Origin of the sequence: Neorhizobium sp. NCHU2750 (assembly GCF_003597675.1) — a bacterium.
Lineage (GTDB): Bacteria > Pseudomonadota > Alphaproteobacteria > Rhizobiales > Rhizobiaceae > Neorhizobium.
On sequence record NZ_CP030827.1, the window covers coordinates 1 to 56,124 of the forward strand.

Annotated in this window: 55 protein-coding genes (1 of these 55 only partly in view); 37 read left to right on the forward strand and 18 right to left on the reverse strand. The window is 60.7% G+C overall.

The features are described from left to right. Positions 1 to 1,569 (forward strand): chromosomal replication initiator protein DnaA, encoded by a 1,569-nt coding sequence (gene dnaA, locus NCHU2750_RS00005; RefSeq protein WP_119938570.1) that lies wholly within the window; start codon positions 1 to 3, stop codon positions 1,567 to 1,569. Positions 1,570 to 1,914: 345 nt separating this feature from the next. Beyond that, entirely contained in the window at positions 1,915 to 2,151 is a 237-nt protein-coding gene (locus NCHU2750_RS00010; protein WP_119938571.1) for a hypothetical protein, read from the forward strand. A gap of 31 nt (positions 2,152 to 2,182) precedes the next feature. Here the strand turns inward: NCHU2750_RS00010 and grpE are convergent, their stop codons facing one another. Both grpE and hrcA read right to left on the reverse strand, forming a co-directional pair. Next, positions 2,183 to 2,815, reverse strand: a complete 633-nt coding sequence (gene grpE / locus NCHU2750_RS00015; protein ID WP_119938572.1) for a nucleotide exchange factor GrpE — start codon at positions 2,813 to 2,815, stop codon at positions 2,183 to 2,185. Positions 2,816 to 3,011: 196 nt separating this feature from the next. After that, on the reverse strand, positions 3,012 to 4,100 hold the full coding sequence (gene hrcA, locus NCHU2750_RS00020) for a heat-inducible transcriptional repressor HrcA (protein WP_119938573.1): 1,089 nt from the start codon (positions 4,098 to 4,100) through the stop codon (positions 3,012 to 3,014). Between the two features lie 176 nt (positions 4,101 to 4,276). On the opposite strand from hrcA, the gene rph reads away from it, so the two are divergent. The 3 genes from rph to hemW all read left to right on the forward strand — a co-directional run bounded on the left by rph (position 4,277) and on the right by hemW (position 6,949). Next, positions 4,277 to 4,993: a ribonuclease PH gene (gene rph / locus NCHU2750_RS00025; RefSeq protein WP_119938574.1), complete on the forward strand. Its 717-nt coding sequence runs from the start codon at positions 4,277 to 4,279 to the stop codon at positions 4,991 to 4,993. A gap of 111 nt (positions 4,994 to 5,104) precedes the next feature. Next, positions 5,105 to 5,749 carry an RdgB/HAM1 family non-canonical purine NTP pyrophosphatase gene (rdgB, locus tag NCHU2750_RS00030; protein WP_119938575.1) on the forward strand — a complete coding sequence of 215 codons (645 nt, stop codon included), beginning with the start codon at positions 5,105 to 5,107 and terminating at the stop codon, positions 5,747 to 5,749. Positions 5,750 to 5,755: 6 nt separating this feature from the next. Then, positions 5,756 to 6,949, forward strand: coding sequence for a radical SAM family heme chaperone HemW (gene hemW / locus NCHU2750_RS00035; protein WP_119938576.1), 1,194 nt, complete (start codon positions 5,756 to 5,758; stop codon positions 6,947 to 6,949). A gap of 33 nt (positions 6,950 to 6,982) precedes the next feature. Here the strand turns inward: hemW and ptsN are convergent, their stop codons facing one another. From ptsN to NCHU2750_RS00065, 6 genes are all read right to left on the reverse strand, one after another. Next, a complete protein-coding gene (gene ptsN / locus NCHU2750_RS00040) occupies positions 6,983 to 7,447 on the reverse strand; it encodes a PTS IIA-like nitrogen regulatory protein PtsN (protein ID WP_119938577.1) in 465 nt (154 codons plus the stop codon). 63 nt (positions 7,448 to 7,510) lie between these two features. After that, positions 7,511 to 8,086 carry a ribosome hibernation-promoting factor, HPF/YfiA family gene (hpf, locus tag NCHU2750_RS00045; protein ID WP_119938578.1) on the reverse strand — a complete coding sequence of 192 codons (576 nt, stop codon included), beginning with the start codon at positions 8,084 to 8,086 and terminating at the stop codon, positions 7,511 to 7,513. A gap of 207 nt (positions 8,087 to 8,293) precedes the next feature. Continuing rightward, complete coding sequence (gene rpoN / locus NCHU2750_RS00050) at positions 8,294 to 9,832, reverse strand: RNA polymerase factor sigma-54 (RefSeq protein WP_119938579.1); 1,539 nt, start codon at positions 9,830 to 9,832, stop codon at positions 8,294 to 8,296. Between the two features lie 129 nt (positions 9,833 to 9,961). Further along, positions 9,962 to 10,708 (reverse strand): LPS export ABC transporter ATP-binding protein, encoded by a 747-nt coding sequence (gene lptB / locus NCHU2750_RS00055; RefSeq protein WP_119938580.1) that lies wholly within the window; start codon positions 10,706 to 10,708, stop codon positions 9,962 to 9,964. A gap of 69 nt (positions 10,709 to 10,777) precedes the next feature. Next, positions 10,778 to 11,371: an LptA/OstA family protein gene (locus NCHU2750_RS00060; RefSeq protein WP_119938581.1), complete on the reverse strand. Its 594-nt coding sequence runs from the start codon at positions 11,369 to 11,371 to the stop codon at positions 10,778 to 10,780. Positions 11,372 to 11,383: 12 nt separating this feature from the next. Continuing rightward, the gene (locus tag NCHU2750_RS00065; protein ID WP_119938582.1) at positions 11,384 to 12,055 is read right to left on the reverse strand and encodes an LPS export ABC transporter periplasmic protein LptC; all 672 of its coding nucleotides are present in this window, start codon (positions 12,053 to 12,055) and stop codon (positions 11,384 to 11,386) included. A 196-nt stretch (positions 12,056 to 12,251) separates the two neighbouring features. Between NCHU2750_RS00065 and sppA the strand changes: the two genes are divergently transcribed. The 8 genes from sppA (at position 12,252) to olsB (ending at position 19,492) form a co-directional block, all read left to right on the forward strand. Continuing rightward, positions 12,252 to 13,208, forward strand: coding sequence for a signal peptide peptidase SppA (gene sppA / locus NCHU2750_RS00070; RefSeq protein ID WP_119938583.1), 957 nt, complete (start codon positions 12,252 to 12,254; stop codon positions 13,206 to 13,208). A gap of 26 nt (positions 13,209 to 13,234) precedes the next feature. Continuing rightward, positions 13,235 to 13,534 (forward strand): integration host factor subunit beta, encoded by a 300-nt coding sequence (locus NCHU2750_RS00075; RefSeq protein ID WP_112454414.1) that lies wholly within the window; start codon positions 13,235 to 13,237, stop codon positions 13,532 to 13,534. A gap of 83 nt (positions 13,535 to 13,617) precedes the next feature. Beyond that, positions 13,618 to 13,923, forward strand: a complete 306-nt coding sequence (locus NCHU2750_RS00080) for a lipopolysaccharide assembly protein LapA domain-containing protein (RefSeq protein ID WP_119938584.1) — start codon at positions 13,618 to 13,620, stop codon at positions 13,921 to 13,923. A 186-nt stretch (positions 13,924 to 14,109) separates the two neighbouring features. After that, complete coding sequence (locus tag NCHU2750_RS00085) at positions 14,110 to 15,309, forward strand: class I SAM-dependent methyltransferase (RefSeq protein ID WP_245480296.1); 1,200 nt, start codon at positions 14,110 to 14,112, stop codon at positions 15,307 to 15,309. After that, positions 15,306 to 16,166 carry a TrmH family RNA methyltransferase gene (locus NCHU2750_RS00090; RefSeq protein WP_119938585.1) on the forward strand — a complete coding sequence of 287 codons (861 nt, stop codon included), beginning with the start codon at positions 15,306 to 15,308 and terminating at the stop codon, positions 16,164 to 16,166. Before NCHU2750_RS00085 ends, NCHU2750_RS00090 begins: the two co-directional genes overlap by 4 nt. Then, complete coding sequence (lspA, locus tag NCHU2750_RS00095) at positions 16,163 to 16,651, forward strand: signal peptidase II (RefSeq protein ID WP_119938586.1); 489 nt, start codon at positions 16,163 to 16,165, stop codon at positions 16,649 to 16,651. The genes NCHU2750_RS00090 and lspA overlap by 4 nt, the downstream gene beginning before the upstream one ends. Positions 16,652 to 16,709: 58 nt before the next feature. Beyond that, on the forward strand, positions 16,710 to 18,521 hold the full coding sequence (locus tag NCHU2750_RS00100) for an ATP-binding response regulator (protein ID WP_119938587.1): 1,812 nt from the start codon (positions 16,710 to 16,712) through the stop codon (positions 18,519 to 18,521). 98 nt (positions 18,522 to 18,619) lie between these two features. Beyond that, positions 18,620 to 19,492, forward strand: a complete 873-nt coding sequence (gene olsB / locus NCHU2750_RS00105) for a l-ornithine N(alpha)-acyltransferase (RefSeq protein WP_119938588.1) — start codon at positions 18,620 to 18,622, stop codon at positions 19,490 to 19,492. A gap of 5 nt (positions 19,493 to 19,497) precedes the next feature. On the opposite strand, the gene NCHU2750_RS00110 is transcribed toward olsB, so the two are convergent. From NCHU2750_RS00110 to NCHU2750_RS00120, 3 genes are all read right to left on the reverse strand, one after another. Further along, positions 19,498 to 19,758, reverse strand: a complete 261-nt coding sequence (locus tag NCHU2750_RS00110) for a type II toxin-antitoxin system VapC family toxin (RefSeq protein WP_245480297.1) — start codon at positions 19,756 to 19,758, stop codon at positions 19,498 to 19,500. Positions 19,759 to 19,884: 126 nt separating this feature from the next. Beyond that, on the reverse strand, positions 19,885 to 20,133 hold the full coding sequence (locus tag NCHU2750_RS00115) for a type II toxin-antitoxin system Phd/YefM family antitoxin (protein ID WP_119938589.1): 249 nt from the start codon (positions 20,131 to 20,133) through the stop codon (positions 19,885 to 19,887). A gap of 65 nt (positions 20,134 to 20,198) precedes the next feature. After that, the gene (locus NCHU2750_RS00120; RefSeq protein WP_245480298.1) at positions 20,199 to 22,478 is read right to left on the reverse strand and encodes an NADP-dependent malic enzyme; all 2,280 of its coding nucleotides are present in this window, start codon (positions 22,476 to 22,478) and stop codon (positions 20,199 to 20,201) included. A gap of 204 nt (positions 22,479 to 22,682) precedes the next feature. On the opposite strand from NCHU2750_RS00120, the gene mutS reads away from it, so the two are divergent. The 3 genes from mutS (at position 22,683) to NCHU2750_RS00135 (ending at position 26,901) form a co-directional block, all read left to right on the forward strand. Then, on the forward strand, positions 22,683 to 25,334 hold the full coding sequence (gene mutS / locus NCHU2750_RS00125) for a DNA mismatch repair protein MutS (RefSeq protein ID WP_119942763.1): 2,652 nt from the start codon (positions 22,683 to 22,685) through the stop codon (positions 25,332 to 25,334). A 49-nt stretch (positions 25,335 to 25,383) separates the two neighbouring features. Further along, complete coding sequence (greA, locus tag NCHU2750_RS00130; protein ID WP_119938591.1) at positions 25,384 to 25,866, forward strand: transcription elongation factor GreA; 483 nt, start codon at positions 25,384 to 25,386, stop codon at positions 25,864 to 25,866. 93 nt (positions 25,867 to 25,959) lie between these two features. Beyond that, complete coding sequence (locus NCHU2750_RS00135; protein ID WP_119938592.1) at positions 25,960 to 26,901, forward strand: MYG1 family protein; 942 nt, start codon at positions 25,960 to 25,962, stop codon at positions 26,899 to 26,901. A gap of 26 nt (positions 26,902 to 26,927) precedes the next feature. On the opposite strand, the gene NCHU2750_RS00140 is transcribed toward NCHU2750_RS00135, so the two are convergent. After that, a complete protein-coding gene (locus NCHU2750_RS00140) occupies positions 26,928 to 27,983 on the reverse strand; it encodes an alpha/beta hydrolase family protein (RefSeq protein WP_119938593.1) in 1,056 nt (351 codons plus the stop codon). A gap of 128 nt (positions 27,984 to 28,111) precedes the next feature. Here NCHU2750_RS00140 and NCHU2750_RS00145 point away from each other — a divergent pair, with 128 nt between their 5' ends. The 3 genes from NCHU2750_RS00145 to murJ all read left to right on the forward strand — a co-directional run bounded on the left by NCHU2750_RS00145 (position 28,112) and on the right by murJ (position 33,659). Beyond that, positions 28,112 to 29,137, forward strand: a complete 1,026-nt coding sequence (locus NCHU2750_RS00145; protein ID WP_162939429.1) for a helix-turn-helix domain-containing protein — start codon at positions 28,112 to 28,114, stop codon at positions 29,135 to 29,137. A 111-nt stretch (positions 29,138 to 29,248) separates the two neighbouring features. Continuing rightward, complete coding sequence (locus NCHU2750_RS00150; protein WP_119938595.1) at positions 29,249 to 32,062, forward strand: [protein-PII] uridylyltransferase; 2,814 nt, start codon at positions 29,249 to 29,251, stop codon at positions 32,060 to 32,062. Between the two features lie 22 nt (positions 32,063 to 32,084). Further along, positions 32,085 to 33,659: a murein biosynthesis integral membrane protein MurJ gene (gene murJ / locus NCHU2750_RS00155; protein ID WP_119938596.1), complete on the forward strand. Its 1,575-nt coding sequence runs from the start codon at positions 32,085 to 32,087 to the stop codon at positions 33,657 to 33,659. Between the two features lie 23 nt (positions 33,660 to 33,682). Here murJ and NCHU2750_RS00160 read toward each other — a convergent pair whose 3' ends face one another. Continuing rightward, positions 33,683 to 34,171 (reverse strand): YcbK family protein, encoded by a 489-nt coding sequence (locus NCHU2750_RS00160; protein ID WP_119938597.1) that lies wholly within the window; start codon positions 34,169 to 34,171, stop codon positions 33,683 to 33,685. Positions 34,172 to 34,650: 479 nt separating this feature from the next. Between NCHU2750_RS00160 and trpS the strand changes: the two genes are divergently transcribed. The 16 genes from trpS (at position 34,651) to trmB (ending at position 49,041) form a co-directional block, all read left to right on the forward strand. Then, positions 34,651 to 35,715 carry a tryptophan--tRNA ligase gene (gene trpS / locus NCHU2750_RS00165; protein ID WP_119938598.1) on the forward strand — a complete coding sequence of 355 codons (1,065 nt, stop codon included), beginning with the start codon at positions 34,651 to 34,653 and terminating at the stop codon, positions 35,713 to 35,715. A gap of 120 nt (positions 35,716 to 35,835) precedes the next feature. Further along, entirely contained in the window at positions 35,836 to 36,327 is a 492-nt protein-coding gene (locus NCHU2750_RS00170; RefSeq protein ID WP_119938599.1) for a universal stress protein, read from the forward strand. 110 nt (positions 36,328 to 36,437) lie between these two features. Then, positions 36,438 to 37,004, forward strand: a complete 567-nt coding sequence (locus tag NCHU2750_RS00175; RefSeq protein WP_119938600.1) for a NifU family protein — start codon at positions 36,438 to 36,440, stop codon at positions 37,002 to 37,004. A 19-nt stretch (positions 37,005 to 37,023) separates the two neighbouring features. Continuing rightward, on the forward strand, positions 37,024 to 37,662 hold the full coding sequence (tsaB, locus tag NCHU2750_RS00180) for a tRNA (adenosine(37)-N6)-threonylcarbamoyltransferase complex dimerization subunit type 1 TsaB (protein WP_119938601.1): 639 nt from the start codon (positions 37,024 to 37,026) through the stop codon (positions 37,660 to 37,662). Between the two features lie 5 nt (positions 37,663 to 37,667). Further along, complete coding sequence (locus NCHU2750_RS00185) at positions 37,668 to 38,162, forward strand: GNAT family N-acetyltransferase (protein WP_119938602.1); 495 nt, start codon at positions 37,668 to 37,670, stop codon at positions 38,160 to 38,162. 39 nt (positions 38,163 to 38,201) lie between these two features. Beyond that, on the forward strand, positions 38,202 to 38,630 hold the full coding sequence (locus NCHU2750_RS00190) for a Fur family transcriptional regulator (RefSeq protein ID WP_119938603.1): 429 nt from the start codon (positions 38,202 to 38,204) through the stop codon (positions 38,628 to 38,630). Between the two features lie 22 nt (positions 38,631 to 38,652). After that, positions 38,653 to 39,486: a lyso-ornithine lipid O-acyltransferase gene (gene olsA / locus NCHU2750_RS00195; protein WP_119938604.1), complete on the forward strand. Its 834-nt coding sequence runs from the start codon at positions 38,653 to 38,655 to the stop codon at positions 39,484 to 39,486. Positions 39,487 to 39,608: 122 nt separating this feature from the next. Beyond that, positions 39,609 to 40,235 (forward strand): DedA family protein, encoded by a 627-nt coding sequence (locus tag NCHU2750_RS00200; RefSeq protein ID WP_119938605.1) that lies wholly within the window; start codon positions 39,609 to 39,611, stop codon positions 40,233 to 40,235. A 202-nt stretch (positions 40,236 to 40,437) separates the two neighbouring features. Then, positions 40,438 to 41,757 carry a tRNA (N6-isopentenyl adenosine(37)-C2)-methylthiotransferase MiaB gene (gene miaB / locus NCHU2750_RS00205; RefSeq protein WP_245480432.1) on the forward strand — a complete coding sequence of 440 codons (1,320 nt, stop codon included), beginning with the start codon at positions 40,438 to 40,440 and terminating at the stop codon, positions 41,755 to 41,757. Positions 41,758 to 41,780: 23 nt separating this feature from the next. Next, complete coding sequence (locus NCHU2750_RS00210) at positions 41,781 to 42,839, forward strand: PhoH family protein (RefSeq protein WP_119938607.1); 1,059 nt, start codon at positions 41,781 to 41,783, stop codon at positions 42,837 to 42,839. A gap of 23 nt (positions 42,840 to 42,862) precedes the next feature. Further along, the gene (gene ybeY, locus NCHU2750_RS00215) at positions 42,863 to 43,372 is read left to right on the forward strand and encodes an rRNA maturation RNase YbeY (RefSeq protein ID WP_119942765.1); all 510 of its coding nucleotides are present in this window, start codon (positions 42,863 to 42,865) and stop codon (positions 43,370 to 43,372) included. A gap of 9 nt (positions 43,373 to 43,381) precedes the next feature. Next, a complete protein-coding gene (locus NCHU2750_RS00220) occupies positions 43,382 to 44,554 on the forward strand; it encodes a hemolysin family protein (RefSeq protein WP_119938608.1) in 1,173 nt (390 codons plus the stop codon). Positions 44,555 to 44,636: 82 nt separating this feature from the next. Continuing rightward, entirely contained in the window at positions 44,637 to 46,238 is a 1,602-nt protein-coding gene (lnt, locus tag NCHU2750_RS00225; protein WP_119942767.1) for an apolipoprotein N-acyltransferase, read from the forward strand. A 149-nt stretch (positions 46,239 to 46,387) separates the two neighbouring features. Continuing rightward, a complete protein-coding gene (locus NCHU2750_RS00230; protein WP_119938609.1) occupies positions 46,388 to 46,804 on the forward strand; it encodes a helix-turn-helix domain-containing protein in 417 nt (138 codons plus the stop codon). A gap of 174 nt (positions 46,805 to 46,978) precedes the next feature. Next, positions 46,979 to 48,241, forward strand: a complete 1,263-nt coding sequence (metK, locus tag NCHU2750_RS00235; RefSeq protein WP_119938610.1) for a methionine adenosyltransferase — start codon at positions 46,979 to 46,981, stop codon at positions 48,239 to 48,241. A gap of 95 nt (positions 48,242 to 48,336) precedes the next feature. Then, positions 48,337 to 49,041 (forward strand): tRNA (guanine(46)-N(7))-methyltransferase TrmB, encoded by a 705-nt coding sequence (gene trmB, locus NCHU2750_RS00240; RefSeq protein ID WP_119938611.1) that lies wholly within the window; start codon positions 48,337 to 48,339, stop codon positions 49,039 to 49,041. Positions 49,042 to 49,060: 19 nt separating this feature from the next. Here trmB and NCHU2750_RS00245 read toward each other — a convergent pair whose 3' ends face one another. After that, positions 49,061 to 49,318, reverse strand: coding sequence for a BQ00720 family protein (locus tag NCHU2750_RS00245; protein WP_119938612.1), 258 nt, complete (start codon positions 49,316 to 49,318; stop codon positions 49,061 to 49,063). 44 nt (positions 49,319 to 49,362) lie between these two features. Beyond that, the gene (locus NCHU2750_RS00250) at positions 49,363 to 49,791 is read right to left on the reverse strand and encodes an Hsp20 family protein (RefSeq protein WP_119938613.1); all 429 of its coding nucleotides are present in this window, start codon (positions 49,789 to 49,791) and stop codon (positions 49,363 to 49,365) included. 190 nt (positions 49,792 to 49,981) lie between these two features. Here NCHU2750_RS00250 and NCHU2750_RS00255 point away from each other — a divergent pair, with 190 nt between their 5' ends. After that, positions 49,982 to 50,923 (forward strand): nucleoside hydrolase, encoded by a 942-nt coding sequence (locus tag NCHU2750_RS00255; protein WP_119938614.1) that lies wholly within the window; start codon positions 49,982 to 49,984, stop codon positions 50,921 to 50,923. 55 nt (positions 50,924 to 50,978) lie between these two features. Here NCHU2750_RS00255 and NCHU2750_RS00260 read toward each other — a convergent pair whose 3' ends face one another. The 3 genes from NCHU2750_RS00260 to NCHU2750_RS00270 form a co-directional block, all read right to left on the reverse strand. Further along, complete coding sequence (locus NCHU2750_RS00260) at positions 50,979 to 53,324, reverse strand: methyl-accepting chemotaxis protein (RefSeq protein WP_119938615.1); 2,346 nt, start codon at positions 53,322 to 53,324, stop codon at positions 50,979 to 50,981. Positions 53,325 to 53,506: 182 nt separating this feature from the next. Further along, complete coding sequence (locus NCHU2750_RS00265; protein ID WP_119942769.1) at positions 53,507 to 54,406, reverse strand: ribokinase; 900 nt, start codon at positions 54,404 to 54,406, stop codon at positions 53,507 to 53,509. A gap of 50 nt (positions 54,407 to 54,456) precedes the next feature. Then, positions 54,457 to 55,653 carry a DNA recombination protein RmuC gene (locus tag NCHU2750_RS00270; protein ID WP_119938616.1) on the reverse strand — a complete coding sequence of 399 codons (1,197 nt, stop codon included), beginning with the start codon at positions 55,651 to 55,653 and terminating at the stop codon, positions 54,457 to 54,459. Positions 55,654 to 55,766: 113 nt separating this feature from the next. Here NCHU2750_RS00270 and def point away from each other — a divergent pair, with 113 nt between their 5' ends. Continuing rightward, positions 55,767 to 56,124, forward strand: partial view of a peptide deformylase gene (gene def / locus NCHU2750_RS00275; protein ID WP_119942771.1) — the 5' portion only. Its footprint extends 158 nt past the window's final position; 358 of the gene's 516 nt are visible here — the first part of the coding sequence; it begins with the start codon at positions 55,767 to 55,769; its stop codon lies off the right edge, out of view.

Consider the following 56,124-nt stretch of genomic DNA (forward strand, 5'->3'; position numbering starts at 1 on the left):
ATGCAAATGAATACCGTATCGGCTCGTGCACTTGGCAATGTGGACCATGCACGACAGGGGTTCGATTCAGTTTGCCCGCAGGCGGCAGGGGAAACAGCGGAAATGCAGCATGATGCTCTTTTCGACCGGTTCAGTGCGCGGTTGAAGGCACAGGTGGGCCAGGATGTCTATGCGAGCTGGTTTGCGCGTCTCAAGCTCCATTCGGTTTCGAAGAGCGTTGTCAGGCTCACCGTACCGACGACTTTTCTGAAGTCCTGGATCAACAACCGTTATCTCGACCTCATCACCACGATCTTTCAGGCGGAAGACAAGGAAATTCTGAAGGTGGAAATCCTCGTGCGCAGCGCAAGCCGCAGCACGCGGCCGGCCGGCGTCGCTGAAGAGCGCCCGCAGCCTGTGCAGGGTAATGCCCCGGCGGCTGTCACACGCAGTTCTCAGCCGCGCGAAATCGGCAAGATCGCGGCATTTCCGGCGCCGTCCGCGGCCCCGGTTGCCCGTAATCCGCAGTCCGGCCCGCTGTTCGGCTCTCCGCTCGACAGCCGCTACACGTTCGATACCTTCATCGAAGGTTCCTCGAACCGCGTCGCGCTGGCCGCGGCAAAGACGATTGCCGAAGCCGGTGCGGGTGCGGTGCGCTTCAATCCGCTCTTCATTCATTCCAATGTCGGCCTCGGCAAGACCCATCTTCTCCAGGCAATCGCCAACGCGGCTGTCGGCAGCGCCCGCAATCCGCGGGTGGTCTATCTCACGGCTGAATACTTCATGTGGCGTTTCGCCACCGCGATCCGCGACAACGATGCCCTGACGCTGAAGGACAGCCTGCGCAATATCGACCTTCTGATCATCGACGACATGCAGTTCCTGCAGGGCAAGATGATCCAGAACGAGTTCTGCCACCTGCTCAACATGCTGCTCGACAGCGCCAAGCAGGTCGTGGTTGCCGCCGATCGGGCGCCTTGGGAACTGGAATCGCTCGATACGCGCGTTCGCTCGCGTCTCCAGGGCGGTGTCGCCATCGAGCTTGAGGCTCCCGAATACGAAATGCGCCTTGAAATGCTCAAGGGACGTCTTCAGTCTGCCAAGCAGGACGACCCGTCGCTCGATATTCCGGCGGAAATTCTGTCGCATGTGGCACGCAATGTCGCCAGCAGCGGCCGCGAGCTGGAAGGTGCCTTCAACCAGCTCCTGTTCCGCCGCTCCTTCGAACCGTCTCTCTCCATCGATCGCGTTGACGAGCTTCTCGCTCATCTGGTCGGGGCCGGCGAAGCCAGGCGCGTTCGCATCGAGGACATCCAGCGCATCGTTGCCCGCCATTACAATGTCTCGCGACAGGAACTGGTCTCGAACCGTCGCACCCGCGTCATCGTCAAGCCGCGTCAGATCGCCATGTATCTGTCGAAGACCATGACGCCGCGGTCCTTCCCGGAAATCGGTCGCCGCTTCGGCGGTCGCGATCACACCACCGTTCTCCATGCTGTGCGCAAGATCGAGGAACTGATCGGCGCGGATACCAAGCTCGGCCACGAAGTCGAACTGTTGAAGCGCCTGATCAACGAAAACAACGCCTGATCTTTTCGGGTTTCTAGTTAGAAAAGGGGATCGGCCCATCGTGGGCCGGTCCCCTTTTGTTTGCGCGCTTACGCGGTATTCCGCGCATCCGGTGCAGCTATGTGCGGCAACAGAAGCAAAGCGAGAGCCTTGTGGCTTGGGAATGCTGATGAGTAGGCCGCTTCTGGCCGCCGCCAGCCGACCACGTACCCGTAAAATGGCATCATTGCAGGCCGCTCTGGGCCTCAGACCCAAATCGTGTGTCTCGATCGCAGCAAAAAAGAATTCTTTTCAAGGAACAATGGTCTTCCCCCTTTGCTTTGCAAAAAGGCGCCACATGTTTCATCGATTGCCTGGAGGAAGGTCATGAATGAAGAAGCGCGCGCACGGATCGCGGCTAACGACAAACTGTTGAAGGCAGTCATCACTCTGCTGGCGATCAAGGACCCTGGCCTGCTCGACGAGCTCGACATGATATTTGCCCTGGCCGCCGATGAAGGCAGCTCGCTGGCGGATACCGATCGACGGACCCGCCTGCATTTGCAGCAAGAGCTTGAGCTTATCCGTTCGCTGGCAAGCTCGGCTCTCGAAACGACCCACTGAAGAAACGTCGCGGACGTTTCTTCATGCTCGATCAGCCGTTATTGGCGGCGCTCGTCGCTGGCTCCGTTTTGGGTCCGCCCTTTGCGACGCCGACCATGGCGGGTCTCAGCACGCGATCGCCGATGGTGAAGCCTGCCTGAACCACCTGGATGACCGTATTGTTGGGTACCGCAGGGTTCGGGACCTCAAACATTGCCTGGTGGAAGTTCGGGTCGAACTTCTCGCCCTCCGCGTCGATCTTCTTCACGCCATGCCGCTCGAGTGCCGAAAGCATGGCGCGCTCGGTCATTTCGACACCTTCGAGCAGGGTCGTCAGCGTGGCGTCGGCTGCGGCGCGCTGATCGGCCGGCACGGCATCGAGGGCGCGACGGAGATTGTCCGACACAGCCAGCATGTCGCGGGCAAAGCCTGCGACGGAATAGGACTTGGCGTCCTTCACGTCGCGCTCGGTGCGGCGGCGCAGATTGTCCATTTCCGCGGCAAGCCGCAGGAAGCGATCACGCAGGTCGGAGTTTTCAGCTTTCAAGAGATCGATCGGGTCGGGCTCCGCCGCTGGGATTTCCGCGGCATTCTGATCGGCCGCGCCGTCGAGAGCGGCTGCGGTGGCTTCCGCATTGTCTGCGAACGCTGCGTCAGGTCCGGTTTTCTTGGTTTCGTCGGTCATGACGTTCTCCGATTACTTGGCGCATCGGCCCGCAAGCCCGGATTGGCTTCGGCAAGGACGATGCGCGGGGTCCTATGAGGCTACAGCATCTCGGCATGCCGATTTTTGCTTGCCGCACTGCAGTGTCTTGAATTTTGCGCTGGATATCGAGGTTTGCGGCGAAAAAATCAAGGCTCCGACGCGATTGCGATGTGCTTTAGATCGAGCCGCGCGAGAGACGGGCAATCAGCTGGGCGGTATAGTCGACCATCGGCACGACGCGGGAATAATTGAGCCGCGTCGGACCGATGACGCCGACGGCACCGACGATGCGGTCCTCGCCGTCGCGATAGGGGGCGACGATCAGCGATGAACCGGAAAGCGAAAACAGCTTGTTCTCCGAACCGATGAAAATCCTGACACCCGGTCCCGCTTCCGCCAGTTCGAGGATCTCGATCAGGCTGTCCTTCTTCTCCAGATCGTCGAACAGCAGTCGCAGCCGGTCGAGGTCGGACGTTTCTCCAAGCCCTTCGAGAAGATTGGCGCGGCCGCGCACGATGAGTTGCGTCGGCTTGCCTTCCTCGGTATCGCCGGACCAGACGGCCAGTCCTCGCTCGATCAGATCCTGCGCCAACGCATCGACTTCCGTCTGCACTTCGCTCTTCAGCCGCTTCAGCTGGGATCTGAATTCCGGCAGCGTCTGCCCGGCCAGATGCGCGTTGAGAAAATTGGCGGCTTCGGTCAGCTGCGATGAGGTGACCCCCGCCGGCAATTCGATGATGCGGTTTTCAACCTGGTTGTGGTCGCCGACCAGGACCGCAAGCGCCTTTGTCGGTTCCAGCCGGATGAATTCCACGTGCTTGAGCACCGGATCGCTTTTGGTGGTGATAACGATGCCGGCACCGCGCGACACGCCGGATAACATCAGGCTCGCATCCGCCATCAGGTTTTCCAGTGTCTGGTCTCGCTCCACCGGCCTGATCTGCCGGTCGATGCTGGCTCTCTCCTCGTCGGAAAGATGGCCCGTTTGCATGAAGGCGTCGACGAAGAAGCGCAAGCCGCTCTGGGTCGGCAGCCGGCCGGCACTGACATGCGGCGAATAGATGAGACCGAGCTGTTCCAGGTCGCTCATCACATTACGCACCGAGGCCGGCGAGAGCGACATCGGCAGCAGCCGGGAAAGATTTCGCGAGCCGAGCGGTTCGCCCGTTTCCAGATAGCCCTCGACGATGCGGCGGAAGATTTCGCGCGAGCGATCGTCAAGCATCGAACCGGCATCCAAGCCCATAGCCGTCGGAAACTCCATCTTTTGCCGTCACCTCGATTTTGTCGTCTTGTAAATATAGTCGGTGAAGGCGACGGCTTAAAAGGGAAATGATTGAAACGACGCGGATTGTCACTGCGCGCTGCGTCAGCGGCTTTTTCTTTGCAAATGGCGGCGGACGATCTTAGAAGGCAGGAAATACTTATAGGGAGTGATGCATGCGGCCTTCAGGCAGACCAGTCAATCAGATGCGCAAGGTTTCCTTCGAGCGCAACGTTTCCAAACACGCCGAGGGATCCTGTCTGGTGAAATTCGGCGACACGCATGTGCTGTGCACGGCAAGCCTTGAGGAAAAGACGCCGCCGTGGCTGCGCAACACCGGCAAGGGCTGGGTGACCGCTGAATACGGCATGTTGCCGCGCGCCACCGGCGACCGCATGAAGCGCGAGGCGGCCTCGGGCAAGCAGGGCGGCCGCACGCTGGAGATCCAGCGCCTGATCGGCCGTTCGCTGCGCGCTGTCGTCGATCTCGAAGCGCTCGGCGAAAAGCAGATCACCATCGACTGCGATGTCATCCAGGCGGATGGCGGCACCCGCACGGCTTCTGTCACCGGCGGCTGGATTGCGCTTCACGATTGCCTGAAATGGATGGAAACGCGTTCGATGATCAAGCTCGACAAGGTCCTGAAGGATCATGTCGCGGCAATCTCCTGCGGTATCTTCGCAAATCAGGCCGTCATCGACCTCGACTATCTGGAGGATAGTGCGGCCGAGACGGATGCCAATTTCGTCATGACCGGTTCCGGCGGCATCGTCGAGATCCAGGGCACCGCCGAAGGCAAGCCGTTTACTCAGGACGAGCTTCTTCAGCTTCTGGCACTCGCCCAGGCCGGCACGCAGGAACTCGTTGCCCTGCAGAAACAGGCGATCGGCTGATTGCTATCAGGCGCGGCCGCCCCTCATACGGCGGCCGCCATTCTTTCCCCCGCCGGGGAAGGCTCTTGGTTACGGCACCCCCACTCCTCTCTTTTCGAAAAATGGAACCCCATGCGCAAGCTCGACACCAAGACCATCGTCGTCGCCAGCCACAATGCCGGCAAGATCCGGGAAATTGCCGAATTGATCGGCCCCTTCGGCTTCTCGGCAAAATCGGCAGCCGAACTGAAATTCGAAGAGCCTGACGAGACCGGCACCACGTTTGAAGAAAATGCCGCGATCAAGGCGCTCGCCTCCGCCAAGGCATCCGGCCTGCCGGCACTGTCAGACGATAGCGGCATCGTCATCGATGCGCTGGATGGTGCTCCGGGTGTCTATACCGCCAACTGGGCCGAGCGCGAGGATGGCAGCCGCGATTTCCAGATGGCGATGGAGAAGGTCGAGAAGGCGCTGCAGGATAAGGGCGCCACGACGCCGGACAAGCGGACCTGCCGCTTCGTCAGCGTACTCTGCCTTGCCTGGCCGGATGGCCATACCGAAATGTTCCGCGGTGAAGTCGAAGGCACGGTCGCCTGGCCGCCGCGCGGCACCGCCGGCTTCGGCTACGATCCGCTCTTTCAGCCGCAAGGCTATGAGACGACCTTTGGTGAGATGACGAGCGAGGAAAAGCACGGCTGGAAGCCGGGCGATGCTTCGGCGCTCTCGCACCGTGCCCGTGCCTTCAAGATTTTCGTCGAGACCTGCCTGGAGGCCTGATTTTCCGTGAACGCCGTCGTCCTCAATACTCCCGATACGCTGCTGCCCGATACGGGCGAGCCGGGCTTCGGCGTCTATGTCCATTGGCCCTTCTGCGCGGCCAAATGTCCTTACTGTGACTTCAACAGCCATGTTCGCCACCAGCCGGTGGATCAGGCCCGTTTCACCGCAGCCTTCCTGAAGGAGATGGAAACGATGCGGGCGATGAGTGGCCCGAAGGTTGTCACCAGCATCTTCCTCGGCGGTGGTACCCCATCACTGATGGACCCCTCGACCGTCGAGGCGATCCTCAACGGTATTGCCCGCCATTGGAGCGTGCCGGATGGCATCGAGATCACCATGGAGGCCAATCCTTCTAGCGTCGAGGCGGAGCGCTTCCGCGGATACCGCGCGGCCGGCATCAACCGCGTCTCCATGGGCGTTCAGGCGCTCAACGATGCCGATCTGAAATTCCTCGGCCGCCTGCATGATGTGGCCGATGCCCTGAAGGCAATCCGCCTGGCGCGCGAAATCTTTCCGCGCATGTCCTTCGACCTCATCTATGCGCGGCCGAAACAGACGGTGGAGGCCTGGGAGGCGGAGCTGAAGGAGGCGATCTCCTATGCCGTCGACCATCTGTCACTCTACCAGCTGACGATCGAGGAGGGGACACCTTTCTACGGCCTGCACAAGGCGGGCAAGCTCATCGTTCCGGACGGCGACCAGTCGGCAGCGCTCTACGAGGCAACGCAGGAAATCACCGCGCGCCACGGCATGCCGGCCTATGAAGTATCCAACCATGCGAGACAGGGGGCGGAAAGCCGCCACAATCTCACCTATTGGCGTTACGGCGATTATGCCGGCATCGGGCCTGGAGCCCACGGTCGGCTCGCTCGCGGCCGCAACAAGATCGCCACCGCCACCGAGCGCCGCCCGGAAACATGGCTCGAGCAGGTGGAAGCCCAGGGACACGGCATGATCGAGCAGGAAATCCTCGGCTACGAGGAGCAGGCCGACGAGCTGCTGCTGATGGGCCTGCGCCTCAAGGAGGGTGTCGATCTCGCTCGCTGGCAGGAACTGTCCGGCCGCGACCCGGATCCCGTGCGTGAGGAGCGCCTGCTCGAATACGGCTTCATCGAGCGGCTCGGAAACTCGCGCCTGCGCTGCACGCCGAGCGGCATGCTGATCCTCGACGCGGTCGTTGCCGATCTCGCCTGCTGATCTGCCGTCATTTCAGGAAAAGGAAGGCCGCGCTCAGGCGGCGTTGTTGGCCTGCTCTTCGTTGAGGAAGGCATAGATGGCCGATGCTGACTCCGTCTGGCGTAGCTTGCCGACGAGTTCCTGGTCGCGCAGCACGCGGGCAATGCGCGACAGAGCTTTCAGATGATCTGCGCCGGCCCCTTCGGGTGCCAGGAGAAGGAAGACGAGGTCGACGGGTTCGTCGTCCAGCGCTTCGAAATCGACCGGGCTTTCAAGCCGTGCGAAGATGCCCTTGATCGACGAAATACCGGCGAGCTTGCCATGCGGAATGGCGATGCCATGCCCGACACCGGTCGATCCCAGCCGTTCGCGCTGAAGGATGACGTCGAAGATTTCCCGCTCGGAAACGCCTGTGAGCTTGGCTGCCTTGACAGCCAATTCCTGCAGGAGCTGTTTCTTGGAGGTCACTTTCAAGGCAGGGATAATCGCATCTGGATGCAGCAGATCTGCCAATGCCATTCTTTTCATCCTTTGTGCCGCGAGGGCGTGGGAAGCGCCGTTGCCGACGCCTCCCGAGTTTCTTTAGTTCTTGATATTGGTGGAATCGATCCAGCCAATATTGCCGTCCTGGCGCCTGTAAACGATGTTCAGCTTCTCGTCACCGGGGCTCCGGAAAAGAAGCACAGGTTCGTCGGTCATATCGAGCGCCATCACGGCAGTCGCGACCGACATCGTCCGCAGCGGCTTCGTGCTTTCGGCGACGATCGTCGGAGCGAAATCGTCCGGAACATCCTCGTCCTCATCCGGCACCCGGTCCATGACCGTATAGGCCACTTCGGCAAATCCGTTCGCCTGGACGCCTGCGTGATGATCCTTCAGACGGCGCTTGTAACGGCGCAAACGCTTTTCGATCCGCTCTGCGGCGGCATCGAAGCTGCCCTGGGGATCGTTTGCCTCGCCAGCTGCATGAAAGACCATGCCGGTATCGAGATGCACCTTGCAGTCTGCCGAGAACCGCGGTCCGGACTTCTCGACGATGACCTGGCTTGAATAGCCGCCATCGAAGTATTTCGTTATTGCCTCCCCGATATGGTCTTCGATCCTTTGGCGGAAAGAATCGCCGATTTCCATATGTTTACCGGATACGCGCACACTCATGGAATTATTCCTTCTTGTCGTGACTTGCGTGTTCCAGTCTACGCCAAGCCGCTCCTGCATCCAAGCCGTTCGCACCGATTGTCGCAAATTAGCGCTGACATCCCGGCCTGCGGGCTGGGAGAGGGCGTCCCCCGGCTGCGGCGGGGCTTCTAGCCTCCGGGCGTTGGGATGTCAACGTCTCCACCTGTGGATGTGCTGTGAATGCGGTTACACTGCTGCGGCCCGCGCCAACGCGCGCTTTTCCCGGCGCCGCTGCACGGAGGAGGGAATGTTCATGGCTTCCCTGTACTTGGCGACCGTACGCCGGGCGAGATCGACGCCCGCCTGTTTCAGACTGGTCACGATATCGTCATCGGACAGCACGGCTTCTGGCACCTCCTGATTGATCAGAACCCTGATCTTGTGGCGCACCGCTTCGGCAGAGTGGCTGTCGCCGCCTTCGTCGGCCGATCCGATCGAGACGGTGAAGAAATATTTGAGCTCGAACATGCCGCGCGGCGTCAGCATGTACTTGTTGGACGTGACGCGGCTGACGGTCGATTCATGCATCTTGATCGCTTCCGCCACGGTCTTCAGATTGAGTGGCCGCAGATGATCGACGCCATGCATCAGGAAGGCATCCTGCTGCCGAACGATCTCGCTCGCCACCTTCATGATCGTCTTGGCGCGCTGGTCCAGGCTGCGCGTCAGCCAGTTGCCGTTCTGCAGGCAGTCCGACAGGAAGACATAGTCTTCGCTGTTCTTCGGGCAGCCTTTCGATACCTGCTGGAAATAGATCTGGTTGACCAGCACACGCGGCAACGTGTCCGGATTGAGTTCCACCGCCCAGCCGCCGCCATTTGCCGGCCGCACGACGATATCCGGGGAAATGACATCGGCCACCTGCCCAGCGAAATCCGCACCGGGTTTCGGGTTGAGCTGGCGGATTTCCGACAGCATGTCGAGAAGGTCCTCGTCATCCACGCCGCAGAGTTTCCGAAGCGTGGTGAAATCCCGCTTGGCCAGAAGTTCAAGATGCTGGACCAGTGCCGCCATCGCAGGGTCAAGGCGGTCCTTGTTCCGTAGCTGGATTGCCAGACATTCTCCGAGCGAGCGAGCGAATATGCCCGAAGGATCAAGCGTCTGAAGGCGCTCCAGAACGCGCTCCACATGCGGCAAGTCCGTTCCCAGCCGGCTGGCCACGTCCCCCAGATCGCATTGCAGGTAACCCGCATCGTCGAGCTCGTCGGTCAGTTGCTGCGCAATCAGCCGGTCCTGCGGTTCTCTCAGCAGCAATGGCACCTGCTGGCTGATATGCTCACGTAGGCCGACCTCACCGGCGATGAAATCGTCGAAATCATAGTCTTCGCCCGCATCGCCGCCAGGCATGGATTTCCATTGGCCGAGCAGCTCCGGTGCATCAGCCCGGCGTTCCGGCTGGTCGTCGGGAAACACGTTCTCGGCGCCGCCGTCGAGCTCGTCGCCAAACGTCTCGCTGATGACGATACCCTGGTCATCCGGCCAGTTTCCGGCATCCGTCTCGCCGTCGCTCGTGCTGTGCTCGGCTGCGTCACTATGGCCTAATTCCGCGCCACTTTCTCCGTCGGATGGCGCAATTTCGAGCAGCGGATTCTTTTCCAGCTCCTGGGCAATGAACTGGTTGAGCTCGAAATGGGTCATTTGCAGCAGCTGGATGGACTGCATCAGCTGCGGCGTCATGACAAGCGATTGGGTCTGTCGCAGGAAAAGGCTGGCGGTTAAACCCATGGTGGACGCTAAACTCCCGAAATCCCTTGGCCGCGCATTCATTGCTCAGCCGCCTTAGGCGCATCTGGCACAAGAATTGCTTTTTTGAGAGATTTGGTCAAGCGGCGCAGAGATTATTTCGCTGCGATTTCAGAGGCTGAACTTGTCCCCGAGATAGAGCCGCCTCACGTCCTGGTTATTCACGATATCCGAAGCCCGTCCATGCGTCAGCACTTCGCCGGCATGGATGATATAGGCTCGATCGATGAGGCCAAGGGTTTCGCGTACGTTGTGATCGGTTATCAGTACCCCAATACCACGTGCGGTCAAGTGGCGAACGAGATTCTGGATATCAGAGACGGAGATCGGGTCGACGCCGGCAAAAGGCTCGTCCAGCAGCATGAAGGACGGGTCCGTCGCGAGCGCGCGCGCGATTTCCAGGCGCCGCCGCTCGCCGCCGGAAAGGGCGACGGCTGCAGACTTGCGCAGATGGCTGATATGGAATTCTTCCAGCAACTCGTCGAGCTTGGCCTCGCGCTTGTCGCGATTGGGTTCGTGCGCCTCAAGCACGGCGCGGATGTTGTTTTCCACCGATAGCCCACGGAAGATCGACGCTTCCTGCGGAAGATAGCCGACACCCAGCCTCGCACGGCGATACATCGGCATGCGCGTCACTTCATTGCCGTTGATGGCGATCATGCCTTCGTCGACCGGCACGAGACCCGTGATCATGTAAAAACAGGTCGTTTTGCCTGCGCCATTCGGTCCCAGAAGTCCGACGGCTTCGCCACGGCGAACAACAAGGGAGACCCCGTTGACCACCCGCCGCGTGTCATAGGTCTTGGAAAGGCCGTGAGCAACGAGAGTGCCCTCATAGCGCGTCTTGTCACGCGCCATGAATGGTTCTGGCGAAGGTGTAGCACTTGCCGGTGAGCGGGAGAGGAAAGGAAGCTTCACGTGTTGGGTCTATTGCTTGGGGCGCGACTTCGGGTCGAGCATGATTTCAACGCGTTGGCCGCAGGCATCGAGCTTGGCCTCGCCGGTCTGCATGTGCACCGTCAGCTTGCAGCCTCGGAAGACATTCGGGCCATCGGAAAGCACGACCTGCTTGCCGGTCAACACGAAGGTCTGGCTGGCCATGTCGAACTGCCCATTGTCGGCAGTCGCCTGCTGGGTGCCGGAGTTCAGATAGACCGTGTCGTCGAGGAAGATCTTGTCGATATCCGCATTGCCGCTGGAGATCGAGGTCGCGGCAGCTTTGCTGTCGCCATTGGTCTTGCCGTCGCTATTGGCCTTTTCCTTGTAAAGCACGGTCATCTTGCCGGCCTTCAGCGTCGTCGTGCCCTGCACGACATTCACGTTGCCGGTGAAATAGGCCTTCTTTTCCTGATCCTTGATCTCCAGCTGGTCGCTCTGGATCTGGATCGGCTGGTCATTGGAAAGCTTGAGGCCGCCCATATTGCTGGTTGTCGACTGAGCAAAGGCGGATGTGCCCAAACAGCAGAGAAGTGCCGCCGCGGTCGCGGCAGGAATGCGGGAGTATAAGCGATGATGCATCATGGCGGCCGGGCTCTACTTGCCTTTGTTGCGAGTGGCTGCAGGATCGAGATGGACCCGAACTGTGCCGGTGAACGTGAGGGTATGCCCCTTATCGGTGATCTTCATCGAATCTGCAACAATGGAGCCTTCGGTCATCGTGATATTCACCATATCCGAGGTGTTCATCGTACCGCCGGGGATATCGACATGGGCCGATTTGAAATGCGCGGTCACGCCGTTGCTGAGATTGACGTCGAATGGTGTGGCGAGATCGAGAACGTCGGCTCCGCGATCGAAGTCCGCGCTCGTCGCCGTTACACGGGCGATAATATCCTCGTTGATCGGTACCGCCGCCTTGACGTCCTTCAAGGTGATCATGTTGGGGTTCTGAATATCCTGCAATGCCTTGGTCGCCAGCATCGAATAGCTGATGCCCTGCGCGTTGCGACCGGATATCGCGGGTCGTTCCATGACGATCTTGCCGTCTTCGATCTTCGCGCTCTCGATGGAAAGATTTTCCGGCATATAGGTGCGGATAACAGCAACGCCGACGAAAAGAAGCGAGATCACGCCCGCGGCAATCGGCAGGAGGATCCGCAGTCTGCTCACGCGGGATGAATGTGCGATTGCCGCATCATAAGGGCTCGCTGGCGCTTGTTCGGAAGCGGCAATCGGCTTGCCCGAATTTCGCAGATGCTGCAGCATGTGGGTCCGTTCGTTCTTTTTCGGCACTCGCTCGGGTCGGCTTTTAGGGTCCGCACCACGATCGTCGACCGCCAATATGGTTTTTATCCTTCAACAAACAATAACGAAGAACATAAAAACGTGATAGGAGCGGCGGCGATGGACGAAACGGATCCAATTTTTGGTTTCCAGAATATTAAGCAGGCAGGGCTTTTTTATGGACCACATGGCAATTGCAGATAGGCGCCAGTTGCGTCGCAAGCTCGGCTTCTGGCGTATCGCAGCCCTTTTACTCCTGGTCGTCATCGGTTTCGTTTCCTACCGGCTGCTTGCCGGCGACAAGACGGGAGCGGCCGCACCGCATGTCGCCCGCGTCAACATTTCGGGCATGATCACCGATGACCGTGAGCTGGTCGAGCGGCTTGAGAAGATCGCCGACAGCAATGAGGCCAAGGCGCTGATCGTATCCATCTCGTCTCCTGGCGGCACGACCTATGGCGGGGAGCGGCTGTATCAGGCGATCCGCAAGGTCGCGGCCAAGAAGCCCGTCGTTTCCGACATTCGCACACTCGCGGCCTCGGCTGGCTACATGATTGCCACCGCAGGCGATGAGATCATTGCAGGCGAAAGCTCGATCACCGGTTCGATCGGCGTCATCTTCCAGTATCCGCAGGTCGACGAGGTGATGAAGAAGATCGGCGTCTCGCTTGAGGAGATCAAGTCGTCGCCGCTGAAAGCTGAGCCATCGCCCTTCCATCCGGCCAGCGATGACGCCAAGGCGATGATCCGCAGCATGATCATGGATAGCTATGGTTGGTTCGTCGACCTTGTGGCCGAGCGGCGGAAACTTCCGCGCGACGAGGTTCTGAAACTCGCCGACGGCACGATATTCACCGGACGGCAGGCCCTCAACGTCAAGCTTATCGACAAGCTGGGCGGTGATGACGATATTCGCGATTACTTGGCGAGCCGCGGCATTTCGCGCGATCTGCCGATCGTCGAGTGGAAGGACAGCGACAGTTCCTCGTCCTTCTGGTTTGCCCACGCGCTGGCCGGGCTTTTCCGTTACATGGGCATCACCATGCCGATTGCACCCGATGCGCTTGAGGGATGGGGGCCAAGCAAGTTGTTCCTTGACGGTCTTGTCTCCGTTTGGCAGGTTGGGAATGGTTGAAAATCTAATTTTTTCAGGGGGCAACCGTGATAAAGTCTGAATTGGTACAGATCGTTGCGGCACGCAATCCGCATCTCTACCATCGCGACGTCGAGAACATCGTCAATGCCGTGCTCGATGAAATCACGGATGCTCTTGCCGGCGGCAACAGGGTGGAACTCCGTGGCTTCGGCGCGTTCTCGGTAAAGAACCGCCCGTCGCGCTCGGGACGTAATCCGAGAACGGGCGAAAGCGTGTTCGTCGAGGAGAAATGGGTTCCGTTCTTCAAGACCGGGAAGGAGCTGCGCGAGCGGCTCAATCCGGGCATGGCCGACGAGGACGATTGAGACGGAAATCGCCGCAGGGTCTTGAAACTGCGGCATCCGGCCCGATCTGTTTTCCGTCATTGAGATATTTGCCGGAGTAAGTCATGACAAAGCTGAAGCGGATCCTTTCGCTTGTCGTTTTTGTGCCGATTGGCATCATCCTGATCGTGCTGGCGGTTGCCAATCGGCAGACCGTCACTCTGGCGCTCAATCCCTTCCAGCCGCAGGACAGCATATTGGCGGTCTCGGCGCCCTTCTTTGTCTTCGTATTCCTGGCCCTGCTTGTCGGCATGGCGATCGGCGCCTTGGTGACATGGTGGCGTCAGGGGCGTTATCGCAAGCTTGCCCGCACGGAAGCCAAGGCGGCGGTGAAGTGGCAGAACGAGCACAAGGCAATCGCTCGGCGTTGATCAGTCGAGTTCTGCGTGGCATTCCGGGTCCAGGCACGCTCTGGCAATTCCCGAAATCTTTCGTCGTATCGGGATAAGGCAGTCGCCTTGTCTCAAGAAGCGGCCTGATTCTATCGTCGTCACCTGGGCTTTGCCGAAGGCTCTCCAGATGCTATCTGCACGCGGATGAGAGCGAAGGATCATTCTTTGAAGAGCAGAGACAAGCGCAGCGGGCAGAAGGCTCCGCCGAAAGGCGCGCCGGGCGGTGCGTCGAAAGGCGCTTCCCGAGGAGGGAGCGGCGCTGAACGTCATGGTGCCACCACAAAGCCGAAGGCGCCGGCTTCCGCGATGCGCCAGAAATCTGCCGAACCCCGGTCCGGGGAGCGTAGTGCCAGGGACGCAAGAGCCAGCGAAAAAGCGGCAAGCGCGGCATCTGCCGCCCAGGCTGCCACGCCGGCCCGCGCTCTGCTCGATCGCTCGGGCGATCTGCCGCGTGAAAACGTGCCTGTCATTCTGGAATCGCAGAATGCCGGTGATTTCCATCTTGTCGATAGCGGCCGTGGCCTGAAGCTCGAAAAATACGGTCCCTATTTCGTCGTCCGGCCGGAGGCACAGGCACTCTGGCAGCCGTGCCTGCCGGGCAGCGTCTGGGACAGGGCAGATGCTGTCTTCACCGGCAATACGGACGAGGACGGCATGGGGCGCTGGAAGTTCCCGCGACAGGCGCTCGGCGAAACATGGCCGCTGTCGCTGCTCGACATCGATTTCCTTGGACGTTTCACCGCCTTCCGTCATATGGGCTTCTTCCCCGAACAGATCGTCCATTGGGGCTGGGTAAAGGAGCGTGTCGAGGAGGCGAAGGCCAGGGGACGCACGCTCAAGGTCTTGAACCTCTTCGGCTATACAGGCGTTGCCTCGCTCGTTGCCGCCGCTGCCGGTGCCGAAGTCACCCATGTCGACGCCTCGAAGAAGGCGATCGGCTGGGCGAGGGACAATCAGGCTCTCTCCCGCCTCGACAAGGCGCCGATCCGCTGGATCTGCGAGGATGCCATGAAGTTCATCCTTCGCGAGGAACGCCGCGGCAGCACCTACGACATCATCCTGACCGACCCGCCGAAATTCGGCCGCGGGCCGAATGGCGAGGTCTGGGAATTGTTCGAGCACCTCCCGGTGATGCTCGATATCTGCCGCGAGCTTCTGTCCAAGGACGCGGTCGGCCTCGTGCTGACGGCTTACTCGATCAGGGCAAGCTTCTATTCCATCCATGAACTGATGCGTGAGACCATGCGCGGCGCAGGCGGCACGGTGGAATCGGGTGAGCTCGTCATCCGCGAAACCGGCCTTGATGGTCATGACCGTGGCCGCGCGCTCTCCACATCCCTTTTCAGCCGCTGGGTTTCAAAATGACAGACGATTTCAGAAAGCCGGGCGCACGCAAGGTCGGCCAGGTGAAGGAAGTCACTTCGCTCGCCAATCCGATCATCAAGGACATCAAGGCGCTATCCAACAAGAAGGATCGCGAGGCTGCCGGCACCTTCATGGCCGAGGGCCTGAAGCTTGTGATCGATGCGCTGGAACTCGGCTGGGAAATCCGCACGCTGATCTATGCCAAGGCGGCCAAGGGCAAGCCTCTGGTCGAGCAGGCCGCGACCCGCACCGTCGCCAATGGCGGACTTGTGCTTGAAGTCTCTGAAAAAGTCCTGTCCTCGGTCACGCGGCGCGACAATCCGCAGATGGTGGTCGGCATTTTCGAGCAGCGCTGGATGCGGCTGGACGACTTGCTCCCGTCGCGGGATCAGACTGTCGTCGCGCTCGATCGGGTGCGTGATCCGGGAAATCTTGGCACGATCATCCGCACCGCCGATGCTGCCGGCGCCTCTGCCGTCATTCTCGTGGGCGATTGCACCGATCCCTTCTCGCTCGAAACGGTGCGCGCCACCATGGGCTCGGTCTTCGCTTTGCCCGTGGTGAAATGCTCGGCGGAAGAATTCCTCTCCTGGCAGAAGCGGGCCGGCGTCGAAGTGGTGGCCACCCATCTGGCCGGTGCCATCGACTATCGCAAGGCGGACTACAAGACCAGGCCGGTCGTCATCCTCATGGGCAATGAGCAGTCGGGGCTTCCGGACAATCTTGCCAACGCGGCAAACCGCACGGTCCGTATCCCGCAACAGGGAAGGGCAGACAGTCTCAACCTTGCCGTTGCCACCGCCGTCATGCTGTTTGAAGCACGCCGCCATCTCCTTGTCCTGGAAGAAAGAAAATGAACGAGCGCGCAGCCTATCTCTCCCGTCCGCTGATCGCCGCAATCGTCATCGTGATCGCCGTCATCCTCGATCAGGTGGTTAAGCTTGCCGTAGAAGCCTATCTGCCGATGCATGAAACGGTACCGGTCCTGCCTTTCCTGGCACTGTTTCGCACCTATAATCTCGGCGTTGCCTTCTCGCTCCTCTCCGGCATGGAGCGGGAATTCATCATCGGCATGCGGCTGGTCATCGTTGCCGTGGTTCTGTGGCTCTGGCGCAGGACCCCCGCCTCGCGCACCTTCGCGCATTTGGGCTTCGCCTTGATCATCGCCGGTGCGATCGGCAATCTCATTGATGGCGTACTTTACGGTCACGTCATCGACTACGTCCTGTTCCACACGCAGACCTGGTCGTTTGCCGTCTTCAACCTCGCCGACAGCTTCATCACCATCGGCGCGGGCTTCGTCATTCTCGATGAGTTGATCGGTTCGAAGACACGCGATTAACCCTTTATTAGTCCGACGGCATAAGGATTGCGAAGGAAAGCCCGTGTAGTCTTGCTGCATGCGCACCATTGCCGAACTGCACGATCGCATCACACGGGCGTTTTCCTCGAGAGCCTTTCCGGGGGAACACGCGAAGCCGTTGCGGGAGATCGTTGTCCGGCCTTCGGAAGGCGTCGATGGCCACTCCAACGCCTTGCGCGGCTCTGCGGGCACGTTGCAAAGCCTCTTCTCTCAATTGAAGTCCTGGTCGCCGAGTAGCCGCAACCGTTCCCTGACGGGACGGCTCAAACAATCGGAAGCCGTCAGCGAAGCGAAATCCCGCCGCCTGTCGACCGTCGTTCATGAAATCCGCACGCCGCTTAATGGCATTCTCGGCATGACGCATCTGCTCAGCCAGACCAAGCTGACGGCGGAGCAGCAGAATTATCTGAGCGGCATTCGCCAGTCCGGCCATCTTCTGGCGCAACTCGTCGACGACATCCTCGATCTGTCGACGATGGAGGCAGGCCGCTTCCGGCTCAACACGCGCGCCGAAAACCTGCGGCAGCTGCTGGAAAGCGTCGTCGAGATGCTGTCGCCTCGAGCCCACGAAAAGCGGATCGAAGTGGCGGCAACATTCGCCGCCGACCTGCCCGACCTGCTCGATTTCGATCCCGCCCGGCTGCGCCAGGTCCTGTTCAACGTCATCGGCAACGCGGTCAAGTTTACCAGTGTCGGCGGTGTCCTCGTCCGTGTCGAGATCGCCGCGGGCAATGTCGAAATTGCTGTCAACGATACCGGGCCGGGTATGACGCCGACGGAACAGGCAACCATTTTCGGCGAGTTCGAACAGGCGGGATCGGCTGAAGCGCGAAGCGGCGGCACCGGCCTCGGCCTCGGCATCGCATCGCGCATTCTGACGGAATTCGGCGGTTCTCTTTCGGTCAGAAGCAAAAAGGGTGATGGCAGCACCTTCACCATACGCTTTCCCGTGCGACTGGCCGAAGACGTCGCGGCTGGCGATACGGATCGTAGCGGGATGCTGTCACGGTCGCGTGTGCTGCTTCTTGCTCCGCCTGGGCCGACGGCTCAGGCGACAGTTGCCACCATTGAGGCGCTGGGCGGTCGCTGCCGACATGTCGCCAGTGCTAGCGACGTGTCGGTACTGATCGATCGCGCCGCGCTGGGCGCCATGCCGTTTACGGACCTCGTCGTCGATCATCGCCTCGCATCCGACTATGCCTGCGAGCCGCAGCATCATCCACTGCATCGCATCCTGCTCGTCAATCCGGAAGAGCGTGCCTCGCAGCCGCAGGACCTCTTCGATGCCTGGCTGATCCGGCCGCTGCGCGAACGGTCGCTGATCGATGTGCTGAGCGGCCGCATGCGCGGCTTCGCACGCCCTCCTGCCTCAACATCCGGCTCGGCGCCGATCATGGCCCCGCCGGTGGTATCCGAGGTGGCCACCGATCCGGCCCGGAGAGAAAAGCTCGATATCGTGCTGGCCGAGGACGATCCGATCAATGCCACGCTGGTGCGCGCGACCTTGCTGCGGGGCGGGCACAAGGTGCGATGGGTCGCTGACGTTCCGAGTTTCTTCGATATCATCCGGCAGGTCGATGCCCAGCCCGACCTGATCATCACCGACATGAACATGCCCGGCGGGGATCCGCTCGATGTGCTGGTGGATCTACGTACAAAGGAAAAAACGCTGCGGCTGTCGGCTGTGCCTGTCGTCGTCCTGACGGGGGATAGTCGCGATGGGTTGCTGCAGGATGCCATGGCCGCCGGCGCCGACAGGGTATTCCAGAAGCCTGTCGAGCCGGAGAGGCTGCTGGACGAAATCCGCAATCTTCTCGGCCGCGATGTGGATCGCCAGGGAAGCCGTTGACGGATCCCGGATGCCATCCTAATGTGACAATTGACGTCACGTTCCTGTCGTAGAGACGTGATTTATGACGGTGATCCAACCGGGACGGGCAAATCACCATGGCAATCGAACTCCTGAACCGCGAATTGACACTCGATATTCCTTCGACTCCGCCGCCATCCACTGTCAATGGCGATGTATTCGGCCGCATAGGCTCGCTCGAAACGCGGCTTGCACGCAGCAGCCGCGAAATTGAGGCTGCGCAGGTTGTGCGCTACCGCGTCTTCGTCGAAGAGATGAAGGCGACGCTGAGCCCTGAAGCGATGCGCCTCAAGCGTGACTTCGACAGCTATGACGATATTTGCGACCACCTTCTTGTGGTCGACAACGCCATCGAGGGCGAGATCGAGGATCAGATCGTCGGCACCTACCGCCTTCTGCGGCAGGAAGTTGCCATGGCGAATGGTGGTTTTTATTCGGCCTCCGAATTCGATATCGAGCCTCTTCTGGCCCGTCATCCCGATAAGCAGTTCATGGAGCTTGGCCGCTCCTGTGTCATCCCGGACTACCGCACCAAGCGCACGGTCGAGCTTTTGTGGCTGGGCAACTGGACCTATTCGCTGAGGCACGGCATGGGCGCCATGTTTGGCTGCGCATCCTTCCCCGGCGTCTCTCCCGAAGAGCACGCGCTGGCATTGTCCTTCCTGCATCACAATTCGCTTGTGAAGGATCAATGGATGGTGTCGGCGAAGCCTGATCTCTATCGCAAGATGGATATGATCCCGGCCGAAAGCATCAATCCGCGCCAGGCGCTTTCGGCCATGCCGCCGCTCGTGAAGGGCTATCTGCGGCTCGGTGCGATGATCGGTGATGGTGCTGTCGTCGACCAGGCGTTCAACACCACCGATGTCCTGATCGTCCTGCCGATCGCCGAGATTTCCGGCCGATACATCAACCATTTCGATGTCGACGGTGGCCGCTTCGTCAGCTGATACGCTTACTGCACGAGCCTGATTGGCTCGGGATAGCGTGCTATCATCTCGTCCGACGTCAGCAGAAGCATGCCTTCCGCCGCTGCCTGTGCGATCAGGATTCGATCAAACGGGTCCTTGTGGATCGGCGGCATGAGCTCCAGGGCAAAGGCGTGGCGCGAGTTCACCGTCAACTCGCTGAAGCCGTTATCCAGAAGCGCTCGCTGCAAAATGCGCGGTTCAATATTGAAGCCGCTGCGGTTCAGACCTCTCTTGATCATCAGCATCCCAGATGCTGGCCGAACTGAAGAAAAGCTGGTTTTCAACGCTCTCGAGGACATCCCGCATCTCATCACTCAGTTTGGGATCATCCTCCGCAAACCAAGCGAGTATATCAGAATCGGGAAGTATTCTCATTTTCGCTCGCCATAAAACATCTCTTCGATCTCCTTGGCGAACATCGTGTCAAAGTCATCCGGAATCTGAGCGTATCCCTTGAGAAAGCCGGCGCGGCGTTTCTTCTCCGGCTGCACCTCTTCCAGCGGCACGACCTTCGCCATCGGCTTTCCTGCCTTGGCGATGACGAAGCCTTCGCCATTTGCAGCTTCCTCGACGAGGCGCGACAGATGCGTCTTGGCGTCATGAATATTGATGGTCTTCATGATGCGCTCCGGGTGGAGTTGGTTCACTGAACTTAGTCCACCCGGCCGATGCTTCCAATCAGTGCTTACGAACCGGCATTGTAAGCCGCGATCGCTGCCATGTTGACGATTTCCGAATCCTTGGCACCCATCTGGGTGATCTGGACCGACTTGTCGAAGCCGACGAGAAGCGGGCCGATGATTGTCGAGCCGCCGATTTCCTGCAGCATGCGCGTGGCGATCGATGCCGAATGGATCGCCGGCATCACCAGCACATTGGCCGTGCCTGAAAGCCGGCAGAACGGATATTGCTCCATCCGGCCCGCATTGAGCGCCACATCCGCGGACATCTCGCCATCGTATTCGAAATCGACACGCCGGCCGTCGAGGATCTTTACCGCTTCGCGCACCTGTTCCGAACGGTCGCCGACCTGCTGGCCGAAATTGGAATAGGCGAGCATCGCCACCCGCGGTTCATAACCCATGCGCCGGGCAACCCGCGCTGCTTCCGTCGCAATATCGGCAAGATCCTCGGCATCCGGCCTGTCGTGGACGGCCGTATCGGCAACGAAGATCGTCCGTCCGCGAGCGACGACGAGTGACACGCCGATCACCCGATGTCCCGGCTTGGCGTCTATGCAGCGCCTGACGTCCGAAAGCGCGGTCGCATAATTGCGCGTCGTACCCGTCACCATTGCGTCGGCGTCGCCCACAGCCACCATCGTGGCGGCAAAATGGTTGCGGTCGTTGTTGATCAGCCGCTGCACGTCGCGCAGCAGAAAACCGTCCCGCTGCAAGCGTGCGTAGAGATAGTCGATATAGGCCTCGGTCCGCGTCGAGATACGGGCATTGACGATCTCGATGCCGGGTCGGTCGAGATCGATGCCGGCCTTCTCCGCCGTCGTCCGGATCACGTCGTCACGTCCGAGCAGGATGGCGGTGCCGAGTTCCTGGTTGCAGAAGGAGATCGCGGCACGCATGACCTGCTCTTCTTCCGCCTCGGCAAATACGACCCGCTTGGGGAAGCGGCGCACGCGATCGTAGATGCTTTGCGTCGTCGCCGCGATCGGGTCGCGACGAGCGGAAAGCTCGCGGCCATAGGCGGCAAGGTCGGTGATTTCCCGCCGCGCAACGCCGCTTTCGATCGCAGCCTTCGCGACCGCCACCGGAATTGCCGAGATCAGGCGCGGATCGAAAGGAACGGGGATGATATACTGCGAGCCGAAACGCGGCCGGTTGCCCTGATAGGCGGCAGCCACATCGTCAGGCACGTCTTCGCGGGCAAGATCGGCCAGCGCCTGGGCTGCGGCGATCTTCATCGCGTCGTTGATCTGGCGGGCGCGAACATCGAGCGCGCCGCGGAAGATGTAGGGGAAGCCGAGTACGTTGTTGACCTGGTTCGGATAGTCCGAACGGCCGGTTGCCATGATCGCGTCGTCGCGGATGCGGGCGACTTCCTCCGGCGTGATTTCCGGATCGGGGTTGGCCATGGCGAAGATGATCGGCTTGTCGGCCATCGAGCGGATCATCTCGGCGGTGAAGGCGCCCTTCTGCGAAAGGCCGAATACCACGTCGGCGCCTTTCATCGCTTCTTCGAGGCTGCGCGTGTCGGTCTTCACGGCATGCGCGCTCTTCCACTGGTTCATCCCCTCGGTGCGACCCTGATAGATCACGCCCTTGGTGTCACAGAGGATGATATTGGCTGGGTTGAAGCCCATCGCCTTGATCAGCTCGATACAGGCGATTGCTGCTGCACCTGCGCCGTTGCAGACGAGCTTGGTGGTCTTGAGGTCGCGCCCGGTCAGTTCCAGCGCGTTGATCAGGCCTGCTGCCGCGATGATCGCCGTACCGTGCTGGTCGTCGTGGAAGACCGGGATATCCATCAGTTCGCGCAGGCGGCTCTCGATGATGAAACATTCCGGCGCCTTGATGTCTTCGAGGTTGATGCCGCCGAAGGAGGGGCCGAGATAGCGCACGCAATTGATGAACTCATCGACATTTTCCGTATCGACCTCAAGGTCGATGGAATCGACATCGGCAAAGCGCTTGAACAGGACCGACTTGCCCTCCATCACCGGCTTCGAGGCAAGCGCGCCGAGATTTCCGAGGCCAAGGATGGCGGTCCCGTTGGAGATGACGGCCACCATGTTGCCGCGCGTCGTGTAGTCGTAGGCAGTGGCAGGATCGGCGGCGATCGCCTTTACCGGTACGGCCACACCCGGAGAATAGGCAAGCGACAGGTCGCGCTGCGTCGCCATCGGCTTGGTGGGCGTGATCTCCAGCTTGCCGGGGCGTCCGTCAGCGTGAAAGTCCAGCGCCTCCTGATCGGTTACCGATGTGCGTGTCTTGCCTGTCTTCTCGTTCACGGGGTGTTTCCTCTCCAGCTTCCTGTGGGCAGCCTTCCTCAAGGTCGCCGCAAATATTGTCTTCCAAGGGGCTTCACCGATAGTGTCGCCACTTTCCATGCGCAACAAAAAATCGGTTCCGTGACCCAGTTTGAAAGATTGTCGATTGACGCCCTGACCGCCGAACAGCTCGCCTCGGAGGAAAGCCGTGCCACGGCCACCCCGATGATGGAGCAGTTTATCGAGATCAAGGCCAACAACCCTGGATCTCTGCTCTTCTATCGCATGGGCGACTTCTACGAGCTGTTCTTCCAGGATGCGATCGATGCGTCGCGTGCGCTCGGTATCACGCTGACCAGACGCGGCCAGCACATGGGGCAGGATATCCCGATGTGCGGCGTGCCGGTCCATGCGGCGGATGACTACCTGCAGAAGCTGATTGCGCTGGGCTTCCGCGTCGCGGTCTGCGAACAGGTGGAAGATCCGGCCGAAGCCAAGAAACGCGGCGGAAAATCGGTGGTCAAGCGCGATGTCGTGCGCCTCGTCACGCCGGGCACGATCACCGAGGAAAAGCTGCTCGTTGCGTCTGAATCGAACTACCTGATGACGCTCGCCCGCATCAAGGGTGGTGCCGAGCCGGCCATGGCGCTCGCCTGGATCGATATTTCCACCGGCGTATTTCGGCTGGCCGAAACCGAAGCGACGCGTCTCCTCGCCGATATCCTGCGCATTGAGCCGCGCGAACTGATCATGCCGGACACGATGTTTCATGATCCGGAACTGAAGCCTGTCTTCGACGTGCTCGGCCGCGTCGCCGTGCCGCAGCCGTCAGTGCTGTTCGACAGCGCCACCTCGGAAGGCCGTATCGCCCGCTATTTCGGCGTCGGCACGCTGGATGGCTTCGGAACCTTCTCCCGCGCCGAGCTTGCCGCTGCCGCGGCAGCCATCGCCTATGTCGAGAAGACCCAGATTTCCGAGCGCCCGCCGCTCGGCCGGCCGGAGCGCGAAAGCGGCGCCTCGACCCTGTTCATCGATCCGGCCACTCGCGGCAATCTGGAACTGACCAAGACGCTGTCGGGCGAACGCGACGGCACGCTTCTGAAGGCGATCGACCGCACCGTTACCGGTGGCGGCGCCCGTCTGCTGGCGGAGCGGCTGATGTCGCCGCTGACCGACCCGGACCGCATCAATCGCAGGCTGGATTCCATTTCGTTCCTCAAGGATGAGCCGTCGCTCTGCTCCGACCTGCGATCTGCGCTCAAACATGTGCCGGATATGCCGCGCGCGTTGTCCCGTCTGGCGCTGGACCGCGGTGGCCCTCGCGATCTCGGCGCGATCCTCGCCGGACTTCAGGCGGCGCGTGGCGTTGCGGGTTTCCTCGATGGCGCCATGCTGCCCGTGGAACTCTCTGACGCGCTGGCTGAATTGAAGGCGTTGCCGGTCACCGTCGAATCCCTGCTCGGCAACATGCTGGCTGAAGACCTGCCGCTGCTGAAGCGCGACGGTGGCTTCCTTGCAGATGGCTCCCATGCGGAACTCGATGAGGTCCGGGCGCTGCGTGATCAGTCCCGCAAGGTGATTGCCGGCCTGCAGCTGCAATATGCCGAGGAGACCGGCATCAAGTCGCTGAAGATCAAGCACAACAACGTGCTCGGCTATTTCATCGAGGTGACAGCCGGCAATGCCGGCCCGATGACCGATACGCCCGAGGCCAAGGCACGCTTCATCCATCGCCAGACCATGGCGAATGCCATGCGCTTCACCACGACGGAATTGGCTGATCTCGAAAGCCGTATTGCGAACGCCGCTGACAAGGCACTGACAATCGAGCTTGAAGCCTTCGACAAGATGGTCGCTGCCGTGACCGGGGAGGCCGAGGCGATCAAGGCTGGCGCCCGCGCGCTCTCCGTCGTCGATGTCGCAGGTGGCCTCGCCATGTTGGCCGAGGAATGGGACTACCGCCGTCCGGTCGTCGATGGCAGCCGCATGTTTGCGATCGAGGGCGGCCGCCATCCGGTGGTCGAGCAGGCGCTGCGCCGCCAGTCCTCCGGCCCGTTCATCGCCAATGATTGCGACCTCTCGCCGAACGGCAATGGAGATTTCGGCGCTCTCTGGCTTCTGACCGGCCCGAACATGGGTGGTAAGTCGACCTTCCTGCGCCAGAACGCGCTGATCGCCATTCTCGCCCAGATGGGCTCCTTCGTGCCGGCGGCCTCCGCCCATATCGGCATTGTCGACCGGCTGTTCTCCCGCGTCGGCGCCTCCGACGATCTCGCTCGCGGCCGCTCCACTTTCATGGTCGAGATGGTCGAGACGGCAGCGATCCTCAACCAGGCAACCGATCGCTCTCTGGTCATCCTCGACGAAATCGGCCGTGGCACCGCCACGTTCGACGGCCTGTCGATCGCCTGGGCTTCGGTCGAGCATCTGCATGAAGGCAATCGCTGCCGCGGCCTGTTCGCCACCCATTTCCATGAACTCACCGTCCTGTCGGAAAAACTGGGCCGGCTTTCCAACGCCACGATGAAGGTGAAGGAATGGGATGGCGAGGTGATCTTCCTGCATGAGGTCGGCCCCGGCGCTGCCGATCGGTCCTACGGCATCCAGGTCGCCCGCCTTGCCGGCCTGCCGGATTCGGTGGTCACCCGCGCCCGCGATGTGCTCACCAAACTTGAGGATTCCGATCGCAAGAACCCGGCGAGCCAGTTGATCGACGACCTGCCGCTGTTCCAGGTCGCTGTCCGCAAGGAAGAGACCAGACGTGGATCCTCCAAGGTGGACGAAGCGTTGAAGGCGATAAATCCGGACGACATGACCCCGCGCGAAGCGCTTGAGGCATTGTATGCCCTCAAGAAGCAGGCGGCGGAAAAGGTCTGATCCGGCTCGGAAAACCGAATTTGAGCGGGGCTAAGAGAGGAGTTCACGCGTGAGCGTTGCCTTCATGAAGGAAGAAAGTGCGGAGACGGCAGCCGAGACGGTTCTGCCGGATCGACCGATTTCAGCCCATCCGAACTTCGTCACCGAGACCGGGCTGAAGGCGCTTGAATTGCAGTTCAGCTCCGCCCGTGATGCTCTCGAGGCCGCAAGTGCCATCGAGGATATCAACGAGCGCCGTCGCCAGTCGGCCGGGCCGGCCCGCGATCTGCGTTACTTTTCCGAGCGGCTCCGCACCGCCCAGCCTATGCTGGCACCACCGTCGAATAACGTTGTCGCTTTCGGCAGCCGTGTGAGCTACAGCCGCGACGACGGGCGCGAACAGACCTATCGCATCGTCGGGGAAGATGAGGCCGACCCCAGGGCCGGCACTATTTCCTATGTGTCGCCGGTCGCAAGGGCGCTCACCGGCAAGGCGATCGGCGACGTCGTTTCCGTTGGTAACCAAGAACTCGAAATTCTCACGATTTCGTAATCAGCTTAGCCCGTCCTTCGGCTGGCCCGCTTGTGAAGGCCCGCGTCTCCCGCTATCTGGTTCTCTCCCAAGAAAACAGAGGCGCATCCTGGCATGAAACCCGACTATCTCGTCACCCATTCCGGGGGCTTCCATGCCGACGAACTCCTGTCCAGCGTCATCCTGACCAGGCTTTTTCCCGGGGCAAAGATCGTCCGCAGCCGCGCGCCGGAATGGATCACGCCCGGTTCCGATCGCATCATCTATGATGTCGGCGGCGCCTTCGATGCCGAGGCACGGATCTTCGACCACCACCAGCGCGGTGCGCCGTTGCGCGACGATGGTGCGCCCTACAGCTCATTTGGCCTGATCTGGAGCCATTACGGTCGTGATTATCTCGCCGCGATGAATATTCCCGACGCCCATGTCGAGCCGCTGCATGCCTCCTTCGACAAGAGCTTCGTCCTGCCTATCGACCTGATGGATAACGGCGCGCTCAGCCCGTCGACTGCAGGGCCGCTTGCAGGTCTCACCCTGTCGAGCCTTTTGGAAACCCTGAAACCTTCCTTCGATGAGAATGAACCCGGTGCCGATGACCGCGCCTTTCACGTGGCTCTCGGCATCGCTCGCTCTTTTGTCGAGGCGGGTATCGGCAAGCGCGCGGCCAAGCTGCGCGCCGAGACGCTCGTTCTTCAAGCAATCGAGAAGACCGGCGAAGGCCGCATTCTCGAACTGCCGATGGGCATGCCCTTCCGTCCGGCTATCATCAAGGCCGGCGCCGATCATCTCCTCTTCGTCGTCCATCCGCGTGATGGCAAGGATTGGTGTGTCACCGGCATCCGTCGCGCCGATGACGGGTTCGAACTGCGCGCCGACCTGCCGAAATCTTGGGCGGGCCTGACCAATGGCGCGCTTGAGGCGGCCTCCGGCATCAAAGGCGCCACCTTCTGCCACAATGGCCGCTTCATCGCAGCGGCGACCAGCCGCGAGGCAGCCCTTGCGATGGCCGAGATCGCGGTGAATGAAGCACTGGCCGAAGCGGCTGCCGCCAATTGATGTGGCGGCAACCGGGCTGAAACGCCTTATCGTTCGAGCAGTGTCCTGCGCAGAAAGACGGCAATCTTGAAGAAGATCTGCTTGTGCAGGTCGTCGCGCTGGATATCGCCACCGTCATTGCAGACGGGATCCTCGCCATAGCGCTTCAACAGTTCTGGCCCGCCCGGATTGCAGATCCCGAGAAACGAGAAATGCACCGCGCCGGGGATGGTGGCATAGTTCGCCCCTTCAATCTGCCGCGAAAGTTCTGCGGCGCGCACGCCGGGCATGATGGCGTCGCCTTCTCCGAGATTGACGAATAGCGTCGGCATGGCGATGGCAGCAATGCTGTCCTGCTGATAGGCCGTCGTAAAGCCGGGATCGACGGCAACCATCGCCGATAGGCGAGGGTCCTTGTAATCGCCCTCGAAAGCTTGTCTGTCCACCTTGGAAAAATCCACCCCGCCATGCAGGAACCAGCTGCACCCGGCATCGTCTTCCCTGGCCTTGGCACAATAGTCCTCCAGCGCCTGCAGTGAAGTCCGTCCGCCAGCCGAAAGCATCATCGTCGTACCTCCGAGCGAAAAGCCGATGCCGCCAATCCGCGCCGGATCGATGAGTGCGCTCCAGGCAGGATCGGTCGTCAGCGCGTCGATCAGGGCAGAGATGTCCTGAGCCCGTTCCCAGAACTTGAAGCTCTCGACGGGAATGGAATCGCCCGATGTCGAGTGTATGTGATTGGGAGCCGCGACGATGAAGCCGTTGCGGGCAAGCTCTGTCGACAGCCAGCCGAGCCCGGCCGCATTGCCTCCCGAACCATGGCTGAGGATGACCAGCGGAAATTTTTCCGCAATCGGTGTTGCATTGCGCCGCGCCGGTACGCCGGTCCACAACTGGTCGGCGCCAAGCGTATAGGCATCGCCATCCGCCTTGGCGGGATAGGTGATCAGCACCCGCTCGGGCTCGCTTCGATGCGGCGAGGTGATCGAAATCCACTTCGTTCCGGCTTCGAAGGAAAAAGCCGGCGCAGCGATCAGTGAAAGGCCCATGGCGACGAGTGCAGCAATGGGCGAGAGCAGGGATAACGGGAAAGGGTAGAACATAAGGATCTCCGTTCGGTTGTGAACGGCGTGATCGAAACCGGCAAATGCCCTGCCTTTCGACCTCGAACATGATATGGTCCTTTGCAGAACATGATTCAGGCCATCTGCCGCCTATACCGGGTAAGTCCTTGCTCTCCATACCCTTGCCCTTCATCGCCGGACTGGTCTTCGTGCTGGTAATCCATCACAGCCTGAAAGGTGTCGAGGCGCGGGGCAGCCGCCGGTATTTCCTGGCCTTCCTCGTTCTCTACGCTCTGCAGGGGATGATCGTCGGCATTCACTTCGGCTATGGCGTTGCGGCCCTGGCGCCGGTTCAGCCGGTGACCGCCTCCATCATGCCGCCGCTTGCCTATCTCGCCTTTCGCGGCCTGACGGATGTGGACGTGCCGAAACCCTGGCACCATTTCTGGCCGCCCGTGCTGATGATTCTGGCCATATTCCTGTTGCCGGTGCTGATCGATCCCCTGTTGCTGGTGATCTTCCTGGCCTATGGCGTCGCCCTTTGGCGTCTTACACGGACCGACGGCGAGGAAATGATGACGCAGGCGAGCCTTCAGCGCATGCGCCCGGCCTTTCGTGCCGCCCGGCTGACGGCGGCGCTGATGTTTCTATTTGCCGCAAGCGACGCAGGCATTGCCATCTATGCCGTCTTCCGGGGCACGGCGATCGTCCCCTCGGTGGTGGCAATCATCAACCTTTTGGCGCTCGCGGCCAGTCTGCTCTTTTCCATGGCTCCGGTTGTGCCCGATGCATCCCGGACGATCGGCAAGCGAGCTGCCGCCTCCAATCCTCAGGACGAGGCGATTGTCGGTCGGGTTCTTGCCGCTCTGGAGGACGGCAATCTCTACAGGGACGAGAACCTCAGCCTGGCAAGGATTGCCCGCAAGGCCGGCATTCCCGCCCGCGATCTGTCTTCTGCGATCAACCGTTCGGCGGGGCTCAACGTCTCGCAATTCGTCAACAACCGGCGCATCGCCGAGGCATGCCGCCTGCTGGAGGAGACCGGCAAATCGGCGACCTCCATCATGCTGGAGGCCGGCTTTTCGACGAAGTCCAATTTCAATCGTGAGTTTCGCCGGGTCACCGGCATGAGCCCGCGCCAGTGGCGGGCAAAGATCCGCAAGGAAAGAGGAGCGAAAAGCGCCAACTCTTGAACTTGGCGAGGCAAGGCAACAACTTTGAAACGACCTATTGCCATAATCGGTGGTCAAGGTGCCGCAAATTAGCTAAAGCCCGCCCGGCAAAACTGGCACCGGCAGGATGACATGGCCAGACACGATATCGATTTTACCGAACTGCTTGACGTTGACGCGCTGAGGGCCGAGTGCCGCGCGGTGATGAAGAAGGTGCGCCCGCATCTCGAACTGAGGGCCGCCCTTCTGCCGATCATGCGGCGTGCCAGCAACGAGGGCCGCAACAAGGCGCGTGATCTCCTGAATGCGGATGGCAGCGGCCTCAACTGCGCCCGGCGCATCTCCTGGATACAGGACCAGATCATCCGCGTGCTTCACGACGTGGTCGCCACCGCCGTCCATCCCGAAGGTAAGGAAATCACTGTTGCGGCCGTCGGCGGCTACGGCCGTGCGACGCTTGCGCCGGGATCGGATATCGATCTTCTGTTCCTGCTGCCGCCGAAGAATTCCGACGAGATGCGCAAGGCCGTCGAGTTCCTGCTCTATATCCTCTGGGACATGGGCTTCAAGGTTGGCCATGCCACGCGCACCGTCGAGGAATGCATCCGCCTGTCGAAAACGGACATGACGATCCGTACTGCCATCCTGGAGGCTCGGCTGATCTGCGGCTGCGAGATCCTCTTTGCCGATCTGGAAAACCGCTTCGACAGGGAAGTCGTTGCCGATACGGGTGCTGAATTCGTCAGCGCCAAGCTCGCCGAGCGCGACCAGCGGCACCAGAAGTCCGGTGACACGCGTTATCTGGTCGAACCCAATGTCAAGGAAGGCAAGGGCGGCCTGCGCGACCTGCACACGCTGTTCTGGATCGCCAAATATTATTACCGGGTCAAGGATACGGCCGAACTGGTCAAGCTCGGCGTCTTTTCCCGCTCCGAAATCCGCCTGTTCGAAAAGGCCGACGATTTCCTCTGGGCGGTTCGCTGCCACATGCATTTCTTGACCGGCAAAGCGGAAGAACGCCTGTCCTTCGATATCCAGCGTGATATCGCAGCCGCGCTCGGCTATCACGAGCGCCCCGGCCTGTCCTCGGTCGAGCGCTTCATGAAACACTATTTCCTCGTTGCCAAGGATGTCGGTGACCTGACACGCATCTTCTGCTCGGCGCTTGAGGAGCAGCAGGCCAAGGCTGCCCCCGGCCTTGCCACCCGCGTCATGTCCCGCTTCACCAAGCGGCTGCACAAGATCCCCGGTACAACGGATTTCGTCACCGACCGTGGTCGCATCACGCTTGCATCTCCGGATGTCTTCAGCCGCGATCCGATCAATATCATCCGCTTTTTCCATGTTGCCGATATCAACCAGCTGGAACTGCATCCGGATGCGTTGAAAAAGATGACGCGATCGTTGTCCCTCATCGACCACAGTGTCAGGGAAAACGAGGAGGCTAACCGGCTGTTCCTCTCGATCCTCACCTCCCGCCGCGAGCCTGCCCTGATGCTGCGCCGGATGAACGAGGCCGGTGTTCTCGGCCGCTTCATTCCCGAGTTCGGCAAGGTCGTGGCGATGATGCAATTCAACATGTATCACCACTACACCGTCGACGAGCACCTGATCCGCTCAGTCGAAGGCCTGTCGGAGATCGACAAGGGTGAGGTCGAGGATATCCACCCGCTCGCCACCAAGATCATGCCGGGCATCGAGGAGCGCGAGGCGCTTTATGTTGCCGTGCTGATCCACGATATCGCCAAGGGGCGCCAGGAGGATCATTCGATCGCCGGTGCCCGCATCGCCCGCAAGCTCTGCCCGAGACTCGGACTGAACCCGAAGCAGACGGAAATCGTCGTCTGGCTGATCGAAAAACATCTCGTCATGTCGATGACATCGCAGACCCGCGATCTTCACGACCGTAAGACGATCACCGACTTTGCCGAAGTCGTCCAGTCGATGGACCGGCTGAAGCTGCTGCTGATCCTGACGATCTGCGATACCCGTGCGGTCGGTCCAGGGGTCTGGAACGGCTGGAAGGGACAGTTGCTGCGCACCCTCTATTACGAGACGGAGCTTCTCCTGTCCGGCGGCTTCTCCGAAACCCCGCGCCGCGAGCGCGCCCAGGTGGCGGAAGAAGCGCTCTACAAGGCGCTGTCCGACTGGAGCGAGAAGGACCGCAAGACCTATTCGCGCCTGCACTACCAGCCCTATCTGCTGGCCGTGTCGCTCGACGATCAGCTGCGGCACGCGGCCTTCATTCGCGATGCCGATCACGCCGGTCATGCGCTGGCCACCATGGTGCGCACCGATGCCTTCAGGGCGATCACCGAGATCACGGTGCTTGCCCCCGACCATCCGCGTCTTCTGTCGATCATCGCCGGTGCCTGCGCGGCAGCCGGAGCCAATATCGTCGATGCTCAGATCTTCACCACCGGTGATGGCCGGGCTCTCGACACGATCCTGATCAATCGCGAATTTAATGTCGACGAGGATGAACTGCGTCGCGCCGGCACGATCGGACGGATGATCGAGGACGTGCTCTCGGGCAAGCGGCACCTGCCGGAAGTCATCGCTACGCGCGCCAGGACCCGCAAGAAGACCAAGGCATTCCACATCCCGCCATCGGTCACGTTGTCGAACGGGCTCTCCAACAAGTTTACCGTGATCGAGGTGGAATGCCTCGACCGCACCGGCCTTCTGGCCGATATCACCGCCTGCCTCGCCGATCTGTCGCTCGACATCCAGTCGGCGCGCATCACCACTTTCGGTGAAAAGGTGATCGACACCTTCTATGTGACCGATCTCGTCGGCCACAAGGTGACCAATGAGAACCGCCAGAACGGCATTGTCGATCGGTTGAAGCAGGTCATGACGGATCAGGACGACGAGGCCAAGGTCAAGGCGTCGCCGCTTGCCACGCCTGAACAGCCGGCGCGCAAGACCAAGGCAAGCGCGTAACCGCCGCAATGGATGACTGCATATGAGCCTCGTGAAGAAATTCGCAACTGTCGGCGGCGCAACGCTCGGCAGCCGCATATTCGGCTTTGCCCGCGAAACCTTCATGGCGGCGGCGCTCGGCACCGGGCCGATGGCCGACGTCTTCTATGCCGCCTTCCGCTTTCCGAACTTGTTTCGCCGCCTGTTTGCCGAGGGCGCCTTCAATGCCGCCTTCGTGCCGCTGTTTTCCAAGGAAATCGAGGCAAACGGTGTGGATGGGGCCAAGCGCTTCTCGGAGGAAGTCTTCGGGGTGCTGTTTTCGGCTCTGCTGATCATCACCATCGTCATGGAACTGATGATGCCCTGGCTGGTCGAGTGGATCATTGCGCCGGGCTTTGCCGATGACGCGGAAAAGACCTCGCTGACCATCCGCATGGCGGCGGTCATGTTCCCCTATCTCATGTGCATGTCGCTGACGGCGATGCTGTCGGGCATGCTCAATTCGCTGCATCACTTCTTCGCCGCCGCTGTCGCCCCCGTCTTTCTCAACGTCGTGATGATCGGAGCGCTGTTCTACGGCCTCTATATCCACGCCGACCCGCGCGTCATCGCCTGGTATCTGTCCTGGAGCGTGCTGGTCGCCGGCCTGCTGCAGATGGCGGTCGTCTATGCCGGCGTGCGCTATGCCGGCATCAATATCGGCTTCAGGCGCCCGCGCATGACGCCCAATGTCAAACGCCTGCTGGTTCTGGCTGTCCCCGCCGCCGTGACGGGCGGCATTACCCAGATCAACCAGATCATCGGTCAGGCAATCGCGTCCGGCAAGGAAGGTGCGATCGCCGCCCTCCAATATGCCGACCGCATCTATCAGCTGCCGCTCGGCGTCGTCGGCGTCGCGGTCGGTGTCGTGCTTCTGCCGGAGCTTTCTCGTGCCCTGAAGGGCGGGCAGGTGAGGGAAGCCAAGAATATCCAGAACCGCTCGATCGAATTCGTCCTGTTCCTGACGCTTCCCGCGGCTGCCGGCCTATGGATCCTGTCGGATGCGATCATTCGGGTTCTCTATGAGCGCGGCGCCTTTACGGCCGACAACACGGCCGTGGTCGGCGGCATTCTGGCGATCTACGGCCTCGGCCTGCCGGGCTTCGTGCTGATCAAAGCGCTGCAGCCGGGCTTCTACGCCCGCGAGGACACGAAAACCCCGATGCGTTTCACCATGCTGTCGGTCGTCGTCAATTCCGGGCTGGCAATTTCGCTCTTCCCGGTTCTGGCCGAGCGTGGCATCGCCACGGCGGAGGCGACGGCGGGCTGGATCAACACCATCCTGCTGTTCACGACGCTCACCTGGCGTGGCGATCTCATCTGGGAATGGCAGCTGGCCAAGCGGGCGGCGCTTCTTCTGGTGTCGACCGCAGTCATGGCCGCCGTTCTCGTCTACGCCTTGCCCCACGCTGCACCCTGGCTGGCACCCGGCGCGCATCTGGTGGAGAAGGTGGCGGCCCTCGGCGTGCTGATCGGCATTGCCATGGTCGTCTATTTCGGCGTCGCTTTCCTGATCGGCGGAGCCGATCTCGGCATGATCCGCCGCAATATCAAGCGCGGTTCAAAGACTACGGGCTGAAGGCTAAGCCGCTATTGCTCTTGTCAGCTGTCTCCGTCGCCGGCCTTGCGCTTCAGGCTGGCGAGGCTCCCTCCATGCTTGTTGCGCCCGCAATAGGCCCAGTGCCGTTTCGGTCCGATATCGACATGTATGATGCCGTTGCAGTAGCGGCCGATGCCGCCAATCCCCGGCGCGCTGGCGACAGCTGCAAGAATGCGTTTTTCCGAGACACCCGGCACGCGGATATCGGCGGCAAAACAGCGGCTATGCTGGGATTTGCCTGAATGCGGACGATGGCCGGATGTCACGACCGGCTTGTGGCCGGTCTCCTTGGCAATATGGGCAAGTATTGCTTCGAGCTTTTCGGGAAAACAGCCGGTTTGGACACTGACCCGCTGGACCGTGTAGAAGGCCGAGTAATCGTGCTGGATCGTTGTGCCGCGGCGTTTGTCGTTCTTGCCTGCTGCTTCGGCGTTGGCGTTCAGGCTGAAGGCCAAAAGGCAGGCCAGCGCGACGCGAGAAAAAATGCGCATGGGTGTCCCCTAGGAAAAGACCTGTCGTCATGACGGTCGGCTTCGTCGTGGCGGGGTATTTCTTTCCGAAAAGAGGCGCGAATAAGGTGAGATTTACTCTCAATTGAGATTAATGGGCCGTAAATCTTAATATCCATTAACTAAACCTAGTTTTGATTGCCGTTGTATTTGAGGGGAAGGGCGAAAATCTCCGTTATATAACTGTTACATAGGTGATTTGAGCATGACTGCGGGACTGGCATCGCGTGCCACTGCCAAAACCCCCAAAAAATCCAGGGGTGAGATGTTGAATTCGGCGTGAAATCGCGCTGCGCTGCGAAATAAAGGTTGCGCACCCCTTGATGCTGGCCCGCCAGCCATGCTTAGAGCGCGTCGTTAGCTACATGGCCCGCGGGGCACGATTACCGGAGGCGTTCAAACCTTCCGGCAGCGCGCAACCTTTCGGCCTGAGGCCTTCCAACCGCCTGTTCGAGGACATCATGAACACCTTCAAGCCGCTCGTTTTCTCCGGCGTTCAGCCGACCGGCAATCTCCATCTCGGCAATTATCTCGGCGCGATCCGCAAGTTCGTAGCGCTGCAGGAAAACAACGACTGCATCTATTGCGTCGTCGATCTGCATGCGATCACCGCCCAGCTCGTGCATGACGACCTGCGTGGCCAGATCCGTTCGATCGCCGCTGCCTTCATCGCCTCCGGCATCGATCCGGTGAAGCATATCGTCTTCAACCAGTCGGCCGTGCCGCAGCATGCCGAACTTGCCTGGGTGTTCAACTGTGTTGCCCGTATCGGCTGGATGAACCGCATGACGCAGTTCAAGGACAAGGCCGGAAAGGACCGTGAAAACGCCTCGCTCGGCCTGCTCGCCTATCCGAGCCTGATGGCGGCCGACATTCTCGTCTACCGCGCCACCCATGTGCCGGTCGGCGACGACCAGAAGCAGCATCTCGAATTGGCTCGCGACATCGCCCAGAAGTTCAACATCGACTTCCAGGCAAAGATCCGCACCACTGGCACCGGCGTCGACATGGTGGTCGGCGAAGAGCCGATCCATGGTTATTTCCCGCTGGTCGAACCGCTGATCGATGGGCCCGCTCCGCGCGTCATGTCGCTGCGTGACGGCACCAAGAAGATGTCGAAGTCGGATCCGTCGGACCTGTCGCGCATCAACCTGATGGATGATGCAGACGAGATCGCCAAAAAGATCCGCAAGGCCAAGACCGATCCGGAAGGTTTGCCGAGCGAAGTCGACGGCCTTGCCGGTCGTCCGGAGGCGGACAATCTCGTCGGCATCTATGCAGCCCTTGCGGACCGCACCAAGGCTGACGTGCTGAAGGAATATGGCGGCCAGCAGTTCTCGGTGTTCAAGCCGGCGCTCGCCGATCTCGCCGTTGAGGTTCTGGCGCCGATCAGCGCCGAGATGCGCCGTCTTCTCGACGACACCTCGCATATCGACGCGATCCTCAGGGATGGCGGCGAACGCGCCGGTGCCCGCGCCGAGAAGGTCATGGGCGAAGTCTTCGACATCGTCGGCTTCCTGCGCTGATTTCTCAAACCAACATGTGCTTCGACCCGCCGCCGCCAGCGGCGGGTTTTCATTTTCGCGGGTTGGTATAAGGTCCGCGGCACGACTGTTTCGGTAGCTGATCCAGGGTAAGGGGGCGCTATGGTTTCCAAGAGACTTTCGCGGCTGGAAGGCCACAGGCGCAAGTTCATGGCGGTCATCGATGGCACGCCGGAATGCGAAAAGGCCGTCCATTATGCCGGTCGCCGCGCCAAGAATTCCAATGGCGGTCTTGTTCTGCTTTACATCATTGCCGAGGGCGACTTCCAGCAATGGCTGGGCGTCGAGCAGATTATGCGTGCCGAAGCGATGGAAGAAGCGGAGGCCGTGATGGCCAAGGCTGCCCACCGGGTGCGCGAGACAATCGGCATAGATCCCGAAATCGTCATCCGCGAGGGCAATGCGCCCGAGCAGATCAACAGCCTTGTCGAGGAAGACCGAGACATCGCCATTCTCGTGCTGGCTGCGGGTTCTGCCAAGGAAGGGCCGGGGCCTCTCGTCTCCGCCATTGCCGGGCGCGGCACCGCTTTCCCGATACCGGTTACGGTGTTGCCCGATACGCTGTCGGAAGAGGAAATCGAGGCGCTCGCATAAACCGCTTGACCGGGGGCGACCAAAGGCGCACTTGAACCCAAAGATGGCAATGCCTATCTTCTTTGGAAGAATTCTAAATTGAGCGCCGCTCGCCGGCCAGGAGCAAGCCCATGTTCATCCAGACGGAAGCCACGCCGAACCCGGCGACCCTGAAGTTCCTTCCCGGCAAGGTGGTTCTGGAAAAAGGCACGGCCGAATTCCGCAATGGCGATGAAGCGGCCGCATCTCCGCTGGCGCTCCGTCTGTTTGCCGTACCGGGTGTAACCGGTGTCTATTTCGGTTACGATTTCATCACCGTCACGAAGTCGGATGCCGAGTGGCAGCACCTGAAGCCTGCCATCCTCGGCACGATCATGGAACATTTCATGTCCGGTCAGCCGATCATGGGCGGCGGTTCGGCCATGGCCGAGGCTCTCGATGAAGAAGGCGAGTTCTTCGACGATGAAGACGAAACCATCGTCGAGACCATCAAGGAACTGCTCGAAACCCGGGTCCGTCCGGCCGTTGCCCAGGATGGTGGCGACATCACATTCAAGGGTTACAAGGACGGTACCGTCTATCTCAACATGAAGGGTGCCTGCTCCGGTTGCCCATCGTCGACGGCCACGCTGAAGCACGGTGTCCAAAACCTGCTCAAGCACTTCGTTCCCGAAGTGCAGGCGGTTGAGGCCCTCTGATACTCCGTAAGACCTGTTCATGATTGTATTGGCTATCGACACTGCGAGCATCGATTGTTCTGCGGCGGTATTTGACAGTGCCGCCGGCAAGCTTCTGTCTGCCGTCTCCGAGGAAATCGGCAAGGGCCATGCGGAACGGCTGATGGCCGTCATCGACCAGGCTCTCGACGAAGCCGAGGTTGCGCTCGACCAGGTCGGGAAGATCGCCGTCGTCATCGGTCCGGGCTCTTTTACCGGCATCCGCGTCGGCGTCGCGGCGGCCCGCGGTTTCGCCCTCTCTCTCGGCACCGAGTGTGTCGGCGTATCGACGCTGGAAACCCTGGCTGCCATGCATCATGCGGTGTCGGGTGATGCGAAACCGGTCGTCATCGCCATGGATGCCAAGCGGGAAGAGATCTATGCTCAGGCCTTTGCCGCAGATGGCAGTTCGCTGGGTGAACCGGCAGCGCTCTCGGCAGAGGATGTCGAGCGTCTGGCTGTCTCCGCATCAGCCGACCTGTTCGGTTCGTGGGTGACGAAATCCCAGGATCGCTTCGATATCGGTATCGTTGCGCGTCTCGGTGCGGCCAGGAAGGCCGATGGCAGCCGCCCGAAGCCGCTTTATCTGCGCGGCCCCGATGCCAAGCCGCAGACGGGCTTCGCACTGGCAAGAGTGTAGGCGACATGTTCGACGAATATCTGAGCTGGAAGCCGTTTTTCGAAATCGTGCCGATGGAAGTCGACGATTGCGCCGAGATCTCGGACCTGCACGGTCTGCGCTTCCCGCGTCAGTGGAGCGACGGCGAGTTTCAGAACCTCATTCTTGAGCGCAACGTTTTCGGTTTCATCGCCCGCCAGACCAACGCGTTCTTCTCCAGACCGCTCGGCGGCTTCGTGCTGAGCCGCGAGGCAGGGGGAGAGGCTGAAATTCTCACTGTCGCCACATCGGAAAAATTCGCCCGTCAGGGCCTTGGCTGGCGTCTTATGCAGGCCGCGCTGCGCGAGGCGATATCGAGGGGTGCCGACAGCATGTTCCTCGAGGTCGAGGCGGATAACCGCCCGGCGGTCGGTCTCTACGGCAAACTCGGCTTTGCCAAAGTGGCGGAGAGGCCGGCTTATTACCTCGGTGCCGACGGACGGCGGACTGCCGCGCTTGTCATGAGCCGCGTTCTTCGCTAGTCCCAAATAATACGTGAATATTTCGAAGGCCAGAACGTCATGACGGACCTTTCCAAGACACTGGAAGAGCTGTGTGCCGAGAAGGGCATGCGCATGACCGACCAGCGTCGGGTCATTGCCCGGATATTGCAGGAATCCGACGATCATCCGGATGTCGAGGAGCTCTATCGCCGCTCCTCCAGGGTCGATCCGCGCATCTCCATCTCGACGGTCTACCGCACCGTCAAGCTGTTCGAGGATGAGGGCATAATCGAGCGCCATGATTTCCGCGATGGCCGCTCCCGCTATGAAACCGTGCCGGAAGAGCATCACGATCACATGATCGACCTGAAGACCGGCCACGTGATCGAATTCCAGTCGGCAGAGATCGAGGCGTTGCAGGAGCGTATCGCCCGTGAACTCGGTTTCAGGCTGGTCGGGCATCGGCTGGAGCTTTACGGCATACCGCTCGACAAGGACGGCAAGTGAGCGGAACCGATAGGGAAAAGCATTGATCACCTCCATCCGGATCGGCCTCGTCATCATCTGTCTCGTGATCGTGACGCTGGTTCTCCTGCCGTTCCAGCTTCTCGGCCTTGCCTTCGACTGGAAGATCCGCCGCACCATTCCAAGGCTCTGGCACAGGGCTGCCTGTTTTCTGATTGGTATCCGCATCCATGTCCATGGACGTCTGGAGCGCCAGCGACCGCTGATGCTTGCCGCAAATCACGTGTCCTGGAAGGACATTCTCGTCCTCGGCGCGGTGGCGGATGTCGTCTATATCGCCAAGGCCGAGGTGGCGGACTGGCCGGTCTTCGGCACGCTCGCCAAATTGCAGAAGAGCATCTTCATCGTTCGCGAAGAGCGCCGTCGCACCGGCGATCAGGTCAACGAGATTGCCGAGCGGATGACGGCGGGCGAGATCGTCGTGCTGTTTCCCGAAGGCACGACGTCCGACGGCAACCGTCTTCTGGAGATCAAGTCCTCGCTCTTCGGCGCTGCCGCCGCTGCCGTGCCGCACACGCCACAGGGTGTCGTGCATGTGCAGCCGGTAGCAATCGCCTATACCCGCGTCCATGGCATGGCGATGGGCCGCTATCATCGGCCGATCGCCGCCTGGCCGGGGGATATCACGCTGATGCCGCATCTGATGGGCGTGCTGAAACAGGGCGCACTGGATGTCGATGTCGCGTTCGGAGACACGGTCGATTTTCGCACCGGCGACAATCGCAAGCACCTGAGCCAGAACGTCACCGGCCAGCTTCGCCGCATGCTGATCCGCCATCTGCGGGGCCGTGATTACGATGCGATCGGCAAGGCGCTTGATGACGAGAGCGTGAACTAGCCCTTCATTGCGTGGCGGGCGGAAGCCATCCATTTGCAGTTGGGCTGTCTTTTTGAGAGCTTATGGGCTTGGTCTTCAAATCCACCTGTGCCTATGAGAAGCATCGATAATATCTGGACGTGATGATGGATCCACTTGGACAGCTGATAAACTGGTCGGCGGAATACGGGCTTCTCGGGGTTTTCCTTGTCGTCTTTTCGGAACGGGTCATCCCGATCTTTCCGTCCTATGCCATACTGGTCGCTGTCGGCATTGCTGCAGAATCGGGCGCGTGGTCGGTTCTGGCTGCGCTGATCGCTGCCATCGCCGGCAGCTATGTCGGCGGCTCGATCTACTATCTCTGCGCCGCAAGCGTCTCGGAAGAGCGTTCCTTCCGCTTCCTGACGCGGTTTGCACTGCTGTTCGGCACCTCGTCCGAAAAAGTTCAGAAGATGATCAGCTATTTCCGCACCAATCAGGCGGCGCTGTCGTTCACCGCACAGCTTGTGCCGACCGTCAGGCTGGTTGCCCCGGCAATTGCCGGTCTCCTGAAGGTCAATCCAGGCCCGTTCGCGGTGGCGGCAGGCCTTGGTGTTGCGGTGTGGAACTCGCTGTTCTTTTTCATCGGTTATGTCTGCGCGCGCCTTTCCTTCAACGGCAATGTCTCGGAACTGGCGCTGGAAGTGATGATCGTCCTGATGGTGGTGGAAAGTCTGGCCTTCGTCATCTGGCGGCGTTTGCGCAAGAAAAAGCTGGCGGCTGAAGGCTGAAAGCGTCCGAGCCAGTTGATCCCGGCTGCTCGCTTGCCCGCATGCCGCCCCGCATGAAACGCTTCATTTCCTGCCCTTCTTGCTGTATGAGCCAGCCATGAACGAACACGTCTCCCTTTCCGCGCCGGCAGAAGAGCCGGTCAACTGTCCGGACGCCCGTCCCAACAGCCGCAAGGTCTTCATCAAGACCTATGGCTGTCAGATGAACGTCTATGATTCCACCCGCATGGGCGATGCGCTGGCGGGTGAAGGATATGTGACGACGGAAAACATGGACGAGGCCGATCTCGTCCTGCTCAATACCTGTCATATCCGTGAGAAGGCGGCAGAAAAGGTCTATTCCGCCCTTGGCCGCCTGCGCGACATGAAGAAGGCCCGTGCCGCCGAAGGCAAGGAGATGATGATCGGCGTTGCCGGTTGCGTCGCCCAGGCGGAAGGCGAGGAGATCATTCGCCGCGCGCCCGCCGTCGATGTCGTCATCGGCCCGCAGACCTATCACCGCCTGCCGGAGGCCTTGAGAAAGGCCCGCGGCGGCGAGCGGGTCGTTGATACCGAATATGCCGTCGAGGACAAGTTCGAGCATCTGCCGGCAACCGAGAAGAAGGTCATCCGCTCGCGCGGCGTCACGTCCTTCCTCACCGTGCAGGAAGGCTGCGACAAGTTCTGCACCTTCTGCGTCGTGCCCTATACCCGTGGTTCGGAAGTCTCTCGTCCGGTCGGCCAGATCATCGATGAGGCAAAGCGGCTGGTCGATGCCGGCGTCCGCGAAATCACCCTGCTCGGCCAGAACGTCAATGCCTGGCGTTCGAAGAGCGAAACCGGCGCCGAACTCGGCCTTGCCGATCTCTTGTATCGGCTCGCCGATATTCCGGGTCTCGCCCGCCTGCGCTACACGACCAGCCATCCGCGTGACATGGATGATCGGCTGATCGAGGCGCATCGCGACCTGCGCAATCTCATGCCCTACCTGCATCTGCCGGTGCAGGCCGGTTCCGATCGCATCCTGAAGGCGATGAACCGTCGCCATACCGGTGCCGAGTATCTGCGCCTGATCGAGCGCATCCGTGAGGCGCGGCCGGATATCGCCATGTCGGGCGATTTCATCGTCGGCTTCCCCGGTGAGACGGATCAGGATTTCGAGGACACGCTGAAGATTGTCGAGGACGTGAATTACGCCTCGGCCTTCTCGTTCAAATATTCGAGCCGTCCGGGTACGCCCGGCGCCGATCTGCCGAACCATGTGGACGAGGACGTCAAGACGGAGCGGCTCGAGCGGCTTCAGGCCCTGCTCTTGAAACAGCAGGCCGACTTCGCCACATCCTGCGTTGGAAAGACGATCGATCTGCTCCTGGAAAAGCCGGGCCGCATGCCGGGTCAGGTGATTGGACGCTCGCCCTGGCTGCAGTCTGTGAATGTTGATGCAAAAACATCGCAAATCGGTGAGATTATCCGTGTACGAATCATCGGAACTGGCCCGAACAGCTTGTTTGCCGAGCCGGCAGAGAGTTTAATCGGGGTCTGAATCAAGTTGAGGAGCTTGCTTACTTGAACGCATCAGAATTGGTTTCTTCGACAGCGCGCCAACCCCGATCCGCAGCGACCGACGCCAACCACTTCGTCCTGACGTTTGAGAACAACAGGTTAGCCAGCGAGCTCTTTGGTCAGTTCGACCAGAACCTCAAACTCCTCGAACAGCGCCTCAACGTCGATGCCCTTCCGCGTGGAAACTCTGTTTCCATCTCCGGCGATGTCGTCGCCACCAATCAGGCCCGCCGGGCTCTCGATTTCCTCTATGAACGTCTGCAGAAAGGCGGTTCCGTGGAAGCTTCCGATGTCGAAGGTGCAATCCGCATGGCTCAGGCCGCCGACGACCAGCTGACGCTTCCGACGCTGGAGCGCAAGGCAAAGCTTTCCATGGCGCAGATCTCCACCCGCAAGAAGACCATCCAGGCCCGCACGCCGACGCAGGACGCCTATATGCGGGCACTCGAACGCGCAGAACTCGTCTTCGGCGTCGGTCCGGCCGGTACCGGCAAGACCTATCTCGCCTGTGCTCACGCAGCTCAGCTTCTGGAGCGCGGCGCCGTTGACAAGATCATCCTGACCCGTCCGGCTGTCGAGGCCGGCGAGCGCCTGGGCTTCCTGCCCGGCGACATGAAGGAAAAGGTCGATCCCTACCTCCGCCCGCTTTATGACGCGCTCTACGACATGATCCCGGCCGACAAGGTCGACCGCGCGATCACCGCCGGCGTCATCGAGATCGCGCCGCTCGCTTTCATGCGCGGCCGCACGCTGTCCAATGCTGCAATCATTCTCGATGAAGCGCAGAACACCACATCGATGCAGATGAAGATGTTCCTGACGCGTCTGGGCGAAAACGGCCGGATGATCATCACCGGCGATCCGAGCCAGGTCGACCTTCCGCGTGGCGTGAAGTCGGGCCTGGTCGAGGCCCTTCAGATCCTGAAGGGTGTCGAAGGACTTTCGGTCGTCCGCTTCAAGGATACCGACGTCGTTCGCCATCCGCTGGTGGGCCGCATCGTCAAGGCCTATGACGCGCAATATGCGGTCCACGAGGAAAGCGAGGAAGCCCTCGACCGGTAATGCCGGTCGGGCGCCGTTAAGTGATGTCCGAACTAGACATACAGATCAGCGTGGAAGACGGTGGCTGGCCGGCTGAGGAGGTTCTCGCCTCCTTGAGCGGTCGCGTTCTCGGTGCCGCCGCCGAATATCTTGCCCGTGAAGAAGACCAGCCCTTCCCCGAAATGGCGACGGAACTGTCGCTGGTCTTCACCAATGACGTTTCCATCCAGGAAATCAACGCCGAATGGCGCGATCAGGACAAACCGACTAACGTCTTGTCATTCCCTGCTTTTCCGCTGACACCTGGCATCATGCCGGGTCCCATGCTGGGCGATATTGTCGTCGCGCGGGAAACTGTTGAGCGAGAAGCGGTTGATCTCGACAAGACTTTCGACGATCATTTGACCCATCTGCTCGTCCATGGATTCCTCCATCTGTTCGGTTACGACCATATGGAAAAGGACGAGGCGGAGGAAATGGAAGCACTTGAGACTCGTATTTTGGCTGGTCTCGGCCTATCTGACCCCTATGCGGGCCAGGACCCGATAGTGTAGTTTGGAACAATGAACGATTATTCGAGCAATGTCGCCCGCGAGGGCAAGGACAGTTCGGACTCACCCTCGTCGGACGAGGGCAGTAGTTCGGCAAGGTCCGAACATCATCCCAAATCCCACCATTCCTTTTGGTCGCGGGCCGTGCGCCTGCTCCGGCCATCGCAGGGCGAACAGTTGCGGGAAGATCTCGCCGACGCCCTGATGACCGATACCAATGTCAGCAGCGCCTTCTCCCCGGATGAGCGCGCCATGCTTCACAACATCCTCCGCTTCCGCGAGGTGCGCGTCGAGGACATCATGGTTCCCCGCGCCGATATCGAGGCGGTGGACATGAACATGACCATCGGCGAGCTGATGATCCATTTCGAGGAAACCGGTCGCTCGCGCATGCCGGTCTATAGCGACAATCTCGACGACGCCCGCGGCTTCGTCCATATCCGCGACCTCTTGTCCTATCTCGCCAAGCAGGCGCGCAACAAGCGGCGTGTCAGCGCCAAGACCTCCGCGGCCCACGCGTCCACGGCTGCAAACGGCACGGAGAAGCCGACCCGCACGCCACGACCCGCATTCGACCTTGGCCGCGTCAACCTCGAGCAGACGGTTGCCGAAGCCGGCCTCATTCGCAAGCTGCTCTTCGTGCCGCCGTCCATGCTCGCCTCCGACCTCTTGCGCTCCATGCAGGCGGCGCGCACCCAGATGGCGCTGGTCATCGACGAATATGGCGGTACCGACGGTCTCGTATCTCACGAAGACATCGTCGAGATGGTCATCGGTGACGTAGAGGACGAGCATGACGATCAGGAAGTCATGTTCTCCCGCACTGCCGACGACGTATTCGTCGCCGATGCCCGTATCGAGCTCGAGGAGATCGCCGAGGCGATCGGCCCGGATTTCGACGTGCGCGACCGTATCGAGGATGTCGACACGCTCGGCGGCCTGATTTTCTCGGCTCTGGGACGTATCCCCGTGCGAGGCGAGGTCGTTCAGGCCGTGCCCGGTTTCGAGTTCCAGATCCTCGAGGCCGATCCTCGCCGTATCAAGCGGGTCAAGATCCTGCGCAAGCGCGCCCTTGTCCGCCGCCGTCAGGCAAAGGGAGAAGGCGAGGTTGCACTTCCCGCTCCGGCAACACCGGCGCTGCTCGCTCCTCCGGCTGAGACCGGCTCTCAGCGCCCGGAAGCCTGACGCCTTCCCAAGCCGCTACCCGCGACAGCGCGCAGTTTTTTTGAAAGACTGCGGCTGTTGATTCGCGAGAAAAGGAATGCCCATGGAGCGGCTGGCAAACCGGGTCATGCTACTTTCGGGGCTTCCCCGCGCTGCGCTGGCATTTCTGGCAGGAGCGATCGGGGCACTGGCGGTGCCTCCCTTCAATGTCTTCGCCGTCCTTTTCATTTCCTTCACCGTGCTCGTATGGCTGCTCGACGGATCGACCGGCAATCTGCAAGGCAGCGTGTTCAGTCGGTTGCGCTCGGCCTTCGTCATCGGCTGGCTCTTTGGCTTCGGCTATTTTGTCGCCGGCCTCTGGTGGCTTGGTCATGCGCTGCTGATCGACGCGGATGAGTTTGCCTGGGCATTGCCGCTCGCCGTCCTCGGCCTGCCCGCCTATCTTGCGATCTTTTACGGCCTCGCCACGGCTGTCGCGCGCATTTTCTGGTCCGATGGCCTCGGCCGCATCGCAGCACTTGCCGGAGCATTCGGCGTCGCGGAATGGCTTCGTGGCTCAGCATTGACCGGCTTCCCCTGGAATGCCATCGGCTATGGTGCGATGCCGGTGCCGCTGATGATGCAGTCGGATGCCGTCCTCGGCATATTCGGCGTCAGCACGCTCGCCGTTTTCGTTTTTTCCGCGCCTGCCCTGCTAGGCACCGTGAAGGGCAGGGGGCTTGGCCTGACCATGGCGGCGCTTCTTGCCGTCGCGCATATCGGCTTTGGTGCGGCGCGACTTTATGACGCAGATAAAAAACTGGCTGTCGCAGGCGGCAAAAATACAACCATACGTATCGTTCAGCCGATGATCGATCAGGCAGCGAAACTGGATGATACCAACCGCGTCGAGATCTTCGAGGAGCATCTTCGTCTTACCGCCTTGCCGCCGGAAAAGGGTGACAAGCAGCCAGATATCATTGTCTGGCCCGAGACGTCCGTTCCCTTTATCCTGACCGAAAATCCGGACGCGCTGGCTCGGATCGCGGATGTTTTGAAAGATGGCCAGATCCTGATCACTGGTGCGGTACGCTCCGAAAATGCCGCTCCCGGCATTCCGCCCCGCTACTATAATTCGATCTATGTCATTGATAGCGATGGGCAAATTATATCGGCCTCGGACAAGGTTCACCTCGTTCCCTTCGGTGAATATGTTCCTTATGAGAGCCTGCTCGCGTCGCTCGGGGTCACGGACGCGATCGCGATGCCTGGTGGGTTTACCGCCGCGTCGTCGCGCTCGCTTCTCACCTTGCCGGGCGGAGCCCTGCTCTATCCGCTGATCTGCTATGAGGCGATCTTCCCGACTGAGATCGGCGACGATGTGTCTCGTGCATCTGCACTGCTGAATGTCACCAACGATGGCTGGTTCGGTGCAACCCCGGGACCCTATCAGCATTTTCAGCAGGCCCGCTTGAGAGCGGTAGAGACCGGATTGTTCCTGATTCGCGGTGCCAATACCGGAATTTCAGCCGTGATAGACCCATTTGGACGAGTAATACGGGGGCTCACATACAATCAAAAGGGTGTGATTGATGCCACTATAGATTGCATCAAGGTTGCCAGCTGGAGTAATAATGCGCGTCAATGGTACTTCTGGTTGGTTGTGGCGTTGATGTTTCTAATTGCAGCCGTCTCGCGTCTAGGTTTTAAATCTCGCATGAATTGACCAAAAACCCCCAAAATTGCATAGTGAGAACGCCTACCGTCTCGCCATATGCTTCCGAGCTTGGTTCTGTCGTCTCAAGCTTAAGAAGTGTAGCCTCCATACGCGGACCGGGTTGAATCGTAACTACAACTTCACCAGGACCCCCCATTATGATTGAAAACAAGAAAAAGCCGAACCCGATTGATATCCACGTCGGGAGCCGGATTAGACTGCGCAGAACTATGCTTGGCATGAGCCAGGAAAAGCTGGGCGAAAGCCTTGGCATTACCTTTCAGCAGATTCAGAAATACGAGAAGGGCACGAACCGCGTCGGCGCAAGCCGTTTGCAGAACATTTCGAGCATTCTCAACGTGCCGGTGTCCTTCTTCTTCGAGGATGCGCCGGGCGAAAGCTCTGGCGGTGCAACCGGCATGGCCGAAGCATCGAGCTCCAACTACGTCGTCGACTTCCTGTCGTCGTCGGAAGGCCTGCAGCTTAACCGCGCTTTCGTGAAGATCGCGGATCCAAAGGTTCGCCGCCGGCTGGTCGATCTCGTCAAGGCGCTGGCAGCCGAAGCCGAGGAATAAGACGCTCACGAGGCGGGGAGGAGAAGCGGCTTTTTGAGCCGCTTTTTTTTTGCCTGCGCAAGCCGCAAAAGTAATCGGTTCTACGTATAAAGATATATTTATGTCGTTGTGTTCTTGTCTTTGTCAGTCGAAGTCACTAAACATTTGCTGTCCATTCTTTGAGGGGTTCCCCGCATGCACGCCAATTACCTGTTCACTAGCGAGTCCGTGGCAGAGGGCCACCCGGACAAGGTCTGTGACCGTATTTCCGATGAAATCGTCGATCTCGTCTATCGCGAAGCCGCCAAGACCGGCATCGATCCGTGGTCGGTTCGCATCGCCTGCGAAACGCTGGCCACGACCAACCGCGTCGTCATTGCCGGCGAAGTTCGTCTGCCGCCAAGCCTGATGAAGAAGGACAAGAACGGCAACGACGTCATTAATCCATCCAAGTTCAAGTCCGCGGCACGCAAGGCCATCCGCGACATCGGCTACGAACAGGACGGCTTCCACTGGAAGACGGCGAAGATCGACGTGCTGCTGCATTCGCAGTCCGCCGACATCGCCCAGGGCGTTGATAGCGCCGCTGACAAGCAGGGTGACGAGGGTGCTGGCGACCAGGGCATCATGTTCGGTTACGCTTGCAAGGAAACCCCGGATCTCATGCCGGCGCCGATCTACTATTCCCACAGGATCCTGCAGCTGCTCGCCACCGCCCGCAAGAAGGGCGAGGGTGAAGCCGCCAAGCTCGGCCCTGACGCCAAGAGCCAGGTGACGGTACGTTACGAAAACGGCAAGCCGACCGAAGTCGACTCGATCGTTCTCTCCACCCAGCATATCGACGCAAGCTGGGATTCGAAGAAGGTTCGCCAGGTTGTCGAACCCTATATCCGCGAAGCGCTCGGCGACCTGCCGATCGCGGCCGACTGCAAGTGGTACATCAACCCGACCGGCAAGTTCGTCATCGGCGGACCGGATGGTGATGCGGGCCTGACCGGCCGCAAGATCATCGTCGACACCTATGGCGGTGCCGCACCGCATGGCGGCGGCGCCTTCTCCGGCAAGGACACGACCAAGGTCGACCGTTCGGCAGCCTATGCCGCGCGCTATCTGGCGAAGAACGTCGTCGCTGCCGGCTTCGCCGACCGCTGCACGATCCAGATCTCCTACGCGATCGGTATCGCCCAGCCGCTGTCGATCTATGTCGATCTGCACCAGACCGGCAAGAACGTCACCGAAGACCAGGTCGAAAACGCCATCCGCAAGGTCATGGACCTGTCGCCGACCGGCATCCGCCGTCACCTCGATCTGAACAAGCCGATCTACGCCAAGACTTCGGCCTACGGCCATTTCGGCCGCAAGTCCGGTCGCGACGGCTCCTTCTCCTGGGAGAAGACGGATCTGGTAAAGCCGCTCAAGGACGCCATGAAGGAAGATCTTCTGGCGGCTGCCGAGTAAGGCTTTTCCGATCGGGTCTTTACCGATTAGGTGATCACACGTTAAAGCGGGTGCCTTCTGCGGGCACCCGCTTCTTTGTTTTTGGAAGACTTCTCATGAGTGACGATCAGCAGCACCCGACACGCGCGACGGAGGCCTTCTATGGTCGCCGCAAGGGCAAGGCGCTCAGGGAGCGTCAGGCGGAGGGCATGGCGACGCTGTTGCCGGTGCTGAAGCTCGATCTTGCTACCCCGGCGCCGGAAAGTCTGGCCTCGCTCTTTCCGGTCCCCGCGGAGCGGATACGTCTGGAAATCGGCTTCGGCGGTGGTGAACATCTTGCCCATCGCGCCAAAGAAAACCCTAGCACTGGCTTCATCGGCGTCGAGCCTTTCGTCAATTCCATGGCCAAGCTGCTGGGCGAGATCGAAGCGTCGGGCCTGAAGAATATCCGCGTCTATGACGACGATGCCACCCAGGTTCTCGACTGGCTGCCGGACGCATCGATCGATCATATCGACCTTCTCTATGCAGATCCGTGGCCGAAGCGAAAGCACTGGAAACGCCGCTTCGTCTCGCAGGTCAACCTGGCTCGGTTCCATCGCGTGCTGAAACCCGGTGGTGTGTTCTGCTTCGCGTCCGACATTGATACCTATATCAACCACACATTGATGCATTGCCGCGACCATGGCGGCTTCGCATGGCAGGCAGAACAGTCGTCGGATTGGCTGACGCCCTATGCGGGATGGCCGGGCACGCGCTATGAGAACAAGGCGCGCCGCGAAGGGCGCTCTTCCGCCTATCTGACTTTCCTGAAGGCCTGAGGGATATACGGCAGACGGTTCAGTGCAGGCTGACCGTCTTCAGGTCGTCTTCAGCGGCCTTGAAGAAGGTGCTGGAGCGGTTGTCCGTCAGAAGGATCGGAGTGCCGTCTGCGCCGAACAAGGCCCATAGATCGAGGCTTGGATCGATATCTGGAGCTTCGGGAAAGCAGCGGGAAACCTCTTCTGAACCCATCTTGCGAATATAACCAACCTCACCTGCGCCGAGAACGGCAAGTTCGGATTGAGACAAACGCGTAGTCGCTTCTTTCAAGAGCATTCCGGCCTCCGGACTTGAGGGCAATCGGCTTTGATGCCGATGCCCTAGTCTGAGACGGAAATGTTAATTTTTCTCACCACGCGTTGCGGTTCGGGACGAATGAGGTCGACCGACAGCAGGCCGTTCTTCAGCACCGCCGTCGACACTTCCATTCCGTCGGCCAGCATGAAGACCCTCTGGAACTGCCGCGCTGCAATGCCGCGATAGAGATAGTCGCGTTCCAACTGCTCGACCTGCCGGCCGCGGATGACGAGCTGGTTTTCCTCGGTCGTCACATCCAGCTCCGCCTCAGAAAATCCGGCGACGGCAAGTGTGATGCGCAGCATCTCATGGCCGTCGGCGGACCGGGATGCGACACGCTCGATATTATAGGGCGGATATCCTTCATTGGCCTTGGCAAGGCGCTCCAGCGTCTTCTCCATCGCGTCGAAGCCCAGAAGGAGCGGGCTCGCGAAGGGCGTCATTCTGCTCATCGTTCAGTCCTTGCATCAAGCGACCATGCCGGCGCCCGAAAGGCACGCCGGGAGAGTATCTTATATGGGTTGCCGCCTCGCTGACCGCAAGCCGGCAGGAACCGGAAGCTGTGGGATGGCACCCGCCGACTGTACGCTTGACAAACCCTGTGCCTGCCGCCACCAATCGCCGCAAACCGGGGAGCAAGACATGTCGCCAAGAAAGATCATCATCGATACCGATCCGGGCCAGGACGATGCGGCCGCGCTCATGCTGGCCTTCGCCAGCCCGGACGAGATCGAAATCCTCGGCCTCTGTGCCGTCGCCGGCAATGTGCCGCTCTCCTATACCAGCCGTAACCTGCGCATCGTCTGCGAGCTCTGCGGCCATCCGGAAGCCAAGGTATACGAGGGGGCGCTGAAGCCGTTGAACCGCCCGCAGGTGACGGCAGAGCATGTCCATGGTAAGACCGGTCTCGACGGTGCCGATCTGCCCGAACCGACAATGTTGCCGCAGGCTCAGAATGCGATCGACTTCATCATCGACACCCTGATGCGCGAACCGTCTGGAACCGTCACCATCTGCACGCTTGGCCCGCTGACCAATCTCGCAATGGCGCTGCAGAAGGAACCGAAGATCGCCGGCCGTATCCAGGAGCTGGTGATGATGGGAGGCGGCTGCTTCGAGGGCGGCAACATCACGCCGGCTGCGGAATTCAACATCTATGTCGATCCGGAAGCGGCAAAGATCGTGTTCGATGCCGGCATCCCGACCGTCATCCTGCCGCTGGATGTCACCCATCAATTGCTGACCACCAAGGCACGCGTAGCAAAGATTGCCGCGATCGGCTCGCGCCCGGCGCAGGTTCTGGTCGAATGGTTGGCCTTCTTCGAGCGCTTCGACATCGAAAAATACGGCTCCGATGGCGGCCCGCTGCATGATCCGACGGTGATTGCCTACCTCCTGAAGCCGGAACTGTTTTCCGGCCGCCACTGCAATGTCGAGATCGAGGTTCAGTCGCCGCTGACGGCGGGCATGACCGTGGTCGACTGGTGGCACGTCACCGACCGCCAGCGCAACGCCACATTCATGCGCAATGTCGATGCAGACGGCTTCTTCGAACTTCTGACGGAGCGTGTCGCCCGCCTGTGATCAACAGGCGGCGTCGCTTTTTGCGCCGCCGCCCATCCGTTCATAGTTCCGTCTCTCAGAACTCTTCCCAGCTTTCGGCAACCGCGGCCGATCCATGGGAGATGCCGGCTATCCTGCGGGGAGCGGATGTCGCCGCCTTTCTGTCGGTCCGCGCCGCGGATCGCTCCGCCTGGGGCTTCCGCGAAAGATCCCGCCCGGAAGCGGCGGGAGCATCTGCAGCTGCGGATGTGCGGAACCGCTGGACGAGTTCGCGCAATGTCTCCGCTTCGCCGTTCAACACTGCGCTGGCGGCGGTCGTCTCCTCCACCATGGCCGCATTCTGCTGCGTAACCTGGTCCATCTGGTTGACGGCGGAATTGATCTCCTTGAGCCCCACCGCCTGCTCGCCGGCGGAAGACGAGATCTCGCGGATAAGCCCGTTGATCTGCATCACCTGCACGGCAATCTTCTGCAAGGCATCGCCGGCCTTGCCGACAAGGTCGACACCCTCGTGAACCTGCGTCGACGATGCGGTGATCAGCGCCTTGATTTCCTTGGCGGCGGTCGCCGAACGCTGGGCGAGCTCGCGCACTTCCTGAGCGACGACGGCAAAACCCTTGCCGGCCTCACCTGCACGGGCGGCTTCTACCCCGGCATTGAGCGCCAAGAGGTTGGTCTGGAAGGCAATCTCGTCGATCACGCCGATGATGCGGGAGATTTCCTGCGAGGAATGGGCAATGGCCTGCATGGACGCGACGGCCTTCTGTACGACTTCACCCGACTTCTCGGCGTCGTCGCAGGCAAGGTTGACGGTCGAGGCAGCCGTTCCGGCGTTTTCGGCGCTGGAATTGACCTGTTCCGTCAGCTCGTTGAGCGCTGCTGCGGTCTCTTCCAGGCTTGCCGCCTGCTGCTCGGTCCGGTGCGACAGGTCGCCGGTGCTGGCGCTGATCTCGCGCGTGCCGCTGCCGATATTGCGGATCGATGAGGTAACGGCGATCACCGTGTCCTCGATACTGTCGACCGCATTGTTGAAGTCATGCTTCAGCTTGGCATATTCGCCGGGGAACTCGCCGCTGAGACGGTGCTGCAGGTTGCCGTTGGAAAGCTCGGCCAGTCCGGCAGCCAGCGAAGCGACCACATGCGCCTGTTCACGCGCTGCCGCTTCACGCTCGGCGGCGGAACGGTGGCGCAGGCCCTCGGCCTCGTTGCGCTGAACCTCAGCCTCCGATGCCATCTTCCGGCCGTCTGCCAGCGAATGCCGGAAACCTTCAAGCGATCTTGCCAGCGCGCCGATTTCGTCATTGCGGTCCTGGCCTAGGACCTCCTGATCGTAACGACCCTCGCCAAGCTGGCCGACATTGCCGAGAAGCGCCTTCAGCGGGCGGCGAAGCAGCGAGCCGCTGGCAAAGTAGAGCGCCACGATCACGGCACCCAGCAACACGACGCCGCTGGCGATCATCATCCAGGTCTGTTCCTCCACCGGCGCAGTGATGACGCTCATCGGCACGTCGACGACGACCGCCCAGGTCGTGTTGAGATCCGGCACCGCAAAGGGATAGACGACGCGTTCGAACGCCTCGCCGTCGCTTCCGGCCATGTTCTCGATCGTTGCCGGCTTGCCGCTCTTCAGGGTGGCGAGCAGCGTCTCGCTTGCCTGTCCCTCGACGGCCTTCATCAGGTTGTCTGCGCTATCCGGCACGATCCACTTGCCGCCCTGCGATACGAGCAGAACCCTGCCGGCGCCGAAGGGATGCATGGACTGGAGCTTCTTCGACAGCGTGGCAAGCGACACGTCGACGCCGGCGATGCCGATCAGCTTGGAGCCGGACAGGACCGGATAGGCGATGGAACTCATGGCGGTCTTGTCGCCGGTTGAGCTCTCGATATAGGGCTGGGTCAGCGCGCCCTTTTTCGTCGTTGCCGGCAGGGCATACCATTCCGCCTGGGTATCGATGTCGAATGTGCTGAACGCGATGTCGCCGGCCTTGTTCTTCGTCCAGTAGGGGGCAAGCTCGCCCTTGGCATTGGCGCCTGATGCCTTGTTGCCGGCAAACTCCGCATTGCGGCCGTCGAACTGACCGGGGACTTCGGCAAACCAGCTGCCATAGGCGAAGGCATTCTGCTCGAGATTGGCCTTCAGCGTATCGACGACGGCCTTGCGGTCAAGATACCCGCCAGCCTGTCCGCGGCCGATCACGCCTGCCATCGAACGGGCCGCACCCGCCAGCTGACCGATCTCGGTGGCCACCTCGTTGCCGATGGCGCGTGCCTCGGTACTGGCCTGTTCGAGCGTCAGCGAGGTCACGCGGTCGCTCGTCTTGGAGATCAGAAACAGGTTGGACAGGATGAGCAGCAGCGCGATTGCGGCACTGGTGACGACGATGAGCTTGCTCGAAAGCGAGTTCAGGTGCAGGCGGGACATGACTTGCCTCATGGATCAGGGGGAAGATCGCTGACATGGCAAGTTGAAGCCCGCTCATCGGGCCATGCATGGCGCGAAAATTACGCGCCATAAGGGAGATGCCGCCGCGACGCTACTTCGCATCTGTTAAGTTTGATTGAAGTTTTAGCAAAATCAAACGCATCTCATCCGCCCGAAAATGTTCAGATGCGCGCGTCAACCTCTTCTGCCAGCGGGATGGATGGCTGGGCGCCGGGCTTGAGGCAGGCGAGTGAGCCGGCGACCGCCGCACGGCGCAGGGCCTCGGCGAAATCGAGGCCCTGGTCGAGGCTTGCCGCAAGATAGCCGCAGAACGTATCGCCGGCGCCGACCGTATCGACCGGTTCGATCGTGAGACCCTTTGCCGAAAGGATTTCTCCCTTTCGGATGGCGATGACGCCTTCGCCGCCGAGCGTGACCACGAAAGTCTGCCCGCTCGCCGCATGCAGGGACCTCAGTGCCGCCTCGCGCTCCGCCGTGGTTGCCGCCTTGCCTTTCGCCAGTGCATCGAATTCCGTCTCGTTGGCAACGACGATATCCGCGAGCGCGGAAAGCCGGGCGGCATCGGCCGTGAAGGGTGCCGTGTTGAAGATGCTCATCACGCCCTTTTCCCGTGCAGCCTTGAAAGCCGCTTCCACCGCCGGAGCGGGAATTTCGAGCTGCAGCATCAGAATATCGCCGGCTGCCATGGCCGTCACCGTCTTCACCGCCTCGTCCGGTGTCAGCGTGCCGTTTGCGCCCGGTACAACGGCGATCATGTTCTCGCCATTGCCGCCCACCAATACCAGTGCGGTACCGGTCGGCTCGCTGGCCTTCAGTACGGACGTGAGATCGGCTCCCGCCCCCTCAAGCAAGTCCAATGCCGGGGCGGCAAATGTATCATTGCCGACTGCGCCCGCCATTCTGACGGCACTTCCGGCGCGACGCGCGGCAAGCGCCTGGTTTGCCCCTTTTCCGCCTGCCGCCGTGGCAAAGCTCGAGCCTGCGACCGTCTCGCCGGGCCTCGGCAGTTCGGCCGTGTTGGCGATGAGATCCATGTTGATGGAGCCGAAGACGGTGATCATGCTATGCCTGCCGCTGATGACTGAAGTGCCGGCGACACTGCCCGAGGAGATCACTCCTCGTCAACTACCCTCAGTCGCAGCAGGCCGGTGCGGCTTTCAACCGATTTCTGTGCCGCAACCTCGGCCGAGCTTTCAGCGGTGGCAGGTGTTTCCAGCTCCAGCGACGTGATCCGGTTGCCCCGGCGGGTCAGTTTGTCCGTCGAGGTGAGGATCTGCTCCACATCCTTCTCGGCGGCGAGGAAATGCGACTGCAGCTTCCGGGTCCGGTCTTCCAGCCGCCCGAGATCTTCCATCAGTAACCCCACTTCGCCCTGGATCAGATGCGCCTGTTCGCGCATCCGCTGGTCGCGCAATACCGCCTGGATCACCTGGATCGACAGAAGCAGCAGCGATGGCGAAACGATCACCACGCGCGCCCGCTGGGCCCTCTGCACCACGGCATCGAAATGCTCGTGGATTTCGGCAAAGATCGATTCCGACGGCACGAACAGCAGAACCGTATCCTGCGTTTCGCCGGCGATCAGATATTTCTCCGCCACATCCTTGATATGGACCTCCATGTCCCGGCGGAACTGCTGGCCTGCAGCGCGCCGCGCATCCGGCGAGGCTGCCTCGCGAAACGCCGTCCAGGCCTCCAGCGGGAACTTGGCATCAATGATAAGCGGCGGCGCACCATTCGGCATCCGGATCACGCAATCCGGCCGCGTCCCGTTGGAAAGCGGCGACTGGAAGGAATAGGCACCCTGTGGCAATCCATCCGCGACGATCGTCTCCATGCGGCCCTGGCCGAAGGCGCCGCGCGTCTGCTTGTTCGACAATATCGCCTGCAGCCCGACGACATCCTTGGCGAGTGTCTGGATATTGTTCTGCGCCGCATCGATCACCGCCAGCCGTTCCTGCAGCTTGCGCAGGTTCTCATGCGTCGATTTGGTCTGTTCGGTAATCGTCGAGCCCAGCCGGTGGCTCATTCCGTCGAGCCGCTGGTTGACGGAATGATTGAGCTCGGCCTGGCGGGTGCTGATCGTCTCCGCCATCGCTGCGACACGGCCATGCATCTCGCCCTGCATGCGGACCAGTTCCGCCAGCCGCGCTTCGGCATCCGCCGTTCTCTGGGCCATCTCTTCGCGATGTCTGCCGGAGCGGAGCATGAGCACGACAGCGACCAGAATAACGAGCGCAGCCCCGACCAGCAGGATTGGCATCGCGCCTGTTTCAGCGGAGAGAAATTGGGCCAGATCAGTTTTCATGGGGGCACACTAGCAGATCATTGCGACTTTGAAAGATCAAAACGTGAACATTTGCGGGCGGCTTCGCGTAATGCCCTGTTCCCTCAGGGCAAAAGATGCGCTATGGCGTCCGCATGACCATCAAGCCTCTTATCATTCTCCCCGATCCGCTGCTCCGTCAGGTTTCCGCGCCGATCGAGACCGTCGATACCGAATTGCTCAAGCTTGCCGACGACATGCTGGAGACGATGTATGATGCGCCGGGCATCGGCCTTGCCGCGATCCAGATCGGCGTACCCCGCCGCATGCTCGTCATCGACGTATCGCGCGATGACGAGGAAAAGCGGCCGCAGGTCTTCATCAATCCAGAAATCGTCAAATCCTCGGATGAGCGTTCCGTCTATGAGGAAGGCTGCCTGTCGATCCCGGAATATTACGCCGAGGTCGAGCGGCCGGCGACGATCGGCGTGAAATATGTCGGGCGCGACGGCA

Excerpts from the sequence above, each read along its gene's own strand:
- dnaA (WP_119938570.1), top strand. The coding sequence starts at position 1 with ATGCAAATGAATACCGTATCGGCTCGTGCACTTGGCAATGTGGACCAT.
- NCHU2750_RS00010 (WP_119938571.1), top strand. The coding sequence starts at position 1,915 with ATGAATGAAGAAGCGCGCGCACGGATCGCGGCTAACGACAAACTGTTG.
- grpE (WP_119938572.1), bottom strand. The coding sequence starts at position 2,815 with ATGACCGACGAAACCAAGAAAACCGGACCTGACGCAGCGTTCGCAGAC.
- hrcA (WP_119938573.1), bottom strand. The coding sequence starts at position 4,100 with ATGGAGTTTCCGACGGCTATGGGCTTGGATGCCGGTTCGATGCTTGAC.
- rph (WP_119938574.1), top strand. The coding sequence starts at position 4,277 with ATGCGGCCTTCAGGCAGACCAGTCAATCAGATGCGCAAGGTTTCCTTC.
- rdgB (WP_119938575.1), top strand. The coding sequence starts at position 5,105 with ATGCGCAAGCTCGACACCAAGACCATCGTCGTCGCCAGCCACAATGCC.
- ptsN (WP_119938577.1), bottom strand. The coding sequence starts at position 7,447 with ATGGCATTGGCAGATCTGCTGCATCCAGATGCGATTATCCCTGCCTTG.
- hpf (WP_119938578.1), bottom strand. The coding sequence starts at position 8,086 with ATGAGTGTGCGCGTATCCGGTAAACATATGGAAATCGGCGATTCTTTC.
- rpoN (WP_119938579.1), bottom strand. The coding sequence starts at position 9,832 with ATGGGTTTAACCGCCAGCCTTTTCCTGCGACAGACCCAATCGCTTGTC.
- lptB (WP_119938580.1), bottom strand. The coding sequence starts at position 10,708 with ATGGCGCGTGACAAGACGCGCTATGAGGGCACTCTCGTTGCTCACGGC.
- NCHU2750_RS00060 (WP_119938581.1), bottom strand. The coding sequence starts at position 11,371 with ATGATGCATCATCGCTTATACTCCCGCATTCCTGCCGCGACCGCGGCG.
- NCHU2750_RS00065 (WP_119938582.1), bottom strand. The coding sequence starts at position 12,055 with ATGCTGCAGCATCTGCGAAATTCGGGCAAGCCGATTGCCGCTTCCGAA.
- sppA (WP_119938583.1), top strand. The coding sequence starts at position 12,252 with ATGGACCACATGGCAATTGCAGATAGGCGCCAGTTGCGTCGCAAGCTC.
- NCHU2750_RS00080 (WP_119938584.1), top strand. The coding sequence starts at position 13,618 with ATGACAAAGCTGAAGCGGATCCTTTCGCTTGTCGTTTTTGTGCCGATT.
- NCHU2750_RS00090 (WP_119938585.1), top strand. The coding sequence starts at position 15,306 with ATGACAGACGATTTCAGAAAGCCGGGCGCACGCAAGGTCGGCCAGGTG.
- lspA (WP_119938586.1), top strand. The coding sequence starts at position 16,163 with ATGAACGAGCGCGCAGCCTATCTCTCCCGTCCGCTGATCGCCGCAATC.
- NCHU2750_RS00100 (WP_119938587.1), top strand. The coding sequence starts at position 16,710 with ATGCGCACCATTGCCGAACTGCACGATCGCATCACACGGGCGTTTTCC.
- olsB (WP_119938588.1), top strand. The coding sequence starts at position 18,620 with ATGGCAATCGAACTCCTGAACCGCGAATTGACACTCGATATTCCTTCG.
- NCHU2750_RS00110 (WP_245480297.1), bottom strand. The coding sequence starts at position 19,758 with ATGCTGATGATCAAGAGAGGTCTGAACCGCAGCGGCTTCAATATTGAA.
- NCHU2750_RS00115 (WP_119938589.1), bottom strand. The coding sequence starts at position 20,133 with ATGAAGACCATCAATATTCATGACGCCAAGACGCATCTGTCGCGCCTC.
- mutS (WP_119942763.1), top strand. The coding sequence starts at position 22,683 with ATGATGGAGCAGTTTATCGAGATCAAGGCCAACAACCCTGGATCTCTG.
- NCHU2750_RS00135 (WP_119938592.1), top strand. The coding sequence starts at position 25,960 with ATGAAACCCGACTATCTCGTCACCCATTCCGGGGGCTTCCATGCCGAC.
- NCHU2750_RS00140 (WP_119938593.1), bottom strand. The coding sequence starts at position 27,983 with ATGTTCTACCCTTTCCCGTTATCCCTGCTCTCGCCCATTGCTGCACTC.
- NCHU2750_RS00150 (WP_119938595.1), top strand. The coding sequence starts at position 29,249 with ATGGCCAGACACGATATCGATTTTACCGAACTGCTTGACGTTGACGCG.
- murJ (WP_119938596.1), top strand. The coding sequence starts at position 32,085 with ATGAGCCTCGTGAAGAAATTCGCAACTGTCGGCGGCGCAACGCTCGGC.
- NCHU2750_RS00160 (WP_119938597.1), bottom strand. The coding sequence starts at position 34,171 with ATGCGCATTTTTTCTCGCGTCGCGCTGGCCTGCCTTTTGGCCTTCAGC.
- trpS (WP_119938598.1), top strand. The coding sequence starts at position 34,651 with ATGAACACCTTCAAGCCGCTCGTTTTCTCCGGCGTTCAGCCGACCGGC.
- NCHU2750_RS00170 (WP_119938599.1), top strand. The coding sequence starts at position 35,836 with ATGGTTTCCAAGAGACTTTCGCGGCTGGAAGGCCACAGGCGCAAGTTC.
- NCHU2750_RS00175 (WP_119938600.1), top strand. The coding sequence starts at position 36,438 with ATGTTCATCCAGACGGAAGCCACGCCGAACCCGGCGACCCTGAAGTTC.
- tsaB (WP_119938601.1), top strand. The coding sequence starts at position 37,024 with ATGATTGTATTGGCTATCGACACTGCGAGCATCGATTGTTCTGCGGCG.
- NCHU2750_RS00185 (WP_119938602.1), top strand. The coding sequence starts at position 37,668 with ATGTTCGACGAATATCTGAGCTGGAAGCCGTTTTTCGAAATCGTGCCG.
- NCHU2750_RS00190 (WP_119938603.1), top strand. The coding sequence starts at position 38,202 with ATGACGGACCTTTCCAAGACACTGGAAGAGCTGTGTGCCGAGAAGGGC.
- NCHU2750_RS00200 (WP_119938605.1), top strand. The coding sequence starts at position 39,609 with ATGATGGATCCACTTGGACAGCTGATAAACTGGTCGGCGGAATACGGG.
- miaB (WP_245480432.1), top strand. The coding sequence starts at position 40,438 with ATGAACGTCTATGATTCCACCCGCATGGGCGATGCGCTGGCGGGTGAA.
- ybeY (WP_119942765.1), top strand. The coding sequence starts at position 42,863 with ATGTCCGAACTAGACATACAGATCAGCGTGGAAGACGGTGGCTGGCCG.
- NCHU2750_RS00220 (WP_119938608.1), top strand. The coding sequence starts at position 43,382 with ATGAACGATTATTCGAGCAATGTCGCCCGCGAGGGCAAGGACAGTTCG.
- lnt (WP_119942767.1), top strand. The coding sequence starts at position 44,637 with ATGGAGCGGCTGGCAAACCGGGTCATGCTACTTTCGGGGCTTCCCCGC.
- NCHU2750_RS00230 (WP_119938609.1), top strand. The coding sequence starts at position 46,388 with ATGATTGAAAACAAGAAAAAGCCGAACCCGATTGATATCCACGTCGGG.
- metK (WP_119938610.1), top strand. The coding sequence starts at position 46,979 with ATGCACGCCAATTACCTGTTCACTAGCGAGTCCGTGGCAGAGGGCCAC.
- trmB (WP_119938611.1), top strand. The coding sequence starts at position 48,337 with ATGAGTGACGATCAGCAGCACCCGACACGCGCGACGGAGGCCTTCTAT.
- NCHU2750_RS00245 (WP_119938612.1), bottom strand. The coding sequence starts at position 49,318 with ATGCTCTTGAAAGAAGCGACTACGCGTTTGTCTCAATCCGAACTTGCC.
- NCHU2750_RS00250 (WP_119938613.1), bottom strand. The coding sequence starts at position 49,791 with ATGAGCAGAATGACGCCCTTCGCGAGCCCGCTCCTTCTGGGCTTCGAC.
- NCHU2750_RS00255 (WP_119938614.1), top strand. The coding sequence starts at position 49,982 with ATGTCGCCAAGAAAGATCATCATCGATACCGATCCGGGCCAGGACGAT.
- NCHU2750_RS00260 (WP_119938615.1), bottom strand. The coding sequence starts at position 53,324 with ATGTCCCGCCTGCACCTGAACTCGCTTTCGAGCAAGCTCATCGTCGTC.
- NCHU2750_RS00265 (WP_119942769.1), bottom strand. The coding sequence starts at position 54,406 with ATGATCACCGTCTTCGGCTCCATCAACATGGATCTCATCGCCAACACG.
- NCHU2750_RS00270 (WP_119938616.1), bottom strand. The coding sequence starts at position 55,653 with ATGAAAACTGATCTGGCCCAATTTCTCTCCGCTGAAACAGGCGCGATG.